This is a genomic window from Streptomyces sp. bgisy159 (genome assembly GCF_965341775.1).
Lineage (GTDB): Bacteria > Actinomycetota > Actinomycetes > Streptomycetales > Streptomycetaceae > Streptomyces.
In genome coordinates this window covers 112,690-169,139 of the sequence record NZ_CBDQZH010000014.1, presented here as the reverse complement: position 1 = coordinate 169,139, position 56,450 = coordinate 112,690, and the positions used below count along the sequence as shown (strand labels likewise).

Sequence of the window (56,450 nt, the reverse complement as noted above, 5' to 3'; positions counted from 1 at the left end):
CGGCCGCCGCGGCGTGGTGGGTGAGGCGGTAGGAGCGCACGACCGTCACCAGGCATCCGGCGACCAGTGCCGCGGCCCAGCCGGACGCGTCGCGCAGCGGGGCGCGTACCGGGCCGCCGGCCGTCAGTCCGCGGGGTGGGACCCGGCCCTCGCGGTCGTGGACGACGGCGAGTTCGTCGCCGGGGCGGGTGGCGCGGCCGCAGCCGCGCCGGATGCGGACCTTCAGCGGGACGCCTTCGTGGTCGGTCACCGAGCACAGGTAGCGGCCGTGGCTGGAGACGGCCGCGGGGCCGCCGTCGACCGAGGTCACCACCACCGACTCGACCTGGCCGCGGGCCGCGAGGACGAACCCTGAGGCGAGTTGCGGCGCCTGCAGCGCGAGGCAGACGGCGAGGACGGCGACCAGGCCGATCAGCGCCCGGCCCGCCCGGACCAGGCACAGGTACAGGGTGAGGGCGGCGGCACAGACCAGGCCGGCCTCACCGCCCGCGAGCGCGGGCAGCCCGTACCAGGCGCCGGCGACGGCCGTACCGACGATCGCCGACACGGCGAGCGTGCCGACGAGGAGGCCCTCACCGACCAGCCACCACGGCGGCAGGCCGACGAACTCCGCGGGGCCCCAGACGGTGGAGCGCAGGTGGGCCATCAGGCCGGGTTCGGGGGGCGGGGGCGCGGACAGGGTCACGGACCGAGGCAGGGTGCGGCGGCGCGGGCCGCGCGTCCTCGCGTTCACCCCCCGTGTCACCCCCGTATGGCGTCCCGTGTGTCGTCCTGAGGGCCTGCCGTCCGCTGCGGGCTTCCCGTTCGCCTTGCATTATGCAAAACGGCCGGGGGTCGGAGAAACGGGGCGCCGACGAGGGGCAACGTGACGGGTGAGGCCCCGGACCGGGTCAGGGGCCCGGTCCGGGGCGTCGCACCGCGGTGGCCGCTTTCCTTAACACCACGGTGATGCCCTCCCGGCGCGGGGCGGCGAGGGGGGGGCGGTGGGTACCAGCCTGGCGCATGACGGGCCGGCAGCGGGCCCGGACGGCGGGCCTGTCAGGGTCTCGTAAGATCTCCGGTGCCCGCGGCGGGTCCGGGCCTGACGCTCGACGGTCATGCGGTCCGGCTTGGTGGCCTGGGCGGCCGGGCGGGCCGGGCGTGGTAGGGACGTAGTCACGCCGTGCGCTTGCGGGAGGTGGTCTTCTTCGCCGCCGTCTTCTTCGTCGTGCCGGTCGATGCCTTCTTGGCCGTGGACTTCGCCGCGCTCTTGGCCGGCGTCTTCTCGGAGGCCTTGGCGCCGGCCTTCCGGGTGCTTTGGGAGGTCGTCTTCGCGGAGGTCTTCTTCGCCGACTGGGCGGACCTGGACGTCGACTTCTTCGCGGCGGCCGACGGTGCCGACTTCCTCGCCGTCGTCGCGGTGCTCTTCTTGCCGCCCGCGCCCTTCGGTTCCGCGCGGCTCGGGAGGTGTCTGACGTCGCCCGGCTCCTCGCCGCGTGACTCACGTGCCGCGCGGACGCTGTTCTCCAGGGCCGCCATCAGGTCGAGCACCTTGCCGCCGGCCGGCGCCTCCGGGGCCTCGGGCGGGGTCTCGCCGGATGCCTTGGCGGCGATGACCTCCTCCACGGCCTCGCGGTACTCGTCGTGCAGCTCCGTGAGATCGACCTCGCCCAGCGTGTCCATCAGCGCGTCCGCGAGGTCGAGTTCCTTGTCGCGGACGGTGACGCCGGTCTCGGGTGCGACGCCCTCGGGTGCGCGGACCTCGTCGGGCCAGAGCAGCCCGTGCATGGCGATGGCGTCTCCGACGACGCGCAGCATGCCGAGCCGTTCCCGGCCGCGCAGGGCGTACTTCGCGATCGCGACCTTGTTGCTGCGCTTGAGGGCCTCGCGCAGCAGGGTGTACGGCTTGGCGGCCGGGGCGCCCCCGGCGGCGAGGTAGTACGCCTGGTCCATCTGGAGCGGATCGATCCGGTCGGCCGGGACGAAGGCCACGATCTCGATCGTCTTCGCGGTCGGGAGCGGGAGGTGGGACAGGTCCTCGTCGGTGATCGGGATGATCGTGCCGTCCGCGTCCTCGTACCCCTTGCCGATCTCGGACTGGGTGACCTCGCGGTCCTCCAGCTCGCAGACCTTGCGGTAGCGGATGCGGCCGCCGTCCTCGGAGTGGATCTGCCGGAAGGAGATCGAGTGGCTCTCCGTGGCGTTCACGAGTTTGATCGGGATGCTGACGAGGCCGAACGAGATGGCGCCGTTCCATATGGATCGCACGGGCAGCACCCCTTCCAGGTGAGAGACGGGCGTTATGTGCCGGTTTCGTGTGATTCTCATCGTATGACGCCGATCACAGAGGTGGCGGGGCGACGGCTGGCCCTCAGCAATCTGGAGAAGGTGCTGTATCCGGCGAGCGGCTTCACCAAGGGCGAGGTGCTGCACTACTACGCGTCGGTCGCGGACGTGCTGCTGCCCCATCTGCGCGACCGGCCCGTGTCCTTCCTGCGCTACCCGGACGGCCCCGACGGGCAGGTGTTCTTCACCAAGAACGTGCCGCCGGGCACCCCCGACTGGGTGACCACCGCCGAGGTGCCCCGGTCGGAGGGACCGTCGCGGATGGTGCTGGTGCAGGATCTGCCCAGCCTGATGTGGGCGGCGAACCTCGTCACCGAGTTCCACACCCACCAGTGGACGATCGGGGACCCCGGCACCGCCGACCGGCTGGTCCTCGATCTCGACCCCGGACCGCCCGCCACCGTCGTCGACTGCTGCGAGGTCGCGCTCTGGCTGCGCGACCGGCTGGCGGCGGACGGCATCGAGGCGTACGCCAAGACCTCCGGGGCGAAGGGGCTGCACCTGCTGGCGGGAGTGCGCGGGGCGTCGTCGGAGCAGGTGAGCGACTACGCGAAGCGGCTGGCCGTCGAGGCAGAGCGGGCGATGCCGCGGCTGGTGCTGCACCGGATGACGCGCAGCCTGCGGCCGGGCAAGGTGTTCGTCGACTGGAGCCAGAACGCGGCCCGCAAGACCACGGCCACCCCGTACACCCTGCGCGCCCGGCCCGAGCCCCTCGTCTCGGCGCCGGTCACCTGGACGGAGATCGAGGACTGCCGGTCACCCGAGCCGCTGGCGTTCCGGGCCGGCGACATCCCGCCCCGGGTACAGGACCACGGTGATCTGCTCGCCGCCCTGTTCGACGCGGACCACGCGGGGACGCTGCCGTGACGCGGCACCGTGCCCGCACAGGTGTGGCGCCGGGCCCGGGGCCCGTCTCAGCAGGAGGCCCAGGTCCTCCGGTCCCTGGCCATCGCGTGCAGGGCCTCCACGTCCGCCGGCTTGAGCACCGGCCCCAGCCGGCCCAGCGCGGGCAGGTCGGAGTCGCGCACGACACGGACCTCGCGCGGCGGGACGGTGACGCGGACGTCTGCCGGGCCGACCAGGGCCAGTACCGGGCGGACCTCGGCGGTCAGGGCGTGGCGGGCCCGGTCGGCGGTGGCGCGCAGCCGGCGCAGCAGGGGCTGCGGCGCGCGTCGGCCGACGCTCACCTCGGGGTCGGCGACCAGTACCCGGTGCCGGCGGGCGTTCAGCGCGTGGACGGCGAGCAGGCCGCCCGGTCCGATCACCAGGTGGTGGATCCGGTCACCGCCGGGCAGGGGCACGGAGTGCAGGGTGTGCCAGCCGGCTCCGTCGAGCAGGTCCAGGGCGTCGCCGACGGCCTGTTCGGCGGCGAGCGCCCGGCGGCGCGGGTCGGCGCGCAGCCGGTAGGGCGCGCCGGGGTCGCGGTCGAGGGCGACCAGCAGGGCCTCGCCCGGCCGGTTGGGGGCCAGGTCGTCGTCGGGCGGGAGGGTGAGCCGGGCCAGCTCGGCGGGGGTCGGCACCGGAGGCGGGCCGACGCTGACCGGGCCGGTCAGGAAGGGTCTGAGGGCGGCCAGGACGGCATCCCGGTGGTCCTCGCCGAGCAGGTTGACCCGGGCGGCGTCGCGGTCGTACCACGCGATGTTCCGGCCGTCCGGGAGGCAGACGTAGAGCCGCTCCCGGCCGTGCCGCCGGGCCGGTACGACGCGCAGTCCGCTCATCCGCATCACCCCATGACCATGGGAACAGGCGGGTGCTCCGGGGGCAAGAAGGCGGTTACCCCGGCAGCGGGTTGGGCAGGTCAGAACGTCAGGCCAGCGCGGTTGGGGAGGCGCCGTTGCAGACCCGTGGGAAGCAACCCGACGTACCGGCCCCGGAGAGTGCGTGGAACGAGGTGGTGCCCGGCCTGTGGATGGGCGGGCACGAGTTCCGGGCGCGTACCGGGCACGTGGAGCTCGCGGTGGTGGGCCGCGAGTTCGATCTCGTGCAGACGCTGTTGCGGATGCCCGGGCACGGGCCGGAGCCGGGGGTCCGGCACCAGGTGTGGCCCATCCCGGACGGCCCGCTGGACGGCACCCAGCTGGCGGGCGTGATACGGCTGGCCCAGGCGGCCGGCGATGCCCTGGACCAGGGGCGCCGCGTGCTCGTCCGCTGCTTCCACGGCTACAACCGGTCGGGGCTGGTGGTGGCCCACACCCTGGTGCGCCGGGGGCACACGGCCGACGAGGCGATCGGGCTGATACGGTCGCGGCGCTCGCCGTGGGCGCTGCACAACGAGCTGTTCGTGGAGTACCTGAGGGCGGGACTGCCGACGGCGCGGTTGCTGGAGGAGCTGGCCGAGTAATCGTTTCAGCACCGGCAGCACCGGCGACCCCGGCCGACCGCCGGCCCGCTCCACCGGCGGCGCCGCACGGGTGGCGCGCCGCACGGGCGGGGCGCCGCGCCCTCCGGCATACCCGGCGGTACGCAAAAAGGACTTCCGTACGAATATCGTGTACGGGGCCGTCGTCGTCTCGGATCACAGGAGCCCCGTGTCCCTCAGCCGCCCCGCCAGGATCACCGTGGTCGTTGCCCTGCTGGCCGCGGCGAGCGCCGCCTGCGGCGACACCGGCGGACTGCGCCGGGCGGGCGCGACGCCCACGGCGACCAGCCCGGCCCGGCTGTGGCCGGAGCTGACCCCGGCGTCCAGCCCCGCCTGGAGCATCGACGAGGCCGACACGGAGACCGTCAAGGGTGTCGGCGTGCCCGGCGACGACATCCGCGCGGTCGATCCGGCGGCGATCGTCCGCGCCGAGATCGCGGCGCACCCCGACGACTACTCCGGGGCCAAGGCGCCCTACCGCGACACCGCCGGCCTGATGGACGAGTGCGCCGACGACGGTGCGGGCGACGCGAGCGCGGACGGCGAGGGAGGTGAGGGAGCCCGGTGTCCCGTCCTGCGGCCCTACTACCGCGACCTCACCGGGGACGGGCGCCCCGACCTGACCCTGGGCTTCCGGCTGCTGCCCGGCGACGCGCCGGACCTGACGGCGGTCCGCGTGTACACCGTGGAGCGGCACCGGCTGGTGCGCGTGATGGCCTGGGAGGACGCGGTCAGCGCGGTCGAGCTGGCCGGCCGGTCGGTGATCATCCGTTCGCCGTCGGACCTCGCTGACTACGAGTACCGCCTGCAGTGGACCTGGGACCCGGAGGAGAAGGCGATGCTCCTCACCCACGACGAGATGCTGCGCCTCCACGGCCGCCCGCACCCGTCCGCCCCGGCCACCGGTACCACCTCCCCCGGAACAACCCCGGCCCCGGCCCCGTCCCCCTCGGCGAGCCGCGGATGAGACGCGTACGGCTCGCCCTGCCCCAGTGGGCCGGCACCCTCGCGGTGAAGACGGCCGTGTTCATCACCGTGATGTGCTGCGCGCTCGCCGCGCTGCTCGGCGTGCTGGTGCACGTCCAGGTGACCAACCAGACCGTCGGCCAGGCCCGCGACCGGGCGCTGGCACGCCTGGCCGACGCCACCCGGGCGTACGAGGCGGGCGACACCCTGATGCGCGGCGCCGGCGTCGATCCGCCCGGCCTGCCGCCGCGGCTGCGCGCGCTCGCGGTGGCCGGGGAGCGCGGCACGATGGTCGCCGACCACCGCGGCCGCCCCATGATGTGGGCGGCCGGCCCCGCCGACGGTGACCGCGCCCTCGCCGTCGCCGTCGACTACGGGCAGCAGGCCCGCACCATCGAGGGGCTCGACAGCGCCATCCTGTGGTCGTCCGGGCTGGCGATCGGGGCGACGCTGCTGGTCGGCGCGTTCGCGGTCACCCGGGTGACCGCGCGGCTGCACACCACCGCGCGGGTCGCGCGGCGGATCAGCGGCGGGGACCTCGACGCGCGGGTCGACGACCCCCGGACGAAGGATGCGACCCGTCCCCCGGACGAGGTGGCCGCGGTCGCCGCCGCGCTGGACACGATGGCGGCCACGCTGCAGGGCAAGCTGCTGGCCGAGCAGCGGTTCACGGCGGACGTGGCGCACGAGCTGCGCACCCCGCTGACCGGGCTGCACGCGGCGGCCGAGCTGCTGCCGCCGGGGCGGCCCACGGAGCTGGTGCGCGACCGGGTGGCGGCGCTGCGCACACTGACCGAGGACCTGCTGGAGATCTCCCGGCTGGACACCGGGCGCGAGCGGGTGGAGCTGGACGCGGAGGATCTGGGGGCGGTGGCGCTGCGGGCGGTGCGGGGTTCCGGCACCGACACCGAGGTGCGGGTCGTCCGGAACGCGCGGGTGGAGACCGACCGGCGGCGGCTGGAGCGGGTGCTGGGGAATCTGGTGTCCAACGCGCATCGTCACGGGCGGGGCCCGGTGGTGGTGACGGTGGACGGGCCGACCGTGACCGTCCGGGACCACGGGGACGGGTATCCGGAGTACCTGCTGGCGCACGGACCACAGCGGTTCCGGACGGAGGGAGTGTCCAAGGGACACGGGCTGGGGCTGACCATCGCGGTGGGGCAGGCGGAGGTGCTGGGGGCGCGGCTGTCGTTCGCCAACGCGGAGGAGGGCGGCGCGGTCGCGGTACTGCGGCTGCCCGCCGACGCGGACTGAGCCCACCCGCCCGGCGGAGCCGCCCACCGCCCACGGCCCGGCCCCGGCACCCGCATCCGCACCCCCACCCCCACCCCCACCAACGCCGGGCGCCCCGGCTCGGCACCCACAGCCGACACGCATGCCCGACGCCCCCGCCCCGCCCCGCGTCCGCACCCCCAACCCCCACTGGGCCCGGCGCCCCGCTCGGCCCCCTTAAAAAGGCACTCGGGGTCCGGCGCTCCTAGCGTGGCGTTTAGTCGGATTCACCCCCTTCACGGAGGTACGTCATGTCACTGCGCTCCACTCTCTCCCGGGTGTCCGGTGTCGTCATAGGCGCCGCCCTCGCGTCCGCCCTCGCCGTCGCGCCCGCCGCGGCCGGCGAGGAGTGGGGCGGTGACGGCCGAGGCGGTGACGGACGAGGCGGTGACGGACGGGGCGACTGGGGGCACCACCAGGAGCAGAACTCCCGGCTCGCCAAGGGTGTGGTGACGGCCAACGGCGGACTACTGCTGCGCAGCGCACCCACCCGGGCCGGCCAGGTCATCCGGGTCGCCGCGAAGGGCGAGATCGTCTCCATCTACTGCAAGACGGGTGGCGAGACCGTGGGCGGCAACCCCCTCTGGTACCTCCTCACGGACGGCACCTGGGCCTGGGGCGCGGCCCGCTACATCGACAACATCGGCCCGGCCCCCCGCTGGTGCTGACCCGCGACACCCCGACCCGCGACACCCCGCGAAAACCTATCCAAGGCTCACAAGGAGCCCCATTTGGGTAAATTCCGGACATGATGCGAGCTGGAGCCGGAACCGTCACGGCGGTGCGGCCGCCCGCCCCCGTGGTACGCCTCCCCCGGCGCCGTGGCGTCGAACTGGCCCTGATCGTGGTGGCCGTGCTGCTGTCCGTGTGCGGCTACTGCGCGGTCGGCCTGGCCCGGCAGGGCGCCGTTCCGCCCGGCGCCGCCGGGTACGGCGCCGGGCTCGGCGTACTGGCGCTGCTGGCGCACCTGGCGGTCCGGTGGCGCGCCCCGTACGCCGATCCGCTGCCGCTGCCGATCGGGGTGCTGCTCAACGGCATCGGACTGGTGCTGATCTACCGGCTGGACCTGGAGACGCCGGGCGACCGGGCGGCGCCGGCGCAACTGGTGTGGTCGACGCTGGGCGTCGGCCTGTTCATCGTCGTCGTGGCCGCGCTGCGCGACCACCGGGTGCTGCAGCGGTACGCGTACGTGTGCGTGGCCGCGGCACTGGTCCTGCTGACGCTGCCGGTGCTGTTCCCCGCCGTGAACGGCGCCCGGATCTGGATCCGGCTCGGCGGGTTCTCCATCCAGCCGGGCGAGTTCGCGAAGGTGCTGCTGGCGGTGTTCTTCGCCGCCTATCTGGCGGCCAACCGCACGGCGCTGGCGTACGCGGGCCGCCGGATCTGGTACATGCAGCTGCCCACCGGGCGGGTGCTGGGCCCGATCGTGGCGATCTGGCTGCTGAGCGTGGGAGTCCTGGTGCTGGAGCGGGACCTCGGGACCTCGCTGCTGTTCTTCGGCCTGTTCGTCGTGATGCTGTACGTCGCCACGGGCCGCACCGGCTGGATCGCGGTCGGGCTGCTGCTGGCGGCGTTCGGCGCGGTCGCCGTGGGCTGGCTGGAGCCGCACGTGCACGGCAGGGTCGAGGTCTGGCGGCAGCCGCTGGCGTCGATCGAGGCGGGCGAGGGGCCCAACCAGCTGGCGCAGTCGCTGTTCTCGTTCTCCGCGGGCGGGATGCTGGGCACCGGGCTGGGGCGGGGGCACTCCATCCTGATCGGCTTCGCCGCGAAGTCGGACTTCATCCTGGCGACGGCGGGCGAGGAGCTGGGCCTGGCGGGGCTGTCGGCGCTCTTCGTGCTCTACGCCCTGCTGGTGGAGCGCGGCTACCGGGCCGGCCTCGCGGTGCGCGACCCGTTCGGACGGCTGCTGACGGTGGGGCTCGCCTCGATCGTGGCACTGCAGGTGTTCGTCATCGCGGGCGGGGTGACGGGTCTGATCCCGCTGACCGGCATGGCGATGCCGTTCCTGGCGCAGGGCGGGTCGTCGCTGGTCACCAACTGGACGATCGTGGCACTGCTGATCCGGGTGAGTCATTCGGCGCGCCGCAACTACGACGGGAGGACCGTGGCATGACGGCGATCCACGGGTGGGCGCGGTGACCCGCCACATCCGGCACGTGGCCGTCTTCTGCGTACTGCTGCTGGTGGCGCTGCTGGTGAACGCGGCCCGGGTGCAGGTGGTGGAGTCCGCGCGGTACGACGACAACCCGGGCAACCGGCGCTCCACCATCGCCCGGTACGGTCAGCCCCGCGGCGACATCCTGGTGGGCGGGGTGCCGGTGACCGGGTCGCGGGACACCGGGGAGCAGCTGCGCTACGAACGGACGTACCTGCGGGGGCCGTTGTACGCGCCGGTGACCGGGTTCGCCTCGCAGCGGTACGGCACGGCCTTCCTGGAGCGCACGGAGGACGCGGTGCTCTCCGGGGACCACCCGCTGCTGTCGCCGTTCCCGCTGTGGGACGGCATGACGCGCGACCGCCCGCCCGGCGGCAACGTGGTGACGACGATCGACCCGCGGGCGCAGCGGGCCGCGTACGAGGGGCTGGCCGGCCGTACGGGTGCGGTGGCGGCGGTGGAGCCGGCCACGGGGCGGGTGCTGGCGCTGGTGTCGGTACCGTCGTACGACCCGTCGGTGCTCTCCGGGAACGACGCGGCGGTCCAGCGGGCATGGGCACGGCTGACCTCGGACCCGGCGAAGCCGATGCTCAACCGGGCGGTCCGGCAGACGTATCCGCCGGGATCCACCTTCAAGGTGGTGACCGCGGCGGCGGCGCTGGACGCGGGGGTGGTGACCGACCTGGACGCGGCGACGGACTCCCCCGCGCCCTACACCCTGCCCGGGACGGCGACGGCCCTGACGAACGAGGGCGGGGGCTGCGCGGACGCCCCGCTGCGGGAGGCGTTCGAGTGGTCGTGCAACACGGTGTTCGCGAAGCTCGGGGTGGACGTGGGCGTGGAGCGGATGACGGCGACGGCGGAGGCGTTCGGCTTCAACGACCGTGATGTGCGGATCCCGTTCCCGGTGGCTCCGTCCACCTTCGACCCGACGGTGGACCGGGCGCAGCTGGCGCTGTCGTCGATCGGGCAGTACAACACACGGGCGACACCGCTGCAGATGGCGATGGTCGCGGCGGCGGTGGCCGACCGGGGGCAGGTGCGCACGCCGTATCTGGTGGAGCGGACGACCCGGCGGGGCGGGGCGACGGTGGCGACGGCGGGTTCCCGGCCGGCGCGGCAGGCGATGCGGCCGGCGACGGCGCGGCGGATGCGGGAGCTGATGGAGGACGTGGTGCGGGAGGGCACCGGGACGATGGCCGCGATCCCCGGAGCGGTGGTCGGCGGCAAGACCGGCACCGCCCAGCACGGCATCGGCAACTCGGGCACGCCGTACGCCTGGTTCGTGTCGTGGGCGCGCGGTGAGCGGGACCTTCAGGCGCGGGTCGCGGTGGCGGTGGTGGTGGAGGACGCCTCGCGGGACCGGGAGGGCATCACGGGGGGCGGGGTGGCGGCGCCGATCGCGCGGGCGGTGATGGAGGCGGTGCTCAGGTCGTGAGACGGGGCTGTCGGAGAACCGGTCGCCCGACCTACCGTTCGGTCCATGACGGAAGCCGCCGCCCTCGAACTCGCCCAGGTCAACATCGCCCGACTCAAGTTCCCGCTGGACTCGCCCGAGTTGAAGGACTTCGTGGACAGCCTCGACCCGGTCAACGCCGACGCCGACGCGGCGGAGGGGCTCGTCTGGCGGCTGCAGTCCGAGGAGGGTGACGCGACGGACATCCGCATCTTCGGCGACGACTGGCTGGTCGTCAACATGTCGGTGTGGCGGGACACCGACGCCCTGACGGCGTACATGTACCAGGGCCGGCACCGTGAGATGCTCGCCCGCCGGCGGGAGTGGTTCGAGCGGGCGGCGGAGGCCATGGTCGCGCTGTGGTGGGTCCCGGCGGGCCATCGTCCGACGGTCGCGGAGGCGGAGGCGCGGCTGCTGCACCTGCGGACGCACGGCCCGAGCCCGTACGCCTTCACGCTGCGCGCGTCGTTCCCGCCGCAAGGCGCGGAGCCGGTGTCCGGGGAGGTTCCGGGCGGTCTGGGGTGCTCGGTCTAGCGGGTGCCGCCACGCCGACGTGCGTTGATCGCGGTGAGGTCGATGTCGACGGGGAAGGGCTCGGTCAGCTTCAGGCGGTTGTGGAAGATGCCGGTGGGGACGTACGCCTTGGTGACCGGCTCCAGTTCGTAGACGTAGACGACGGGGAGGCCGTCGCTCTCCTCGACCCTCCAGAAGTGCTGGATGCCCGCGGCCGCGTACTTGCGCGGCTTGGTCTCCCGGTCCCGGGAACGGGAGTCGTCGGACACGACCTCGACGGCCAGGATGACGTCCCCGTGCAGGAGCCGGGTCTGCCTGGGCCCGGTGTCGGCGCCGAAGCGGGCGACCAGTACGTCGGGCTCGGGACGGTTCTGGTCGTCGAGCGTGACCGTGAACTCCCGGTAGACCTCCCACTCGTCCGGCGCCTGGTCGAACAGGGCGTTGTCCAGCAGACGGATCGCGCGCATGTGGAACTTGGTCTGCGGACTCATGAAGACGAGGCTCCCGTCGATCAGCTCCGTGTGCGGAGGCAGGTTGGGAAGCTCGTCGAGGTCGTCCGCGGTCCAGCCGCCCATCGGCGGGCGGGGCCACTCGTAGTCGTCACCCAGCCCGTGATCCCGCGCGGCGCTCATGATTGCTCCCATGCGACGGAGTCTGCCTGACACGGTCAGCGTACCCAGGGCGAACACCGATGCGGCGTTCCGTCGGGTGATCGCCGGGTGCGCCGTTGACACAAGTCCCGCGCAGGGGATTGACGAGCTTGCTGACAGGCAGTCTCATAAGGGCCATGACGACCCTCACTGAAGCCGACGCGGTCGACGGTCTGCGGGACGCCCTCGGACTGCTCAAGGACCGGGAGCAGGTCGCCGAGCGGCTGCTCGCCTCCTCCGCCAAGCACTCCTTCGACCCGGACAAGGAGCTGGACTGGGACGCGCCCTTCGAGGAGGGCAAGTGGTTCTGGCCGCCCGAGCTGGTGTCGCTCTACGACACCCCGATGTGGCGGCGGATGAGCGAGGAGCAGCGGATCCTGCTGTCCCAGCACGAGGCGGCGGCCCTGGCCTCGCTGGGCATCTGGTTCGAGATCATCCTCATGCAGCTGCTGTGCCGGCACATCTACGACAAGGCCGCCACGAGCGCGCACGTGCGGTACGCGCTCACCGAGATCGAGGACGAGTGCCGGCACTCCAAGATGTTCGCCCGGCTGATCGAGCGCGGGGACACGCCGTGGTACCCGGTCAGCCGCGTCCACCAGAACCTCGGCCGGCTGTTCAAGACGATCTCCACCACGCCCGGCTCCTTCACGGCGACGCTGCTCGGCGAGGAGGTGCTGGACTGGATGCAGCGGCTGACCTTCCCCGACGAGCGGATCCAGCCCCTGGTCCGGGGCGTCACCCGCATCCACGTCGTGGAGGAGGCCCGGCACGTGCGGTACGCCCGCGAGGAGCTGCGGCGCCAGATGCTGACCGCGCCGCGCTGGTCGCAGGAGTTCACGCGGGTCACCTCCGGTGAGTTCGCGCGGGTGTTCTCGGTGGCGTTCGTGAACCCCGAGGTCTACACGAACGTGGGCCTGGACAGGCGGGAGGCCATGGCGCAGGTGAAGGCCAGCGGCCACCGGCGGGAGGTCATGCAGAACGGGGCCAGGCGGCTGACCGACTTCCTGGACGACATCGGCGTACTGCGGGGAGTGGGACGGCGGTTGTGGAGGTCGTCCGGCCTGCTGGCGTGACCGGCGCCGGCCACGGACCGCCGACGGGGCGCCGCGAACCGCGCGACCAGCCACGACGGGTCTGCCGAGGGCCGACTACGCTGCACTGCATGACCCCCGCCGCCCCGGCCTACCGCCGCCTGAGTGTCGAGGCCCGCCGTGCCCAGCTCCTCGGCGCCGCCCTGAACCTCTTCGCGCACCGCGCCCCCGAGGACGTCTCGCTGGACGACGTGGCGGAGGCGGCCGGGGTGTCTCGGCCGCTGGTGTACCGGTACTTCCCGGGCGGCAAGCAGCAGCTGTACGAGGCGGCCCTGAAGTCGGCCGCCGAGGAACTGCGGCAGTGCTTCGACGAGCCGAGGCAGGGGCCGCTGCTGCCCCGCCTCACCCGCGCCCTCGACCGCTACCTGGCCTTCGTCGACGAGCACGACGCCGGCTTCAGCGCCCTGCTGCAGGGCGGCAGCGTGGTCGAGACCTCGCGGACGACGGCCACCGTGGACGGCGTGCGTCGGGCCGCCGCCGAGCACATCTACCGGCATCTGGGCGTGGCCGAACCGGGCCCCCGGCTGCGGATGACCGTCCGGATGTGGATCACGGCGGTGGAGGCGGCCTCGCTGATGTGGCTGGACGACGGCAAGCAGCCGCCGACGGCCGAGCTGCGCGACTGGCTGGTGGAGCAGTTCGTGGCCGCGCTCTCCGTCACCGCCCACCGGGACGCCCAGACGGCCGAGGTGATCACCGCCCTGTCCGCGGATGTCTGACACTGGTCCCGTGAAGAGCGAAGAGACCCCGTTCGAGGGCGGCCCCATGGACGGCCGGGTGCTCCCGGTCCTGCTGGGCCCCACCGGACAGCCCCCGAAGACCTACCGCATCCCCGTCCCGGACTCGGCCGGCGGGCCGCCGACCGTGCTGGTGTACCGGCGCGCGCCGCGCGGGCACGGCAAGAGGCTGGGCCTGCCGACGGGCTGGAAGTACGTCTTCGATCCGGAGGGCGGCGAGAAGAGGGGTTTCCGGGAGCGGCTGCCGTGGTCCAGGCCGCCCGCCGGTCCCGCCGCCACGCCGGACCGCGAACGGGATGACGCCGACGGGTGACCCCGTTGCGCCGAACCGCGCACGCCCGGCGCGCGGACCTCGCCGACCCGTCTGATGCTCGCCCTGCGGGGTGGAGGGGCCGCCCCGCGGCGGAGGTGATGACGTGTCAGGGAGGCTGCCGCTCGCGGTGTGTACGGCGGTGCTCGCGGTCCGGGCCGTCCTGTCCCCCGGTGCCGCCGTGGCCGCTCCCGAGCCGCCGGAGCCCGGCGCGCGCTCGGTGGCCGAGCTGCTGACGGACCTTCAGCGGCTGTACCGGGAGGCCGAGCGGGCCACCGAGGCGTACAACGCCACCGAGGAGCGGCTGAAGGAGAAACGCGCCGAGGTCGCGCGGCTCGACGGGGAGCTGGTGCGGGCCCGGCTGGCGCTGCGCGACAGCCGGGGCGCGGCCGGCCGGCTGGCCCGCCAGCAGTACCAGTCCAGCACCGACATCTCGCCGTACGTCCGGCTGCTGCTGGCCCGCGACCCGCAGCACGCCCTGGAACAGGGGCGGGTGATCGGCCGGCTGACGCGGGAACGGGCCGCCACCACCACCCGGCTGGCCGGCGCCGAGCACCGCCGCGACACGCTGGCCCGCCGGGCGCGCGCCGCGCTGGACGCCCAACTCACCCTCACCGAGCGCAGGAAGAAGGAACGCGACGACGTACGGCGGCGCCTCGACGAGGTCACCGAGCTGCTCGCCTCGATCGACGCGGACCGGCTGCGGAAGCTGGCGGAGTTCGAACGGGACGGGATCGCCGAGCGGCAGGAGGAGTTCCTCGCCTCGGGCGCGCTGAGCGACGACGGCAAGCCGTCGGCGGCCGGTGACCGCGCGCTGCGCTACGCCGTGCGCCAGCTGGGCAAGCCGTACGAGTGGGGCGCGGAGGGCCCCGAGGCGTACGACTGCTCGGGGCTGACCTCGACGGCCTGGGAGCGCGCCGGGACGCCGATCCCGCGCACCAGCCAGGAGCAGTGGGCCGAGCTGCCCCGCGTCCCGCTGAGTGAGCTGCGCCCGGGTGACCTGGTGGTCTACTTCCCCGAGGCCACGCATGTGGCGATGTACCTGGGAGACGGCATGGTGGTCCAGGCGCCCCGGCCCGGCGCCCGGGTGAAGGTCTCGCCGATCGCCGCGAACCCGGTCCTTGGGGCCGTACGCCCGGACCCGGACGGCGAGCCGCTACGGCGTTACACGCCGCCGGAGCTGCCCGAGAGCGCCCTCGACGGGTCGGACGAGGGCTACGCGTCGGCCGACGCCCCGGACTGACCGCAACCGGACTGGGCGACACCGGACTGGGCGACACCGGCCTGACCGGCACCGCCTCCGCCGGTCGCCCCGCACGGGAGGCGTACGCGAGGTACCGGGCGGGGAGGCCGGCCGCGGCCGGCTCCCCCGCCGTGCCGCAGGGGGCTCAGGCGGCGCCGGTGACCGACGCCAGGTACGTCTCGGCCTTGTCCGGCTCGTAGAAGAAGTTCTCGAAGTCGGAGGGGTCGTCGAAGCCGTTCACGAAGCGGTCGGCGACCGGCGGGAGCTGGCCGGCGGCCCCGATGAGGTTCAGGACGTGCTCGGGCGGCGGCGCGAGCATCGCGTTGGTCCACTTGGTGACGTGCCGGGCGGTGGCCCAGTAGCGGTCGAAGGTGGCCCGCATCCAGTCCTCGTCGAACTCCTTCTCGCCGTGTTCGAGGATCGAGGCGAGGTAGGCGGCGGCGCACTTGGCCGCCGAGTTGGCGCCCTGACCGGTGATCGGGTCGTTGGCCACGACGACGTCGGCGACGCCGAGGACCAGCCCGCCGCCGGGCAGCCTGCCCACCGGGTTGCGCACGGTCGGGGCGTAGCGGCCGCTGAGCACGCCGCCCGCGTCCGTCAGCTCGACCTTGCCGGCCCGCTCGTGCTCCCAGGGGGTGAACCGTTCCATCAGGTCCAGGGTCAGGGAGAGGTGCTCCGCGGGGTCCTTGACCCCGTTGAACACGTCGAGCGGGCCGCCGGGTATGCCCTCCCAGAACAGGATGTCGGCGCGGCCGGAGGTGGTGAGCGTCGGCATGACGAACAGCTCGCCGACGCCGGGCACCAGGTTGCAGCGCACCGCCTCCAGGTCCGGGTGCTCCGGACGCGGGCCCAGGCCGTGCACGTACGCCACCGCCAGCGCCCGCTGCGCCTCCCGGTAGGGGGAGCGCTCGGGGTCGCGGGCGAACATCGACACCAGCTCGCCCTTGCCGGCCGCGACCAGGACCAGGTCGTAGGCGCGGGAGAAGTAGTCGAGGTCGGAGACCGCCGCGCCGTGGATGACCAGCTGGCCGCCGCGCTGGGCGAAGGTGTCCATCCAGCCGGCCATCTTCACCCGCTGGTCCACCGACTGCGCGTACCCGTCGAGCCGGCCGACCCAGTTGATCGCGCGCTGGGTGGGGCCCGGGTCGTGCGAGCCGGGGGCGGCGACCGAGACGCCGAGGCCGTTGATCTTCGGGGCCTGCTGCTCCCAGAAGCTGAGTCCCAGGTCGCGCTCGTGCTGCAGCGCCGTGTGGAACATGCACTGCGTCGACATGACCCGGCCGGTGCGGATCTCGTCCGCCGTCCGGTTGGACATCAGGGTGACCTCGTACCCGTGGGACTGCAGGCCGAGGGCGAGCTGGAGTCCGGACTGGCCGGCTCCGACGACGAGTATCTTCCGCATACGGGTGATGGCTCCTACGGGTGAGGGCTACTCGGGGGTTTCGTCCAGCGCGTGCCCGACCAGGGCCAGCAGGGTCTCGATCACCGAGATCCGGCGCCGCGCGTCCATGATCATGACAGGGACGCGCGGGGGGATCGTCAGTGCCTCCCGCACGTCCTCCGGTTCGAACAGCTCACTGCCGTCGAAGTGGTTGACGGCGACGACGTACGGCAGCCCGCAGCTCTCGAAGTAGTCCAGCGCGGGGAAGCAGTCCTTCAGCCGGCGGGTGTCGGCCAGCACCACCGCGCCGATCGCGCCGCGCACCAGGTCGTCCCACATGAACCAGAACCGCTGCTGGCCCGGCGTGCCGAACAGGTACAGCACCAGGTCGTCGTCGAGGGTGATGCGGCCGTAGTCCATGGCGACCGTCGTGGTCACCTTCTCCGGCGTGGCGGTGAGGTCGTCGTGGTCCTCGCTCGCCTCGGTCATCAGCGCCTCGGTCGTCAGCGGCGTGATCTCCGAGACCGTGCCGACCAGGGTGGTCTTGCCGACGCCGAAGCCGCCGGCCACGACGATCTTCGTGGCGACGGGCGCCCGGGTACGGTCCGTCTGCCAGGGTTTGAGGTCCTCCTCGGGTTCGAGGAGCGGGGAGACGCCGGTCCCGGCGGCGTCAGAGACGACGGAGTCCACTCAGCACCCTTTCCAGCAGAGCGCGGTCCGGCCGGCCGGTGCCGTGCCCGGTTCCCGTGCCGTACACCCGGATCTTTCCCTGGTCCGCGAGATCGCTGAGGAGCACCCGGACCACGCCGAGCGGCATCCTCAGCAGCGCGGCGATCTCGGCCACCGTGCGCATACGGCGGCACAGTTCGACGATGGCCCGCAGCTCCGGCATGACCGACGCCTTCAGCGAGCCGTTCGCCAGTTCCCTGCGCTGCGGCGGTGCCTCCAGCTCGGCGGTGCTGGCGACGAACGTCTCCACCAGCAGAACGTGGCCGAAGCGGGTACGGCCGCCGGTGAGCGAGTAGGGACGGACGCGGGCGGGCTTGCGGTCGCCGCCGCGCGTCGGGAGTTGTTTCCTGCCCTGGGGCCGCTTCGGACCGTCGGTCATCGGGCGCTCCCCGCGGTCTCCAGCGACGCCCTCAGCTCGCTGCGGAGCTCGGGGGTCAGCACGTGGCCGGCCCGGCCGACGAAGAGCGCCATGTGGTAGGCCACCACGCTCATGTCGCAGTCCGCGGAGCCGTGCACGCCGAGCAGCGAGCCGTCGCTGATCGACATCACGAAGAGGCTGCCCTCCTCCATGGCGACCATGGTGTGCTTCACCCCGCCGAACTCCATGAGCTTGGCGGCGCCGACGGTGAGGCTGCCGATGCCGGAGACGATGGTGGCGAGGTCGGCGGAGGAGCCGCGCGGGCCTGAAGGTTTCTCCCCGCGGGCGTCGCGGGCCTCGGAGAGCCTGCCGGGGTCCGAGGACAGCAGCAGCAGGCCGTCGGAGGAGACCACCGCGACCGACTGGATGCCCGGCACCTCCTCGACGAGATTGGTCAACAGCCAGTGAAGATTACGGGCTTCACTGCTCAGTCCGAAGGTACTGGGCGCGGTCAACTGCTTGCCTCCTCGACTGTGCCCCCCGACGTGTCTTCCTCGGCGTGTGCTGCGTGTCCCGCGGGTCCTGCGGGCTCGGCGCGTCCGGTGGCCGGGGGCTCGCCGCGTCCCTGCGCCGGGACCCGGTTCCGGGCCGTCTCCTCGGTGTTCGCCGACTCGGCGTCGCGGTAGCCGGCCTCCGCCCCCCGGCGGAAGCCGCCCAGGCGCCGCCGCAGCGCCTCCGCGTCGACGGAACCGGGCCGCCGGCGCGGGGTCTGTGCGGGCAGCTCAGTGATCTTCGGGGTCCGCTTGGGCAGCCCCTTGGCCGTCAGCGGCTCCTCGTCGTCGTCCGTACGGCTGTGCTCGGCGCCCTCGTGGGGCCGGGAGCCGGCGTCGTCCGTCGGCCGGGACGGCTCGTGCCGGGTGCCGGCCACCGGCCGGTGTGCGAGCGGGCCGGCGTCCGCCGGGTGGCCGGGCAGGCTCGCGCCGGTGCCGACCGCCGCCGGCCCCGCCGGGTGCGCCTCGCTCCACGGCTCGGGGGTGTCCGGGTGGGCGTGGGGAACGGCATCGCCGGTGGCCGGCGGCCCTGCGTGGGCCACCGGGGCCGGGCCGGCGCCCGCCGCTTCCCCGAACGTTCCCTCCGCCGTGCGGGTGGATGCGTCGGGGGTGCGGGAGGCGGGGGCGGTCGGCGGCGCCGGTGCGGTCTCGGGGTGGGTGGGGTCCGGTTCGTCCTGGAGGGCCGGCAGGAGGAGGGCCATCGTCGTCTCGGACGGGGTCTCCGGGGCCTCGGTGCGCGCGGCCTCGCTCTCCGGAACTCCGGTCTGCGGTGCCCCGGCCCGCGCGGCCTCGGTCTCCGCAGCCCCGGAACGCGCGGCCTCGGTCGGCGCAGCCCCGGCCCGCGGAGCCTCGGCCTGCGGAGCCCCGGCCTCCGCGCCCACGTTCTTCGCGTTCTCCGCGGCCTCGGCGTTCAGCGCGGCCCGTTCCGCCAGCGCGACCACGGGGTCGTCCGCGGCCGAACGGCCGGCCAGGACGTTGGAGTTGGCCTCCGCATCGGCGCCCGGCAGGCAGACCGGACCGGCCGAGCCGGAAGCCCCCGGCCCGGCGGCGACCGCGGCCGAGGACGCCTCGGCCAGCAGGCCCGCCTGGAGTACGACGACCGCCGCGACCCCGCCCTGCTTCTGCGCCCGCAGCTGCACCCGCACCCCGAGCCGGTGGGCGAGGCGCGCGACGACGTACAGTCCGAGGCCCAGCCCCTCCTCGCCCTCCTGCTCGTACGGCGTCTCCGGGTCGAACTCGGCGAGCCGGGAGTTGAGCCGGGTGAGCCGCTCCTCGGTCATGCCGATGCCCTCGTCCTGGACGGAGAGCATCACCTCGCCGTTCTCCAGCAGCCAGCCGGAGATCTCGACGGGCAGGTCGGGCGGGGAGAACGAGGTGGCGTTCTCCATGAGTTCGGCGAGCAGGTGGGAGAGGTCGTCGGCGGCGAACCCCGCCACGTGCGCGTGCGGCGGCAGCGCCGCGATCCGGACCCGCTCGTACCGTTCGATCTCACTGACCGCGGCGCGCACGACATCCACCAGCGGGATCGGCCCCGGATGCTGCTGGACGTGCTCGGTACCGGCGAGGACCAGCAGGTTCTCGCTGTGCCGGCGCATGACGGTGGCGAAGTGGTCCAGCTTGAAGAGGGTGGCGAGCCGCTCCGGGTCCTGCTCCCGCTCCTCCAGGCCCTCGATGACCGCGAGTTGCCGTTCGACCAGACCGAGCGTGCGCAGCGCCAGGTTGACGAACGTGGAGCCGATGCTGCCGCGCAGCTGCTCCAGGGCGGCCGTGGACTCGGTGAGTTCGGCGCGCAGTTCCTCACGGGCGTCGGCCATCTTCTGCCGCTGACCGACCAGGTGCTTGCGGTCGGCCTCCAGCGTGCCGAGCCGTTCGTGCAGGGCGACCGTGTGCGCGTGCAGGGCGTTGACGGAGCGGACGACCTTCGCGAACTCGTCGTTGCGGCCGGTGAACGCGACCGGCTCCTCGACGGCAGGGTTCTCGGCCTCGGCCAGCCGGGCGGCGCCGCGCCGCACGGCGGACAGCGGTCGGGTCAGGCTGCGGGCCATGGCGGTGGCGACGCCCACGGCGACCAGCATCAGCGCGCCGACGACGCCGACCTGGATCTCCAGCGCGAGGAAGTCGTCGTCGCGCAGCTTCTCCAGGTCCTTGGTACGGCGGTCGTACAGCGAGGCCTCGGCGCCGCGCATCAGGTCGAGCCGGGCGGACAGGACCGCGTCCAGCTTCTTGGGGTCGTTCTCCAGGTCGTCGCCGTCCAGCGTGGGCCGGTCGGTCAGCTCGGTGAGGTACTTGTCCGCGGTGTCGACCTCGCCGCCGGTGACCGTCGCGTCGTACGCCGACACCGCCGTCTTCGGCGCGGTGTTGCGGAAGTCGGCGAGGGCCGCGTCGGAGCGCACGCGTGCCTGCTGGGCGGCGGCGGTCAGCGCGTCGCGCACCTTGGTGTCGGCCTCGGAGGAGGTCTTCTCGGTGCTGGTCACACCGGTGACCGGGTCGTAGACGCGCTCGGTGTCGGTCGGCACGCGCAGCGCGGCCAGCAGCAGCCCGCGGGCGGCGGCGGCCTGCTGGACGGCCGAGTCCAGTCCGGCGAGGGCGTGCGCGCCGTCGGGCGCCCGGGTGGGGGTCTGCTCGGCCAGCTGCTCGGCGAGCCGGTGCAGCTCGGCGATGGTCGCCGAGTACGCCTCGTGCGCCTGGAGCGCGGAACTCCTGCCGGTGAGCGCGGAGCGCCGGACCGTGGCGATGCCGTCGAGGTCGGCGCGCAGGTCGGCCGGGGTGTCGGAGTCGGTGCGCAGGTCCTCGACCTGCCGGTCCACGCGTGCGCTGCTCTGCTCGGTGGGGGCCAGCGACCTGGGCCGGCCGGCCGCGAGGTAGGAGGTGACCTCGTCGCGCTCGTCGGCCAGCGACTGGGCGAGGGCGAGGGCGTCCTGGGTACGCTCGGACAGCGTCACCAGGTCCTGGGAGTCCTTGAACTGACCGGAGGCTGACAGCAGGGCGGGGGCGCCGGCTCCTGCGATGGCGGCGGCCACCACGGCCACCGCGACGATCAGCCGGTTGCGCACGTGGGTCGGGCGGCCCTTGCCTACGGGGGTCCGCGCCTCCGTCTCGGGGGCCGACTGCCTGCCTGTACGCCGAGGCCGCGTCTTCTGCACCGGTGCTCGCATTCCTGACTCGTGTACCCAAGGGCCCGGGTGACGTCCCGTCATCGACGCGAACGCCCGGTACGGTTCCGGTTCCCGACCCTCCCAGTGCCGGTGGGCGGTCAGCGCTCATCGTCCGACCCGCCACCCGAAGGAGTGAACATCGGAGGGGAGTTGGCGGGCAAGTTCCCGCGGCGTGTGCGACGGCCCTGTAGGGCGGGCCGGTTGGACGTCTGCGGCGGGCTTTGGCAGGATTCGCCGCCACGCCTTCCCATAGCCCAGCATTCCCGCCCAAACCAGGCGCCTGACCTGCGGGGGCGCAGCCGAGTCGCGAGTGTTGCAAGCCTTTTGCGGGTGCTGTGGAGACCTCGTGCAGACTGGCCGGATGCATACGGAACTCGTGACGGAACCCGGTGATCCGACCCGCCGCAACGAGGACTTCGCGAGTGTCGGACTTCCCGCGTGCGGGCAGGGCGGTTCGGTGGTGGTCCTGGACGGAGTGACGCCGCCGCCCGGCGGCACCGGTTGTCTGCATTCGGTTCCGTGGTTCACCTCGCGTCTCGGCGGGGCGCTGACCGAACTGACCGTTTCTCTCCCTGATGTTCCCCTGGCCGAGGCCCTGGCCCGCGCCATCGCGTCTACCGCCGCGGCCCACGCCGAAACCTGTGACCTTTCTCACCCGCGAACACCGCAGGCCACGGTGGTCCTCGCCCGCTGGTCGCCGCGGTCGGTGGAGTACCTGGTCCTGTCCGACTCGGCGCTGCTGCTGCGGGCCCCCGACGGGACCGTCACGCCCGTTCTCGACGACCGGCTGGCCCGTCTGCCGCGCGCCCTGCTGGCGAGCGAGGAGATCTGCGACGCCCGTGCCCGCAACAAGGAGGGCGGCTTCTTCACGGCGGCCGCCGATCCCTCGGTGGCCGCCCGGGCGGTGACCGGGAGCGTGCCCCGCGCGCGCGTGGGCGCCCTCGCGGCGCTCACCGACGGGGCGACGCGCTGGAGCGAGCGGTTCCGGGAGGGCGACTGGACGGACCTGTTCACCTTCCTGCAGAAGGAGGGTGCCCGGGCCCTGGTCGCGCGGGTCCGCGAACTGGAGCGCGCCGACGCGCGGGAGCGGGTGTTCCTGGGCCGGAGCAAGACGCACGACGACGCGACGGCGGTCCTCGTCGGCCTGTGAGCGGACCGCCCGGGCGGAGCCGGCCCGGGGCCGCGACACACCTGGGGCCCTACCGGGGCTGCTCCATGCCCAGGTTGAGCTGGTGGAGCAGCCGGGCCAGTTCGGCGACCTCGCCGCGGTCCCAGTGGGCGAGCTGGCTGACGTAGCGGACGCGGCGGGCGTCGCGTACCCGGCGGACCCGGGTGCGGCCCTCGTCGGTGAGGTCGACCAGCCAGGCGCGGCCGTCGGCCGGGTCGGGCTCGCGGGCGATCAGCCCGAGGTCCTCCAGGGCGCGCAGCTGGCGGGACATGGTGGCCTTGCCGACCCCGATGTAGCCGGCGAGTTCGGTGGCCCGTTGCCGACCGCACTCCTCCAGCCGGATCAGCAGTCCGTACGCGGCGGGCTCCAGGTCCGGATGGACCTCGCGGGCCATCTCGCCCTGGTTGGCCCGGGCCCGGCGCAGCAGCACGGTCAGCTCGCGTTCCAGGGAGAGGAACTCCTGGTCCACACCACTGGCAGGCCCGCCGCCGTTTCCGTCCTCGTGCACGTCAGACACCCCTGATCCGGTTTTCCGCTCCTGGACGTTCTCGCCTGTTCCGGCGCTCGCCGCGGCCCGATCAGTATTTCGCAGGCCCGGACCCTCGGCAGCCGCGAGGTCCCGGAGCTTGATCACACACCAGTGATCACACACCAGTGATCGCACGGGGAGGGCCGGGCGTGGGGCCCGGGTCCCCTGACGAGGAGCCCGGGCCCGGTGACCGGCCGCGTCCGTCACGCCGCGACCGGGGCCTGCTCCCGCCGCGTGCCGTTCGTCGCCGGCGCGAGGGCCAGTTCCAGGACCTGGCGGACGTCGGTGACGGCGTGCACGTCGAGCTTGTCGAGCACCTCCGCGGGGACGTCGTCCAGGTCGGGCTCGTTGCGCTTGGGGATGATCACCGTGGTGACGCCGGCGCGGTGGGCGGCGAGCAGCTTCTGCTTCACCCCGCCGATGGGCAGCACCCGGCCGGTCAGCGAGACCTCGCCGGTCATCGCCACGTCGGTGCGGACCAGCCGGCCGGACAGCAGCGAGGCCAGCGCGGTCGTCATGGTGATGCCGGCGCTCGGGCCGTCCTTGGGGACGGCGCCCGCCGGGAAGTGGATGTGCACGCCCCGGTCCTTCAGGTCGGCGACCGGCAGTTCCAGTTCGGCGCCGTGCGAGCGCAGGAAGGACAGGGCGATCTGTGCGCTCTCCTTCATGACGTCGCCGAGCTGGCCGGTCAGCGTCAGACCCGCCGCGCCCGTCTCCGGGTCGGCCAGCGAGGCCTCGACGTACAGGACGTCGCCGCCGGCGCCGGTCACCGCGAGGCCGGTGGCCACACCGGGCACCGAGGTGCGGCGTTCGGCCGGGTCCTGGGCGGACTCGGGGATGTGGTGCGGCCGGCCGATCAGGCCGCGCAGGTCGGCGTCGGTGACGGTGAACGGCAGGTCGCGCTCGCCCAGTTCGTGCTGGGCGGCGATCTTGCGCAGCAGCCGGGCCACGGACCGCTCCAGGGTGCGCACGCCGGCCTCGCGGGTGTACTCGCCGGCCAGCTTGCGCAGGGCGCTCTCGTCGAGGGTGACCTCGTCGGCGTTCAGACCGGCCCGCTCCAGCTGACGCGGGAGCAGGTGGTCGCGGGCGATGACGACCTTCTCGTCCTCGGTGTAGCCGTCCAGGCGGACGATCTCCATGCGGTCCGCGAGCGCCTCGGGGATGGCTTCCAGGACGTTGGCGGTGGCGAGGAAGACGACGTCGCTGAGGTCGAGTTCGACCTCCAGGTAGTGGTCCCGGAAGGTGTGGTTCTGCGCCGGGTCGAGGACCTCCAGCAGTGCGGCGGCCGGGTCGCCGCGGAAGTCGGAGCCCACCTTGTCGATCTCGTCGAGCAGCACGACCGGGTTCATCGACCCGGCCTCCTTGACGGCGCGCACGATCCGGCCGGGCAGCGCGCCGACGTACGTACGGCGGTGGCCGCGGATCTCGGCCTCGTCGCGGACGCCGCCGAGGGCGACCCGGACGAACTTGCGGCCCATGGCGTGGGCCACGGACTCGCCGAGGCTGGTCTTGCCGACGCCGGGCGGGCCGACCAGCGCGAGCACGGCGCCTCCGCGCCGGCCGCCGATCACGCCGAGGCCGCGCTCGCCACGCCGCTTGCGCACGGCCAGGTACTCGGTGATGCGCTCCTTGACGTCCTCCAGGCCCGCGTGCTCGGCGTCCAGGACCGCCTTGGCGCCCTGGATGTCGTAGGCGTCCTCGGTGCGTTCGCGCCACGGCATCTCCAGGACGGTGTCCAGCCAGGTGCGGATCCAGGAGCCCTCGGGGGACTGGTCGGAGGCGCGCTCCAGCTTGTCGACCTCCTTGAGGGCGGCCTCGCGGACCTTCTCCGGCAGGTCGGCGGCCTCGACGCGGGCGCGGTAGTCGTCGGACTCCTCGGCGGGGTCCTTGCCGTTCTCGCCGTTGAGTTCGCGCAGTTCCTTGCGGACGGCCTCCAGCTGGCGGCGCAGCAGGAACTCGCGCTGCTGCTTGTCGACGCCCTCCTGGACGTCCTTGGCGATGGTCTCGGCGACCTCCTGTTCGGCGAGGTGGTCGCGCAGTTGCCGGGTGGCGAGCCTGAGGCGGGCGACCGGGTCGGCGGTCTCCAGCAGCTCGACCTTCTGCTCGGTGGTCAGGAAGGGCGAGTAGCCGGAGTTGTCGGCGAGGGCGGAGACGTCGTCGATGGCCTGGACGCGGTCGACGACCTGCCAGGCGCCGCGCTTGCGCAGCCAGGCCGTGGCGAGGGCCTTGTACTCCTTGACCAGTTCGGTGACATGCCCGGGGAGCGGATCGGGCGTCGTCTCGCCGATCCGGGTCCCCTCCACCCACAGCGCGGCGCCCGGCCCGGTGGTGCCGGCGCCGATCTTCACCCGGCCGCGGCCGCGGATCAGGGCGCCGGGGTCGCCGTCGGCGAGCCGGCCGACCTGCTCGACGGTGCCGAGGACACCGGTGCCGGCGTAGGTGCCGTCGACGCGCGGGACCAGGAGCACCCTGGGCTTGCCGGGTTCCGGCCCGGCGGCTGCCTGGGCGGCCTCCACGGCGGCGCGTACGTCGGCGTCGTTCAGGTCCAGCGGGACCACCATGCCGGGCAGCACGACCTCGTCGTCGAGCGGCAGCACGGGCAGGGTGAGCGGTGTGAACGCCGTGGACTCAGCAGCCATGATCTCCCCTTCGGCAGTCAAGTTGAGGTATGCCGACTCAATGCATGTGAGCGCATGAATGTTCCCGGACGGGTGTTCGCCGTGAGCGATCAAGCCTGTGCCGCAGGCCGGAAGGGCCCCTAGAGTCCCTCATGTAATAGTCACTTCGACTTTTCAGCCCTTACGAGGTGGGGCATGGACGCGATCGTACGGGCGTGGGTGGACGGCTGGGTCGTCTCGCGCGGGGCGGCGCCGCCGGTGCGGGAGCCCTGGGGGGTGACGATCGACGTCGGGATCCAGGCCGGGCACGTCACCCGCCATGTCTTCGGCGAGCTGAACGACGGCGTCGGCAGGGCGGCCGTCCAGAAGGTGGCGGGCGCGGTGACCGGCTCGGGGGTGTGGCTCAAGGTGTTCCGGCACCCGGCCGTGGTCTCCCGCTGGCTCGGGCCGGACTGGTGGATCGACCCGGAACCCGGCTGTCTGATGACGCTCCCCCTGCCCCTGACCACACCGCCGCCCCCGCCGCCGCCGGCCGGCTACCGCGTGCGCACCTGGACCCGGGGCGGCGTCACCCGTGTTCTGCTCGCCGCCGAGGACGGCTCCCTCGCCGCCCGCGGCCAGGTCGCGGTGACCGGGGGCACGGCGGTCGTCGACCAGATCGAGACCGTGCCGGACCACCGCCGCCGCGGCCTCGGACAGCACGTCGTGCACACCCTCCGCGCGACCGCCGCCGCCCAGGGCGCCCACACCTGCGTCCTCGCGGGCACCCCGGCGGGCCGCGCCCTCTACGAGACCCTGGGCTGGCAGGTCAGGGCCCCGCTGACCAGCGCCCGGTTCACGGGCCCGGCGCGGGGCTGACGGGCGGTGCCCGGCAGGTGCCGCCGCGAACGGGGCGCGCGCCGCTACGGCCTGCTGGACCGGATCACGTCACGGTCCGCGCCGCGCAGGGCCGCGGCCCGGGCGCAGACGGCGAACCCGGTGCCGCTCGCGGAGCGCAGGGCCGGCGGCTGGTGGCGTTCGCGCCAGGGCGGCTCGAGCCCGGCGTGGTCGAGCATCCGCTCCGAAGAGGAACGGGTCGCCGTCAGCCGGTCGCATGCCGCTCCGCGTCCGTGTCCCCCCGCCCCGCCCGGCGCAGCAGCGGCCACGTGGCGACGCCCAGGGTCAGGGCCGTCAGGTGGCCCCAGTTGGTCAGGGGGTCGGTGAGGGCGAGGAGGTCGTCGACGAGGAAGCCGGCGGCCACGGCCAGGAGGGGCAGGCCCAGCCAGGGGCGCAGCAGGCCCGCCAGGGCGCCCAGGCAGGTGGCGACGCCGTAGCTGATGCCGTAGTCCAGGCGGTGCAGGGAGGTGCCGGGGAGGTGGCCGGCGAGGACGGCGAAGCCCACCGGGACCTCCGTCACCAGGGTGGCGAGGGTGTGGCCGAGGAGGAACACGCCGGCCGTGCGCAGGGCGCCGACGCGCAGCTCCAGCGCCGTGAGGACGACGAGGAAGGCCAGGGTGAACGGCGAGCCGAGCCCGCCGGCCACCCACAGGGCGCTGGCCAGCAGCACCGGGACCGGCGAGCGGAGCAGATGGGCCACGTCCGTGCTGGAGCCCTCGTGCAGGGCCGCGACCAGCCCGGGGTCCGCGTGGTCGGCCAGGTAGGAGGTCGCGCAGAGGACGGCGGTGTAGCCCAGGGTGAAGGGCACGGGTATCCGCCGCCACGGGGCCCGCCGGTGGATGCCGGCCGGCTCCGGCGCGGCCTCCGCCGCCGCGTCCGGTACCGGCTTCGGCGCCTCGGCCGGGCCGACCCGGGTGGGCTGGCGGGGCATACCGTCCAGCAGGCCGGTCGTCGGATCGGCCGGTGCGGTGCGTTCCACGATGAGGCGCTCCTTCCGGTTGTCCCCACCCTTGGCGCCCCGCCCGGCGGCTGTCTGTGATCCACGCCACCCGCAGGACGATTCTCAGCAACCTCTCAACGATCCGCACCCGCGCGCGGGGCTCGCACGTTCGGATGACCCAGGGGAAATTCCGGCCCCGACCGGCCGTGGGGTGCCACGATGGGCCGATGCCCAGTTCCCACGACACCTGCCACGAGATCCCGGCGGACACGGCGTCAACCGCCGTGCCGGACAAGCCCGTCGTTCTGGACCGCCGCGAGGGCCCGTACGGGGAGGTCGTGTTGCGCCGGCACGGAGAGCTGCTGCAGATCATCGCCAACGGCTGTTTCCTGATGGACACCTCCGACGGCCGCTCGGAGCGGCTGCTGGTCGACGCCGCGCTGGAGGCGCTGGACGCGCGGCCGGCGCCGCGCGTGCTGATCGGCGGCCTGGGCGTCGGATTCTCGCTCGCACACGCCGCGGCGAACCCCCGCTGGGGCGGCATCACGGTCGTCGAGCGCGAGCCCGCGGTCATCGAATGGCACCGCGCCGGCCCACTCGGCGCGCTGTCGGGCGCGGCACTGGCCGACCCGCGCGTCGGCGTCGTGGAGCGGGACCTGCTCGGTTATCTCGATGAGACGTCGGACACGTTCGACGCCCTGTGCCTGGACATCGACAACGGGCCCGGCTGGACCGTCACGGAGGACAACGACGGCCTGTACTCACCGGCCGGACTCGCCCACTGCGCACGCGTGTTGAGACCCGGCGGGGTGCTCGCGGTGTGGTCCGCCCAGCCGTCCGCGGAATTCGAAGGATCCTTGGTGAATGCCGGGTTCCGGCAGGTGCGTACCGAAGAGATCCCCGTTGCCCGAGGCGTGCCGGACGTCGTGCACCTCGCCGTCCGACCTGGATAGCAATGGCAAGGTGACTCCGGGTACGTTGCTGCCCTGACGCGCTCATTCAAGCGTCAATCGCAGTCATGCGCGGACAGGAGCGCAGGCAAGGGATCACCCCACTGATTCCGGAAAGCACACCTCAGGGGCGGGCGATGGAGCAGACACACACCTCGCACAGCGGCACGACGACGGCTTCCCCGGGCGCCCAGCGCCGCGTTCTGGTCGTCGAGGACGACCAGACGATCGTCGACGCCATCGCGGCCCGCCTGCGCGCCGAGGGATTCCTCGTGCAGACGGCGGGAGACGGGCCGTCGGCGGTCGACACGGCCGAGGCCTGGCAGCCGGACCTGCTGATCCTCGACATCATGCTGCCCGGCTTCGACGGCCTGGAGGTCTGCCGCCGGGTCCAGGCCCAGCGGCCGGTGCCGGTGCTGATGCTGACCGCCCGCGACGACGAGACCGACATGCTGGTCGGGCTCGGCGTGGGTGCCGACGACTACATGACGAAGCCCTTCTCGATGCGCGAGCTGGCCGCGCGGGTGCACGTCCTGCTGCGCCGGGTGGAGCGGGCCGCGCTGGCCGCCACCACCCCGCGCAGCGGCATCCTGCGCCTGGGCGAGCTGGAGATCGATCACGCGCAGCGCAGGGTGCGGGTGCGCACCGAGGACGTGCACCTGACGCCCACCGAGTTCGACCTGCTGGTCTGCCTGGCGAACACGCCGCGCGCCGTGCTCTCGCGCGAGCAGCTGCTGGCCGAGGTGTGGGACTGGGCGGACGCCTCGGGCACCCGGACGGTCGACAGTCACATCAAGGCGCTGCGGCGGAAGATCGGCGCGGAGCGGATCCGCACGGTGCACGGCGTGGGCTACGCGCTGGAGACCCCGACGCCATGACCGGCGGGCCGGACGCGCCGAGAAACCCCGGAGGGGAGTCCTTCGGGGGTGTGCGCCCCTTCTCGATCAAGACGAAACTGGGCGCCCTGGTCGTCACCTCGGTGCTGATCACGACCGGTCTGTTGATGATCGCCGTGCGCACCAAGACGGAGCTGCGCTTCATCACGGTCTTCTCGATGATCGCCACGCTGCTGATCACGCAGTTCGTGGCCCACTCGCTGACCGCCCCGCTGGACGACATGAACACGGTGGCCCGGTCCATCTCGCACGGCGACTACACCCGCCGGGTGCGCGAGACCCGCCGGGACGAGCTGGGCGCCCTGGCCCAGACCATCAACGTGATGGCCGACGAGCTGGAGGCGCAGGACCGTCAGCGCAAGGAGCTGGTGGCGAACGTCTCGCACGAGCTGCGCACCCCCATCGCGGGCCTGAGAGCCGTGCTGGAGAACGTGGTCGACGGCATCGCCGAACCCGACCCGGAGACCATGCGCACCGCGCTGAAACAGACGGAGCGTCTCGGCCGCCTGGTGGAGACGCTGCTGGACCTGTCCCGCCTGGACAACGGCGTGGTGCCGCTGCGCAAGCGGCGGTTCGAGGTGTGGCCGTACCTGTCGGGGGTGCTGAAGGAGGCCAACATGGTCGCCTCCGCGCGCGCGGGCATGGCGTCCGGCTCCGGCAGTCACAGCCGTACCGACGTCCATCTCCGCCTGGACGTGACGCCGCTGGACCTGACGGCGCACGCGGACCCGGAGCGCATCCACCAGGTGGTGGCGAATCTCATCGACAACGCGGTCAAGCACAGCCCGCCGCACGGCCGGGTGACGGTGAAGGCGCGCCGCGGGAAGCTGCAGGACTCGGTGGAGCTGGAGGTCCTGGACGAGGGTCCGGGAATTCCGCGCTCGGAGTGGCACCGTGTCTTCGAGCGGTTCAACCGGGGTGCCGTGAGCCGGCCGCACGGTCCGGGCAGCGACGGCGGCACGGGGCTGGGGCTGGCGATCGCGCGCTGGGCGGTGGACCTGCACGGGGGGCGGATCGGAGTGGCCGAATCCGAGCGCGGATGCCGGATCCTCGTCACCCTTCCAGGGGAGCCGTCCGCGTCAAGTTGACGTAAAGTTCGATCAAGGTTCGCATCGTTGGGTACGCCACCTGCACGGACGTACCCGATTCGCAGCGGAACCACGCTTGTTTCCCGCCATTTCAGGCGGCGAAACACGCTGTCTGATGTGACTTACACGACGATGCGGCAGCCCGACCTGACCTTCTCGGTCTTGGAGGCGTAGCCTTTATTCCCGCTGTCCATCACCTTGTGAAGCGGAAGAGGGCGGTTGCCGCCGTGTCGCCACAGTCCCCCAGTAACGCATCGAGCGCCCCGACGGCCGAAGCGGACCAAGCGGGCAAGAACCCCGCTGCCGCGTTCGGTCCCAACGAGTGGCTCGTCGACGAGATCTATCAGCAGTACCTCCAGGACCCGAATTCGGTAGACCGAGCCTGGTGGGACTTCTTCGCCGACTACAAGCCGGGCGCCGCGGGAGCCCCGGCTCCGGCGGGTACTGCGGCCGCGGGGGCCGCAGGCACCACCTCCCCCACGGCCCCGGCCGCGCCCGCCGCCCCGGCGGTCCCCGCGCCGGCCCCGGCCGCCCAGAAGCCCGCCGCCGCGGCGGCCCCGGCTCCGGCCGCGAAGCCGGCCGCCGCGAAGGCCCCGGCCGCCAAGCCGGCCGCCGCCGCGCCGAAGGCCGAGGCCGCCGCGCAGCCGGACGGCCCGGAGCTGGTGACGCTGCGCGGCCCGGCCGCCGCGGTCGCGAAGAACATGAACGCCTCCCTGGAGCTGCCGACCGCCACCTCGGTCCGCGCGGTCCCGGTGAAGCTGCTGTTCGACAACCGCATCGTCATCAACAACCACCTCAAGCGGGCGCGCGGCGGGAAGATCTCCTTCACGCACCTGATCGGCTTCGCGATGGTCCAGGCCATCAAGGCGATGCCGTCGATGAACTGGTCGTTCGGCGAGAAGGACGGCAAGCCGACCCTCGTCAAGCCGCCGCACGTCAACCTCGGCCTGGCCATCGACCTGGTGAAGCCCAACGGCGACCGCCAGCTCGTCGTCGCCGCCATCAAGAAGGCCGAGACGCTGAACTTCTTCGAGTTCTGGCAGGCCTACGAGGACATCGTCCGCCGCGCCCGCGAGGGCAAGCTGACGATGGACGACTTCACCGGCGTCACCGTCTCGCTGACCAACCCCGGCGGCCTGGGCACCGTCCACTCGGTGCCGCGCCTGATGCCCGGCCAGTCGGTCATCATGGGCGTCGGCTCCATGGACTACCCGGCGGAGTTCCAGGGCACCTCCCAGGACACCCTGAACAAGCTCGGCATCTCCAAGGTCATGACGCTCACGTCGACCTACGACCACCGGGTGATCCAGGGCGCCGCGTCCGGCGAGTTCCTCCGCCAGGTCGCCAACCTGCTGCTCGGCGAGAACGACTTCTACGACGAGATCTTCAAGGCGCTGCGCATCCCCTACGAGCCGGTCCGCTGGCTCCGGGACATCGACGCCAGCCACGACGACGACGTCACCAAGGCCGCCCGGGTCTTCGAGCTGATCCACTCCTACCGGGTGCGCGGCCACGTCATGGCCGACACCGACCCGCTGGAGTACAAGCAGCGCAAGCACCCCGACCTGGACATCGTCGAGCACGGCCTCACCCTGTGGGACCTGGAGCGCGAGTTCGCCGTCGGCGGCTTCGCCGGCAAGTCGATGATGAAGCTGCGCGACATCCTCGGCGTGCTGCGCGACTCGTACTGCCGCACCACCGGCATCGAGTTCATGCACATCCAGGACCCCAAGCAGCGCAAGTGGATCCAGGACCGGGTGGAGCGCCCGCACTCCAAGATGGAGCGCGAGGAGCAGCTGCGCATCCTGCGCCGCCTCAACGCCGCCGAGGCGTTCGAAACCTTCCTGCAGACCAAGTACGTCGGCCAGAAGCGCTTCTCCCTGGAGGGCGGCGAGTCGGTCATCCCGCTGCTGGACGCGGTCCTGGACAGCGCGGCGGAGTCCCGGCTCGACGAGGTCGTCATCGGCATGGCCCACCGCGGCCGGCTGAACGTGCTGGCGAACATCGTCGGCAAGTCGTACGCGCAGATCTTCCGCGAGTTCGAGGGCAACCTCGACCCGAAGTCCATGCACGGCTCCGGCGACGTGAAGTACCACCTGGGCGCCGAGGGCACCTTCACGGGCCTGGACGGCGAGCAGATCAAGGTCTCCCTGGTCGCGAACCCCTCGCACCTGGAGGCGGTGGACCCGGTCCTGGAGGGCGTCTCGCGCGCCAAGCAGGACATCATCAACAAGGGCGGCACGGACTTCACGGTCCTGCCGGTGGCGATCCACGGCGACGCGGCCTTCGCGGGCCAGGGCGTGGTGGCCGAGACCCTGAACATGTCGCAGCTGCGCGGCTACCGCACCGGCGGCACGGTCCACATCGTCATCAACAACCAGGTCGGCTTCACCGCGGCCCCCGAGTCCTCGCGCTCCTCCATGTACGCGACGGACGTGGCCCGCATGATCGAGGCCCCGATCTTCCACGTGAACGGCGACGACCCGGAGGCCGTGGTCCGCGTCGCGCGGCTCGCCTTCGAGTTCCGCCAGGCGTTCAACAAGGACGTGGTGATCGACCTCATCTGCTACCGCCGCCGCGGTCACAACGAGTCGGACAACCCGGCCTTCACCCAGCCGCTGATGTACGACCTGATCGACAAGAAGCGCTCGGTGCGCAAGCTGTACACCGAGTCGCTGATCGGTCGCGGCGACATCACCCTGGAAGAGGCCGAGCAGGCGCTGCAGGACTACCAGGGGCAGCTGGAGAAGGTCTTCACCGAGGTCCGCGAGGCCACCGCGCAGCCCGCCGCCGCGCCCGGCTCGGACCCGCAGGAGGGCTTCCCGGTGGCGGTGCAGACCGCGGTGTCCACCGAGGTCGTCAAGCGGATCGCCGAGTCGCAGGTCAACGTGCCCGACCACATCACCGTCCACCCGCGCCTGCTGCCGCAGCTGCAGCGCCGGGCGGCGATGGTGGAGGACGGCACCATCGACTGGGGCATGGGCGAGACCCTCGCCGTCGGCTCGCTGCTGCTGGAGGGCGTCCCGGTCCGGCTCGCCGGCCAGGACTCCCAGCGCGGCACGTTCGGCCAGCGCCACGCGGTGATCATCGACCGGGAGACCGGTCAGGACTTCACGCCGCTGCTGTACCTCTCCGAGGACCAGGCCCGGCTGAACGTCTACAACTCGCTGCTCTCCGAGTACGCGGCCATGGGCTTCGAGTACGGCTACTCGCTGGCCCGCCCGGACGCGCTGGTGATGTGGGAGGCCCAGTTCGGCGACTTCGTCAACGGCGCCCAGACGGTCGTGGACGAGTTCGTGTCGTCGGCGGAGCAGAAGTGGGGCCAGACGAGCGGTGTGGTGCTGCTCCTCCCCCACGGCTACGAGGGCCAGGGCCCGGACCACTCGTCCGCGCGCCCGGAGCGGTTCCTCCAGCTGTGCGCCCAGAACAACATGACGGTCGCCATGCCGACGCTGCCGTCGAACTACTTCCACCTCCTGCGGTGGCAGGTGCACAACCCGCACCACAAGCCGCTGGTCGTCTTCACCCCGAAGTCGATGCTGCGGCTGAAGGCCGCCGCGTCGAAGGCGGAGGAGTTCACCACGGGCGGCTTCCGCCCGGTCATCGGCGACGCGTCGGTCGACCCGGCCGCGGTGAAGAAGGTCGTCTTCTGCGCCGGCAAGGTCTACTACGACCTGGAGGCCGAGCGGCTAAAGCGCGGTGCCACGGACACGGCCATCCTCCGCATCGAGCGCCTGTACCCGCTGCCGGGTGCCGAGCTCCAGGCGGAGATCGCCAAGTACCCGAACGCCGAGAAGTACCTGTGGGCCCAGGAGGAGCCGGCCAACCAGGGTGCCTGGCCGTTCATCGCCCTGAACCTGATCGACCACCTGGACCTGGCGGTCGGCGCCGACATCCCGGCCGGCGAGCGTCTGCGCCGCATCTCGCGGCCGCACGGCTCGTCCCCGGCCGTCGGTTCCGCCAAGCGGCACCAGGCCGAGCAGGAGCAGCTGGTGCGTGAGGTGTTCGAGGCGTAGTCCTCGCCCGCCCGACCCGGCAGGGCCCGTCCCCGGAGCGATCCGGGGGCGGGCCCTGCGGCGTTCGGGCGCCGCTCCGGGCGGCCGCTCTAGGTGGCCTGCGGCTCGAAGTCCCAGTACGGGCGGTTGCGCGAGCGGGCCGAGATGGTGTGGACGTGCTGCTTGCCGAGGGTGGCCTCCAGGTCGGCCAGGGCCTCCTGCTCGACCTTCTCGGCCTGTGGGCGGTCGTGCAGGCCGCGCAGGTCGGCGGCGTGCGCCACCCGGGCGGACAGCGTCAGGGGGTGGGTGCGGCCCAGGGACTCGACGGCGCGCGGCACGGTGTCCCGGCTGAGCGCGGCGGCGCCCTCGGTGTCGCCGGCCAGGTTGCGCAGGGCGGAGGCGTTGACGGCGACGCCCAGCGTGTAGGGGTGGCTCTCGCCGACGGCGGCGGTCATGTCGGCCAGCGCCTCCTCCGCCAGGGCGTGCGCCTGGTCGCGTTCGCCGACGCTGCGCAGGATCAGCGCGTGGTTGGCGCGGGCACCGGCGATGAAGGGGTGCCCGGGGGTCAGCAGCGTCTCGTAGCGGGCCATGACGGACTCGCTCGCCTCGCGGGCCTGGTCGATGTCGCCGAACTCGCGGGCGAAGCAGCTCTGGCTGACGGCGGCGGCCAGGGTCTCCGCGTGCCGGTCGCCGAGCTTGCGCTCGTAGCGCTCCAGGACGCGGGTGAGCAGCGTCCCGGCGCCGGGCCGGTCGCCGCCGCGCAGCCGGCACAGCGCCAGGTTGTGCTCGGCGCGCAGGGTCTGCGGGTTGTCGGTGCCCAGCACCAGCCGGCACTCGCGCACGTTCTTCGTCTGCATGGACTCGGCCTCGGTGTAGCGGCCCAGCAGCCGCAGTCCGATGGCGTAGGAGACCTCCGACAGCAGCGCCCAGGGGTGGCGCGCCTTGAGCACCCGGCGGCGCAGTTCCAGGGTGGTCTTGTCGATGTCCAGCGCTTCCTGGTAGCGGCCGAGCAGCCGGTGGGCGAAGCCCAGGTTGTTCAGCGCGTTCAGGGTGCGGGAGTCCTCCTCGCCGAGGAGGTCGCGGTAGGTGGGGTAGAGCCACAGGTAGAGCTCCAGCGCCTCGTCGTACCGGCCGAGTCCCCACAGGTCCGCGCCGAGGCCGTTGACGGCCCGCAGGTAGTCCAGGTCCCGTTCGCCGCGCTCCTGGCGCAGATGGTCGGCGGCCTGCCGTTCGAGGGCCTCGGTGCTCTCGTAGTCGCCGGAGGAGCGCAGCAGGTTGGCGTAGTGGTAGGTGAGTTCCCAGATCCGCGGGTGGTGCTCGCCCAGGGCGGTGCGCCAGGCGCGCAGGGCGCGTTCGCCGAGCTTGACGCCGGAGGAGTACTCGCCGGCGAAGTACATGTAGCGCAGGCAGTTCAGCACCAGCCGCTGCACCCGCCCGTCCTGGCTCTGCAGGACGTCGGCGTACTTCAGGTGCGGCACGATCTCGGCGTACGAGTCCCACAGGCGGGTGTCGGTGGCGCGGCCGGGGTCGGCGGCGGCCAGGGCGCGGCGGACGACGTCGACGAACTCCCGCCGGTCCGCCTCGGGCATGTCGTTGCGGACGATCTGGTGGACCATGCGGTGCAGGTACAGCGACTCGCCGGAGGACGACGAGCCGGGCTCCCCGGACGTCTCGTGGGACTCCAGGCGCACCACGGAGTACTGGCGCAGCTGGTTGATAGCCCGGTTCCACAGCAGCGGGTCCTGCAGCAGTCCGGCGAGCTGTTCGGGCAGTTCGTCGTGCGGCATGTCCTTCAGCAGGCGCACGGGGACGAAGCCGGGTGCGAAGAACGTGCACAGCCGGAGCAGGTCGACGGACTCGGGGACGGTCTCGCGGAGCTTGTTCAGCAGTATCGACCAGGCGGTCTGGAAGGCGAGCGGGAAGTCGGCGGAGACCTTGACGACGTCCTGGTCGATGCCGCCCTCCAGCAGGGCGATGTAGTCCTCGACGGACAGGTCGGAGTCGTTGAGCCAGCCGGCCGTCTGGTCCAGCAGCAGCGGCAGGTCCTCCAATGCCTCGGCGAGCTGGTCGGCCTCCGCCTCGGTGAGCCGGGGCGCCCGGCGCCGGATGAAGGCGACGGACTCGTCGCGGGCGTACACCGGGACCTGCATCAGCCGGCTGTTGTGCTCGCCCCAGCGCGGGTTGCGGGAGGTGATGAGGACGTGTCCGGGTCCGGTGGGGACGAGGTCCCAGATCTGGTCGGGGTCGTCGGCGCCGTCGAGGATCAGCAGCCAGCGGGAGTACGGCTCGCCGCGGCGCAGCGCGTCCCGTACGGCGCGCAGCCGCTCACCGTACTCGGCGCCGGTCGACAGGCCGAGTTTCGGAGCGAGTTCGGCGAGCAGGCGGCGGTAGGAGACCCGCTTCTCGGCGTTGATCCACCACACCACGTCGTACTCGGAGCTGAACCGGTACACGTACTCGGCGGCCAGCTGGGTCTTGCCGACGCCGGACATGCCGTACAGGGCGAGGACTCCGGCGCCGGGCTCGCTGCCGTGCAGCAGGTGGTAGGCGTCGTTGAGGAGGGGCTCGCGGCCGGTGAAGCGGGTGTTGCGGCGCGGGACGTTGCCCCACACCTCCGGCATGGCGGACGGGAAGCGGGGCTCGTGGCGGCCGTCGCCGGCTTCGGACAGCGGCTCGTAGGGCAGGTCGAGGCGTTCGACGAGGCGCCGCTCGGCCTCTTCGGGGCCGATGTTGACGAGGTCGACGGGGGCGAGGGCGGCGACGGCGGTGGGGACCGGCGCGGTGGTCACCGAGACGGCCGCGAACCGGGACGCGTCGGGGGCGACGACCTCGCGCAGCGCCGCGTTCCACTCCTCGAAGGTGCGCGGGCCGAGCCGGAAGTACCAGTCGCTGACGAGCATGACGATGCGGCCGTCGGCCAGTGCCAGGTCCCGCAGCAGGTCGGTGAGCGACACCTCGGGGGGCGCGTCCCAGCGCAGGTAGACCACGCGCAGGCCGCGCCGCTCCAGCCGGTCGCCGATCCAGGCCGCCCAGGCCCGGTTGAAGCCGGCGAAGCTGATCGTGACGGTCTGCCGCGCGGCTCCCCTCTCGACTGCCCCCACCGGCCTACGAGTTCCAGACATGCAGCGGCCTCCCGCACGAGATTTTAGAAGCTGGGCACGGCTCCGGGAAGGCGCGGGAACACGCCACCGCCGACGCGTGTGCTCCGCATCCCTTCCCGCAAGCGCAACGATCTCCACCTCCGAACGCAACGTCCCACGCCCGGCCCGGCACACCGGTCACACCTCTGGCGCAGCCCGCCGGACGGTGGTCAGGGGACGGGCGCGCCGACGGCGTCGGGGAAGCGCTGGGACCACAGGCGGCGGGCGGCGCGGACGTACTCGCGGGCCCGCACGGTGTGGGCGCGGGGTGCCGGCCGCTCTCCCATGCGGGCGTGCGTCTCGACCATGATCTCCACCAACCGCCGCCCGTGCCAGGTGAGTTCCTCGGACCCGACGAGGGCGGGCAGGGCGGCCCCCACCTGGGCGTGCAGCCGCGCGAACTGGCCCCAGTCCGTGTCCAGCCGTGCCCGGTCGGTGCCGTCGAGGGCGCGGCGCTGGTGGAAGTCGGCGAGCGCGAGATGCGCGTAGGCGCCCTGCAGCAGCCCGTCGTACGGCCGCGGGTCGGGCCGCCAGGGTGCGAAGTGCCGGGCGCGGCCGTCGGCGTGGTGCAGCGGCACCACGTCGCCGAGCGCGGCGAGTTTGGCGTGGTGCAGTTCGTGCACCAGGGTCGCGGCGAGACGGGCGGCGTCCGGCGGGGTGCTGCTGAGGACGGCCCCGAACGCCTCGCGGCGGGTGGCGCTGCACGAGCCGCGGGCCCGCTCGTCGTCGGAGGCGCCGCCGGGCGGGGCGAGCGGCACCAGGCAGCGCAGCAGGGCCGCCGCCTCGGTCAGCCGCCGCTCGCCGCCCAGCCGCAGCGCGGCGGCGGTGCCGGACCAGGCCCCCAGCCAGTGCTTGCGTTCGGCGTGGTCGAGGGTGGCGGGGCCGGTCAGCCCGTAGCACTGGGGGTCGCCGTGGGCGCCCCGGTAGGGGTCGAGGTCGTCCAGCGGCAGTGGGGCGCCGCCCGGCAGCAGCCCGGGCAGCGCGTACGCCGGGGTCCAGGCGCGGGCGTCGGACCAGGCACCGAAGGCGCCCTCCAGGTGGACGACGACGTCGGACGCGCCCGGCCTGCGCAGCGTCAGCCGGCCCCGCCGGTACACCGCGTCGACCGCCACCGGGCCGGTCCGCTCGGTGTGCAGCGCGCCGAGCGAGGGCAGCACCAGCCGTCCGCCGCGCGCGGTGAGCCGCACGGCGAAGGCCACGTGGGCCCGCGCGGCGGCCGCCGCGGCTACGGCGCTGAAGTGCGCCAGGTCGTCGGCGAGTTCGCGGCGGCGCACGTCCGGCTCGACGCCGGGCTCGCTCAGGGCGCCGGGGGCGGTGCCGGGCCCGCCCGCAGCGCCTGGCCCGAGTGTTCGGGGGGCGGCAGGGGGAGCGGCATGGGGAGCGGTGCGGGTCGCTGTCGGCCCGGATCGCGGACGGGTGACGCGCTCTGCCGGTGCGGGCCTGGAGCCCGGCGGCGCCAGTCCGCGCAGGCAGCGCCTGGCCCACGGGCCGAGGAGCGGATGGCCGAGGGCCGTGCGCGCCGGGGAGGGGTGCCCGGTGCCGGGGGACGCGGTGAGGGCTTCCGCCTCCGCGAGCAGGTCCCAGTCCGCGAGCAGGCGCTCGCGTGCGGCGGGCGGGCAGAGGACGGGATCGGCGCGCTCGACGGCCTCCAGGACCGCCCGCAGGAGCAGCAGCCGCCGGGTGTCCTGGTCGCGGACGAGCAGCGCGAGCGTGTCGGGGCCGCCTCCGGTGCCGCCGAGTTCGGCGAGGGCGAAGTCGGTGAGCGGCGGGAATATCACGGAGTGCCTCCTTCGGCCGAGGAGGCGGCCGGTGCGGGGACCTCCTCGGTGAGCCGTCGCGCCACGTGGCGGATGAAGCGCTGGAGGTCGGTGCAGTACACGGACGGGTTGGCGAAGCCGTGGCCGGCCCGGTAGCGGTGGGCGTACTGGCCGCCGCCGCAGACGTGCAGCAGGGGGCAGGCCCGGCAGGTGGCGCCCAGCGCGTCCGCGCCCGCCTGCCGGGCCGCGACCGCCGGATGGCGCAGCGCCTCGTCGAAGGTGTTCCGGAAGACGTCGAGGCCGGTCTCGGCCGCTCCGTCGTAGGCCGATTTCAGGGAGTCGACCTGCTCGATCGAGCCGTCGGTCTCGACGACCACCGTCGCGAACGGCGCGAGCCCGAGCGGTTCGGTGGCCGCCGGCCGCCCCAGCAGCAGGGCGACGCACGCCTCGAACAGCCGGACCCGGGTCTCCCGCCGCCCGGCGCGCCACCAGCGGTCGAAGACGGCGCACAGCCACCGCCCGTAGCGGTCCCCGGCCAGGTGGGGCGGGGGGACCGACCAGTTGCCGTGCGGCAGCAGCAGGTCCAGGGCCGGTGGGCGCAGGGTGAGCAGCGACTCGTAGGTCTCGACCGGGTCGAGCGTGGGGTCGACGACGGTGAGGATGCCCGCGTACGACGCCGGGAAGCGGTCGGCGAGCAGCCGCGTCCCGCGCACCGCGGCGGGCCAGGACGGGCGCCCGGCGTGGTCGACGCGGCGGGCGTTGTGGCCGGGCAGGCCGCCGTCGAGGCTGACGCCGACCCGGACGCCGGCGGCGGCCAGGGTGGCCAGGCGGTCCTCGGTGAGCAGGGTGGCGTTCGTCTGGACCGCCGCGTGGACGGTCGTTCCGTGCGGGACGCGGGCGCGGACCTCCGTGGTGAACCGGGCGAGCCGGCCGGCTCCGGCGAGCAGGGGTTCTCCGCCGTGCAGCACCAGCGAGAGGTCCGTGCAGCGGTGGGTGCGCGCGTGCTCGGCGATCCGGGTGGCGGTGCGGTCCAGGACGGCCGGGGGCGCGGCCGCCGGGCGGTGGCGCCAGGTGCGGTCGGGTCCCTCGTAGAGGTAGCAGTAGCGGCAGGCGAGGTTGCAGCGGCCGTGCGCCTTCACGATGAACTGCCGGAAGGGGACACCGCCGTACGACACTGCCTCACCCCCTGCCGTCGGCCGTCCCTGGCCGCATTCCCGGGCGGGGTGCACCGGCAAACACGTGTTCGCGTCTCGTGGCGGACGGAACGGCGCAACCGTCCTGAACCCTGCCCCCGCGGGCGGGATCTGACCGGATCTCGCCCCTCGCGGGCCCCGTCAGAAGGCGCTGCCGTACCCCCAGAGCATCTCGCCGGGCTCCGCGGCCCGGTCGTGCAGGTCGGCCAGCACCTCGCGCAGCACCGGGTGCTCGACGGTGCGCAGTTCGGCGAGGGTCAACGCCGTTACGTCGGGCGGCGGGTCGGACGGCGGGGCGAGGGGCGGGCCGGGGGGTGGGGCGAGGGGCGGGGCGAGGGGCGGGTGCGACCCTGGCGTCGCCGGCTCAGCGGCCGCCGGGCCGGTGGGCAACGGGCCGGTGGGCGCCGGGCCGGTGGGCGACGGTCCAGTGCGCGCCGACCCGGTGGCCGTCGGCTCGGTGGCCGTCGGCTCGGTGGCCGTCGGTTCCCCGTGCGTCAGCGGCTCGGCGAACGTCGGCTCGGAGTTCATCGGCTCGGAGTTCATCGGCTCCCCCTCGTCATCCCAGGTCCGCGAGCCTGCGCGCCGTGTCCTCGGCGGTGGGTCCGGCCGGGGCGGGCCGGCCGGCCGGCAGCCGCTGCCACTCCGTCCGGGCCGTGCGGTAGGCCTCGCGGGCGGCGCGCGGACGGGCCGCCGCCTCATAGGTCCTACCCCGCCAGTGGTGCGCCTGAGCGCACAGTTCGACGGCGTCGTGCCGGGACCGCTCGGTCTCGGCCCGCTCCTCGGCCTCGCGCGCGGACTCCGCCGCGTCCCGGAACGCGTCCACGGCGGCGTCCAGCCGGGTGGGCCGGTTCAGGCTCCGGAAGACCGCGAACTGGGCCCGGCCGAGGGCGAGCCGGCAGCGGGCGGCGAGCAGCGGGTCGGTCGCCCCGGCCGCCGCCAGCCCGAACAGGTGCTCGGCCTCGCGCAGGTCCACGGGGTCGGCCCGGGCCCCGTGGCGGGCCATCAGCGCCCGGCCCAGCAGCAGCAGCCGGTGGGCGAGCCGGGGGTCCCCGGAGGGCGTCTCGGTGCGGCACTCGCGCAGCACCCGGATCGCCCCGGACAGCGAGCCGAGTGCTTGGGCACCTGGTTCCGGGCCGGCCTGCCGCAGCAGAGTCTCGCCCCATTCGGCGAGCACGTCGGCGTGTGCGGGCGCGTCCCGCGGCATACCGTGGGCGGCCTGTTCGAAGCGGTCGGCGGCGGTGTGCAGGGCGCGCGGGTCGCCGGTGTCGCCGTACCGGGCGGCGGCGACCCGCCCGGAGCGGACCAGCAGCGCGGAGCGCAGGGCGCGGTCCCGGGTCAGGAGCAGTGCCTCGTCGATCCGGCCCTGGGCCTCGTCCAGCGGGCCGCCGCACTTCAGCAGCGCGTCGACCAGGTCCAGCCGGATCCGGACGCCGTCCCGGTCGGACTCGGGGCCGCCGGGTTCGGGGCCGCCGGGCTCGCGGCCGGCGTCCAGCGCGTCGCGCAGCGACCGGGCGGCCAGTTCGGCGTGGGCGCGGGCCTGTTCCGGCTCGGCGGTGGCGCAGGCCAGGCGGAGCAGCACCCGGCCGTGGGCGAGGGGGAGTCCGGGCGGGCGCCGGCGGCGGTCCGGCCAGGCGTCGGCGAACGCCTCCAGCATGCCGACGGCGCCCTGCAGCAGCGCGCTGTCGCCGCCCAGCCGCCACTGGGCCTGGAGCGCGCCGACCCGTTCCAGGGTGAGCTCCAGCGCCTCGTCCTCGGTGAGGCCGGGCGCCGCGCAGGCCACCGCGTACTCGCGGTCGGCGCGGCTGAGCAGGTCCAGCGCGCCGTGCTGGTCGCCGCGCCGGCGGCGGTCCCCGGCGGCGGCGCGCAGCACCCGGGCCAGGACCGCGCGCTCGCGCAGGGCGTGCGGGTGGGCGACGGCCCGCTCGGCGGCCCGCTCCGCCTCCCGCAGCAGCTCCGGGCCGCCCTGCACCTGCCACAACCGCAGGGCGCTGAGCGCGTACTGCGCCCACACCCCGGGGTCGGCGCCGGCGGCGCGCTCGTGCTCGGTGGCGGCACGCAGCAGCTGCACGGCGTCGATCAGGTCCTGCACCATGCCCTCGTCGTCGAAGCGGGTGACCAGGAAGCGGGCCCGCGCGACGGCCTGGTGGACGGGCCGTTCCCCGGCCGGCCCGGCGGCGGCCCGTCCGGCGTGCGCCGCGAACTGCTCGGGGAGGGGCATGAACCGCTCCAGCACCCGCGCGGCGACCTCCGCGAACGGCTGGGGCACGAGGGTGACGTCGCCGTTGTCGGCGGGGTAGGCCCCGCCGGGCGTCCGCGCCCGGCCCGCCCCGCCGTTGCCCAGCTGGGCCAGGGCGAGCGCGGGGAAGTTGGGGCCGCCCTTGCCGTAGCGGTGCTCGATGTACTCCGAGCAGTGCTTGAGGACCAGGACGGCCTCGTCCCGGCCCAGCGTGGACAGCAGTGCCTCCTGGACGTCGGGGCGCATCTCGTACCACTGGGCGCCGTCGCCGCCGTACCCCTCGCCGGCCCGGCTGACCAGGCCGCTCAGCAGCACCTCGGCCAGCTCCGAGGGGCCGGAGCCGGGGAGCATGGTGCGCTGCACCAGCTGCATCACCGGCAGGCACAGCGGGGCGGCCGCGAGGTAGACCGCGAGCCGGCCGGCGGCCGGGGAGGCGGTGGAGCGGAACCGGCCGACGCGCTCCACCCAGGACGGCGGCCGGCCGGCGGCGCCGGGCGGGGCGGGCGGCTGGTCGGCGCGCACCCAGCCGACCGCCCCGGACACCGGCGCCGACCCGGCGCCCGACAGCAGCCGCGCCCAGGCGCCCAGCGCGGCAGGGTCGGGCGGCAGCACGGGCAGCGGCAGTCCGGCGCGCGGGCCGGACGCCCCGGCCGGGGTGCGCACCCTCAGCACCGCGGCCCCGCCGAGCGTCTCGCCGCGGGCGAGTTCGCCGTACGTCACCGGCAGCCGGGTGCGGTTCCACAGCCGCTGCGGGAGCGGCTGGAGCACGGCGGCGGGCGCCTGCCGGGCCAGCTGGTGCAGCAGGCGGTGGGCCCGGCCGCTGCGCCACAGCGGGCCCGCGCAGTCGCTGACCAGGAGCGTGATCCGGCGGCCGGTGGGGTCGCTGAGCCGGTCGGCGGCGTGCAGGGGGGCGCGGTGCGGGTCGGGGCTGCGGCTGATCACCGGCTCGCCCTCGGGACCCTCGTGGAGATGGCCGACCTGCACATCGCCGAAGGCGCCCAACTGCGCGAACACCCCCTCCAGTTCCGTGAAGAGCCGGTCCCACACCCGCATCGACGGCGAGGCGTCCAGCACCAGTTGCAGCCGGGTGTCGCCGCGTGTGACGTCCCGGTACACGGGCATCACCAGTCCCCCTGCGCGGGCGCTGAGTTCGGCCGTCGCGTTCTCGTCCAGCTCCCTGCGCAGCGGCGGGGCGGGGCTGCGGTACTTCTGCAACGGGCGCAGGGCGCGCTGCAGTTCGAGCGGGGCGGGCAGGGCGGGGGCCGCGGGGACGCCGACGGGCAGCGTCGGGCCGCCCCGGCCGGTCGCCGCAGCGGAGCCGGTCGTGGCCGCCCGGACGGGGGTGCCGCGGGCCGGCGGGTAGAGCGCCACCCGGCTGTCGCGGCCGGGTCCACGGGCGGGCGGCGCCTCGGGCCGGGCGGCGCCGTCCCCGGCGGCCGTGCCCGGTGCCGGACCGGACTGGGCCGCAGAGGCCCCGGGCGGCGCGTCCTCGGTACGGCCGGGGCGCTGCCCGGAGTCGGCGGCCGAGGCCCCCTCCCCCGGCCGCGGCGGCGTCGTGGGCCGCGCCCACCGGGCCAGCCACAGCGCGTCGCTCAGCCCCTCGGCGTCCGGGTCCAGGCCCGCCTCGCGCAGCCGCCGGACCAGTTCGGCGAGGGGGTCGTCCGGGGGCGGGGGGCCGGCGTCCGGGGTGGGACCGGGATCCCCCGGGCCGTGCCGGGGGGCTGCGTCGGACACGGAACTCACCTCGGGCGGTCGAGCCGCTGGATGAGCAGGTCGGCGAGGCGGTCGCGACTGGGCGGGGCGGCCGCGGCGGTGAGGTGGATGGCGTTGAGCAGCTGGTCGGGCGCGAGGAGTTCGGTGCGCGAGCGCTCCAGGAACCGGGTGATCAGGTCGTCGCCGACCCGTGCGGCCTCGTCGCCCATGTGCGCCCTGACGAAGGTGGCCAGCCGGTTGTGGTCGGGCCGCCCCAGCTGCAGGTGGATACAGCGGCGCATCAGCGGGGCCGGGAAGTCCCGCTCGCCGTTGCTGGTCAGTACGACGAAGGGGAACGCGCGGCAGCCCACCCGGCCGTCCCGCACCCGGACCTTGGTGCCGTCGGCGGTGCGCACCTCCGCCTCCCCGTCGGGCAACCGGTCCGCCACGCGCTGCAGTTCGGGAATCTCGTACTCACCCTCCTCCAGCACGTTCAGCAGGTCGTTGGGCAGGTCGATGTCGCTCTTGTCCAGTTCGTCGATGAGCAGGACGCGCGGAGTGTCGGAGGGCAGCAGCGCGGTGCCGAGCGGGCCGAGGCGGATGTAGCTGCCTATGCCCTCCACCGCGCCGGGGCTGCCGGCCGCCGCGCCGAACCCGCCCTGCGCGGCGATCTGCACGTCCTGGAGCCGGGCGATGGCGTCGTAGTGGTAGAGCCCGTGCTGCAGGGTGGAGCGGCTGACGACGGACCAGCGCAGCACCTCGCCCAGGCCCAGCTCGTACGCCACCGAGTGGGCCAGGGTGCTCTTGCCGGCGCCGGGGCTGCCGGTGACCAGCAGCGGGCGGCGCAGGTACAGGGCCGCGTTGATCATCTCCAGTTCCTCGGCGCCCGGCCGGTGCAGCTCGGCGAGGTGCCGGTGCGCGCCGAGCCGGCGGTCGTGGGAGCCGTCGCCGGGCCCGGCCGCGTCCCGCCCGGAGAAGTCGCGCCAGGGCGGCGGCGGGGGCAACCGGTCCATCCCGTCGTGGGGTTCGCCGGCGCCTCGGTAGATGAGCCACTCATTGGAATCGGTCATGGTCCGGTCCTCGTGTCGTCAACGCGTCCATGGCAGCCGTCGAACGTGCTTCACGGTATCGATCCTCGGGGGCACTGGTAAGAGGCCCGGGGAGCCGCGCGAGGGGCCAGGTGAGCCGCGCCAAGAGCTGGGGCGGGAGCCTGACTCGGGGCCGGCTCGGGGCCTGGCTTGAGGCGCGGCTCGGGGCCTGTCTCGGGGCCCGACTTGGGGCGCGACTTGGGGCGCGACTTGGGGCGCGACTTGGGGCGCGACTTGGGGCGCGACTTGGGGCGCGGCTCGGGGCACGGCTTGAGGCGCGGCTTGAGGACCGAGAGGCGCTGCGGAGGGCCCGGCTGAAGGCCGCCGGGGGCGTGGCCGTACGCAGGCGCGGCTCCGCCTCGGGGGCGCGCCCGGCGCCCTGCGAGGAGCCCCGGCCGGGCTCCGGTTCATGGCGCCTCCAGCAGGTCGCCGGTGCCGGGGAGGGGATCGTGCGGGTCGTCGTAGTAGAGCGCTATACCGTCCGCCCAGAACGCCTCCGTCAGCCCCGCCCGCAGCTTCGTGCGCATGGTGTGCACGACGTCGGGCAGCAGTGCGGCGCCGACGCCGTCGTCGACGGCCCGGCGCGCCCCGCGGTGGAACTCCCCGCACACCGTGTCCGGGTACCCCGGCCGGCGCCGCCACAGCGCGACGCCGAACCCGGCGTGCACGATACGGACGAGGGCCGCCGCGTCGTCCTCGTACCGGTGGTCCCCGTAACGGCACAGCACCGGCACCGCGCGTCGGGCGAGGCCACGCAGGTCCGCGATGTCCGGTACCGGCTGACGGATGCCCTCGTCGCAGTCGAGGACCTCCGCGCGGGCCCCGTGCGCGTGCAACCAGCGCCACCGTTCCCGGCGTTCGTGGTGCTCCTCGCCGTCCAGCGGGTCGGATCCGTCGAGCGGCAGCTGATCGCGGTCCGAGCAGCGCACCACGACCGGGCGCTGCACGCCCAACGGCGGGTCGCCGGGACGCAGTCGCCAGGCGTCCACCGGCAGCGCGAGCAACAGGTGCGGCAGTGCCGCCTGGAGCGTCGCGGGCCGGTCCGGCTCGTCACAGCGCCGGAACGCCTCGGTGAGCGGCTCCGCGACCCGCGCCGGCAACTCGTTGAGAGCGGTCCGCTCGGCCTCGTACAGCCGCAGCGCCTCCCCGTCGGACCGCGCCACACTGACCGACCAGTCACACCGGTCCGGCTCCCAGCCCCGGCGCAGCACCTCCAGCAGGATGGAGAGGCGGGGTGGGGCGGGGTCGTGGGGACGGTCGGGGTGATGGGGGTGGTCGGGGTGACCACGGTGGTCGGGGTGGCCGAGGTCTCGTGGGGTTGCGGCGAAGGGGCGGGCGCCGAGGTCGAGCCGGGTGTGGCTGTGGGGAGTGGGCGCCTGCGGCGGTGGGGTGAGGCCGCCGTCACGGGCGGGGTCGAGAAGGGGGCGGCTGTCGGGATCGGGGGCGAGCGGGGGGAGGCTGTCGGGGGCGGGCGCTGGTCCCGGCAGGAGGAGGCCGGCGGGGCCGGATGCGGGGCCAGGGAGCGCGTGGTCGGCGGAGCCGGGCGGCGCAGGGTGGCCGGCAGGGCCGGGCTCGGGACCGGGCAGGGTGCGGCGGCCGTCGAGGGAGGGTTCCTGGTCGGGGCCGGGTTCCTGACCAGGCCCGCGCCCCTGACCAGGCCCATGCTCTTGGCCAGGCCCGTACGCCCGACCGGGCCCGTACGCCCGACCGGCGCCGAAGTCCTGGCCCGGTCCCGGCTCTCCGCTCGTCGGACGAGCCTCGGCATCGGCCTCGGCGCCGCTGCCGACGTGGGTCCCGTCGGGGGTCCCGGCACGGGTCCCGTCGTAAAGGCCCGCGGCGGTCCCGTCGGGGGTGCCGGCACGGCCCCCGTCGTAGAGACCCGCGGCGGTCCCGTCGGGGGCGTCGGCACGGGTCCCGTCGTAGGGGCCGGCGTGGGTGCCGGAGGTGCGGGCGTTCGGGACCCGGAGGCGGCGCAGACCGGAGAGTTCGATCCACCGGCGGGCGAGGCCGGCGCGATACCCGCTGTCGAGGCCGGCCGCGGCCTGGCGGACCCAGTCCCACAGCGCCCGCTCGGCGGCCAGGGAACTCGGCGTGGGCGGGCGTTCGGCGCCCAGCACCCCCATCGCGTAGTCGAGGACGAGCTTCAGCGCCCCGTCGTCCCGCGAGCCCTCGTACAGCAGCCCCAGCCCGTCACGCCAGCCACGCGGCGCGGGCAACGCGTGCGGGTCCTGCCCGGTGGGCAACGCGTCGACGACGTCGAGCAGGCTGCGGGTGCTGACCGGCGGCGGTAACGCGGCCAGCCGGCCGAGCAGTTCGGTGCGCTCGTCGGGACTCAGCGTGCGTCCCGGGCGCACCTTGAGCCGGCTCTGGGCGTCCACCCAGGTCGGCCGCCGGGAGTCGGTGGGCAGCTGGCGGTCGCGGTGGTAGCGGTCGTGCGCGTGGAAGACCGCCTGGTAGACGTCGTCGTGCTCGGCCGCCACCGCGCCGTGCGGCACGGGCAGCGTCCGCAACCGCTCGACGCCCGTGGACGTACCGCCCCGGCCGTGGTCGGCGCGGGACTTCAGCACGCCGATGACCTCGCCACGCACCGGATCTATCACCGGCCCGCCCGAGACCCCCGGCGGCAGGTCGTTGTGGCCGAGGCGCATCTGCACGCCCGTCGTCCAGCCGCCGATGGTGCCCTGGACCTCGATCGGGCCGTCCAGGACCTGCAGCTGTCCACCCACCACCGTCCACCCGGCGTAGAGCACCTTGCCCTCGCTGTAGTACGCCGTCGGCCGCTCGGACACGTACACGCAGTCGTGGCCGACGGGTTCGCGCAGCCGCACCAGGGCCAGATCGGGCGCGGGCCAGCTCCCGGCCGGGGGCCCGTCGAGCCGCTCCGGGAGGGTCGCCACGACCTCGCCGGGGACTGCGGAGGCGCCCTGCTGGGGACCGCGCTGATAGACCACGGTGATCTCGCCCCCCTCCCCGCCGTGCACCACGTGTGCGCAGGTCAGCACCCAGTTCGGGGCGATGAAGAATCCGCTGCCGAGGAAGGTGCCCGGTCCGTCAGGGGCATACCCGACGTCTGTGCGATGGATGCGCACGGTGGCCGCCATCACGAGGTCACGCAGCGCACGATGGGCGTCATCCAGGCCGGCCGATGCGCCCCCGTCGTGCCCGTACGTCATGCCACGCCCCCACCGGCGGCGGAGTCGGCGCCCCCGTGCGCCGGGGCGCCGGGGGACGCGCCCGTACGCGCCGGTGCTTGCGGGCCGGGTGGGCCGCTGTTCCAGGTGAGGGTGACCGTGATGCCGGCTTTCGCCTCGCCGTCGGCGAGCAGCCCGACGACCTTCCCGGCCTTCGCGGTCAGCTCGATGCCGAACTCGACACTCACCTCGTCGGGCCGCACCGCGCGCAGCGGCTCCGCCAGTGAGCGGGCGACCCCGGTGATCAGCGCGTGCAGGCTCTCCACGCTCGCCTCGACCCGGTCGGTGAAGCCGGTGTCGCTGTACGAAAGCTGCCCGGACCCGCCGTGTACCCGGCCGGCCTCTCCGGGCTGCCCGGCCGCCGCGGTCAGCTCCTCGGCGCCGGATATCCGCGCCCACACGGGTGTCCCGTCCGGTAACGCGATCCGCGCCACCCGCGTCGTTTCCTGGCTCATGATGCTCCCCCGCTCCCCGTCTCCCCCCGGTGCTCCGGGCACCTATCCTTTTCCTGTCCCCCTCCTCCGGAGCACAGGACCTCTCTCCTCTCGCAGGAACAGGGTCCTTCCCTCGGGGACGGAACCCAACCCCTGCGACACCCCTGCGACCGACGACGGAGCACGATCCATGTACTTCACCGACCGCGGCATCGAGGAACTGGAGAAGCGGCGCGGCGAGGAGGAGATCACCTTCGAGTGGCTCGCCGAGCAACTGCGTACGTTCGTCGACCTGAACCCGGACTTCGAGGTCCCGGTGGAACGCCTCGCGACGTGGCTGGCCCGCCTGGACGACGAGGACGACGAGGACGACATGTAGCCCCGGCCCCCGGCGGCCGGACACGGCCGGACACGGGAAGACCCCGCAGGGAGTGATCCGTGCGGGGTCTTCCCGTGTCCGGAGAGGCGAAGACATATTCCTTGACGAGAATATTCACCGCCGGGAATACTCGACCTCATGGACGCACTCCTCGCCGCACTGGCCGACCCGGCCCGCTGGCGGCTCGTGGGCCTGCTGGCCGAGCGCCCTCGCTCGGTCGGCGTTCTCGCCCAGCTGGCCGAGGCACGCCAGCCCCAGACGACCAAGCACCTGCAGACCCTCGAACGCGCCGGCATCGTGACCTCCCAGCGCACCGGCCGGCGCCACGTCTACGCACTGAGCCCCACCCCCCTACGGGACCTGGCGGCCGCCCTGGCCCGACTCGCCGACAGCGCCGACAGCGCCGGCAGTTCCGACAGCTCCCACGGTTCCGACAGGTCCGAGCGAACAGCGGGCGGCTCCCGCGCGACGTACGACCGCCATGGGCTCGCCCTGGACGCCGAGCGGCTCGCCGCGCAGGAAGCGGGATGGGCGGACGGCCGGACCTTCGCCTTCCACCGCTCGCTGCCGGAAAGCCCCGAACGGGTCTGGCGCCACCTGACCGAGACCGCCCTGCTCGCCCGTTGGTGGACCCCCGAAGACCTGCGCCTCAGCGAACTCGTCTTCGAGGCTCGGCCCGGAGGGCGCATCGCCCAGACGTACCGCGACGCCGAGGACGCCGAGGACGCCGACGGATCCGACCTGGCTGCCGGCCGGGCGCGGGGCGTCGTCGACGACCTGCGCCCCGCCGAGCACCTCGCCTACCGCCTCAGCCCGCTGCTTCCCGGCGACCGCCCCGCGTTCACCGCACACGTGCGCATGGACCTCCGGCCCGTGGACACCGGCGCGGACACAGGCACAGGCACCGGCACCGACCTCGACGTCCACTGGCGCATCAGCGACAGCACCGTCGAGTCCGCGGACTTCGTCGCCGGCATCGAGATCGGCTTCGGCCAGAGCCTGGACAGGCTCGCGGGGGCCCTTCACGAGCACGCGAACGCACATGCACACGCGTCCGCACACGACACCGGTGACAGCGACGGCTCCGAACGCACCGGAGACACCAACGGCACCGACAGCAGCACCAGCACCAGCACCAGCACCAGCACCAGCACCAGCAAAGGGAGCCCCACATGACCGAGCATGGCAACGGCCGCCGCATCGTCACGAACATGGCCCTCTCCCTCGACGGCCGCTACGCCGCCCGGACAACCCGCTGGACATGCGCTGGGTGATGCCCTACGCCGTGACCGACGTCGCCCGCGACCACCTGGCGAGCCTGCACCGGACGGCGACCACGGCTCTGCTCGGCCGCGTGAACGCCGAGGGCTTCCTGGGCTTCTGGCCCACCGTCATCGGCATGGAGGGCGCCGACCCTCGGGACGAGGCCTTCGCGCAGTGGCTCGTCGACACCGACAAGGTCGTCCTGTCCTCCACGCTGGACCAGGCACCCTGGGAACGGACGACGATCGTCGACAAGCCGACCGACGAGGTCGTCACCGACCTCAAGGACACCGAAGGCGGTGACGTGCTGGTCCTGGCCAGCGCGAGCGTCATCAAGGCGCTGCTGGCGGCCGACCGGGTCGACCGGCTGGCCCTCACCGTCTTCCCGGTCTTCCTCGGGGGCGGCCCGCGGCTCTTCGAGGACGGCCTGCCCACCGGCGAATGGACCCTCGTCAGCCAGACGGCGGGCGAACACGGGACGCTGGCCCTCGTCTACGACCGGATCCGCTGAGCCGGACCGACCGACCCCGACCCCGACCCGCGCTCCTCAACCGCGCCCCGCACCCCCCTCAGCCCTGAGCCGTACTCCGCCCTCGCCCTCGCCCAGCGTCGTACACCAGCCCCAGCGCCCCGTGGGCCAGCAGCAGCGCGCCCGCGACGAGCCAGCCGGGGCTGCGGCGACGCAGGGCCCAGGCGGTGAGGGGAAGACCGGCGGCCACCTGGGCGGACGCGAGGGCACGCGCGCGTGGACTGCCGGTCCGGGGCAGCCAGTGACCGAGCGGGGTGCCCTCGACGGCGTCCAGCTCCGCACGGACCGTCTCCCGCCACCCCCGCCATGCGATCTGCCGGACGTCGGGGCGGCCCCGGACGGCGGCACTCAGGCGGTCGGCCGGCTCGCCGGGGGTGAGCCCCGGCGGAAGCGAGACGCCCGCGCGGGCGAGAACGGCGAGCAGCCCGAGCAGCCGGGAGCGGGCGTCGGCCTCGGCGTCGGGCCGGGTGAGCCGTTCCAGCGCCTGCATGTCGAGGACGGGGTCGAGCCCGAGCCGGGCGGCGAAAGTCCGCATCGCCTCGTCCTCACCGGCCGCGGTGCCGGGAGCGAGCCAGACGTAGGCGACCGGTCGGCGGAAGCCGGTGGCGAGGAGACAGCCGGCCCGGTCCGCGTCCCACCACAGCGCCAGCACGGGCCAGGGCGCCCCGACGGCGAGGGCGGTGGCCCAGCCCGTGAGGACACGGTCGACCGGTTCCTCACCGTGCTGCCAGGGCGTGCCCTCGGGGACGAGGACGCTCCACTCGTCACCGGCCCGGGCCAGCAGCATCGGCTCCCGCAGGAGGTGGGCGGCGGGGGCGACGGAGTGGGGACCCGCTCGGCACAGCAGCAGGGCTCCTGGGGCGGTGACTTCCGTCGGCATGCTCACACGCTAGGACAATTCGTCATCTTTAGGCGGTCGCGATCACCAGAACGGGTGTCTTGACTTCACGGCACCGCGATATATCGTGTTGAGGAAAGACGCGATATGGCGCGTCGCCGTGATCGCCGTTCCGCTCCGCCCAGGAGGTCCGCACCATGTCCGAGTGGTCCGTAGCCGAGCCCACGAGGCTCTCCTTCGACGAGCCCGTGCGCGACCTGCAGGTCCGTGTCGTCAACGGCACGGTGAACGTGGTGGGCGCGGAGGAGGGCTCCGCCCGGCTGGAGGTCTCGCGGATCGAGGGACCGCCCTTGGTGGTCACCCACCGGGACGGCATCCTGACGGTGGCGTACGAGGACCTGCCCTGGAAGGGCTTCCTGAAGTGGCTCGACCGCAAGGGCTGGCGGCGCAGCGCCGTGGTCTCCCTGGCCGTCCCGGTGGACACGCGCGTGGAGGTGGGTGTGGTCGGAGCTGCGGCGATGGTCTCAGGGCTGGCCGGACGCACCGAGGTCAAGGGCGTCACCGGCGACACCACCCTGGTCGGCCTCTCCGGCCCGGTCCGCGCGGACACGGTCTCGGGCAGCGTCGAGGCCCAGGCCCTCACCGGGGACCTGCGCTACAACTCGGTCTCCGGCGACCTGACCGTGGTCGAGGCGGGCTCCTCGGTGCGGGCCGAGTCGGTCAGCGGCTCCATGATCGTAGACCTGGATCCGACGAGCGGGCCCACGGACATCGCTCTGACCAGCGTCTCCGGCGAGATCGCGATCAGGCTGCCGCACCCGGCGGACGCCCGGGTGGAGGCCAACACCGCGAGCGGCGCGGTCTCCAACGCGTTCGAGGACCTCCGGGTCGCCGGCCAGTGGGGCGCCAAGCGCATCACCGGTCGCCTGGGCGCGGGCAGTGGCCGGCTGAAAGCGACGACCGTCTCGGGGTCCATCGCCCTCCTGCGCCGCCCGCAGACGGAGGATGAGCCGGGGGAGGCCGGGCCACGGGACGACGGGCCGCCGCACGACGATCCACGGGAAGCCGGGCAACGGGAGGCCGGGCCACGAGACGACGGACCCTGGGACGACGAGTCGCGGGGCGACAGGCCTCAAGGCGACAGGTCTCAAGGCGACAGGTCTCAAGGCGACGCGCCTCAGGGCGGCAGGCCGCAGGAGGACCGCCCGCGGCAGGCGGGACCGGCCCGCCCGGCGGACGGCACGGCTCCCGGTTCGGGGGAGAATGCCGCAGCCGGCCGGGACGAGGCATCGTCCGCCGACCCCACCGACACCCCGGCCGACGGCACGACCGACAAGAAGGTGCTCTGACATGCCCCCCGTCTTCGCCCACGGCCGCCTGCGCCTGTACCTGCTGAAGCTGCTGGACGAGGCCCCGCGCCACGGGTACGAGGTGATCCGCCTCCTGGAGGAACGCTTCCAGGGCCTCTACGCCCCCTCGGCGGGCACCGTCTACCCCCGCCTGGCCAAGCTGGAGGCCGAAGGGCTGGTCACCCACACCACCGAGGGCGGCCGCAAGGTGTACGCCATCACGGACGCGGGCCGGGCCGAGCTGGCCGACCGCAGCGGCGAGCTGGCCGACCTGGAGCTGGAGATCCGTGAGTCGGTGGCGGAGCTGGCCGCGGAGATCCGGGCCGATGTGCGCGGCGCGGCCGGCGATCTGCGCCGCGAGATGCGGGCGGCGGCCTCTCGGGCCCGACAGGGCAACGGGCCGGGGGGCGGCGAGGAGAGTGCAGCGGCCGGGTTCACCGAGCCGTCGGACAAGGACGCGTGGCGGGCTGCGAAGGAGGAGATGCGCCGGGCCAGGCAGGAGTGGAAGGAGCAGGCCCGCCGCGCCAAGGACGAGAGCCGCCGCGCCCGCGAGGAGGCCCAGCGGGCCCGCCGCCAGGCCAAGGAGGCGCAGGACGAGGTGCAGCGGATCGCCCGCCGGGTCCAGGAACAGGTCCAGGACCGATTCGCACGCGGCGACTGGCCGAACGGCCTGCGCGAGGGCCTGACGGAGCTGGCCAAGGAGTTCGGCGACTTCGGCAAGGACTTCGGCTTCGGCCGCACCGGGCCGGCGGGCGCCGGGGGCGCGGCGAAGTCCACCGCGCCGTCCGGACCGCCGCAGTACGAGACCACACCGGAGGACTTCCCGGCCGCCTATGAGCCGGCCTGGGCCCATGAGCCCGGCGGCGATGATCCGGCCCGCGACCTCGACCGCCTGCTGGACCGCTTCCGCGACGACATCCGGGACGCGGCCCGCGACCACGGCGTCACCCAGGACCAGCTCCGCGACGCCCGCCGCCACCTGTCATCGGCGGCGGCCCGCATCGGGGCGATACTGCGCGCGCCGAAGGCGTGACACCCACAGCGCGGACGCCCGCCTGGCGCGACGGCACCGGTCGCCGCGCCAGGCGGGCCCCGGTCCCGCGCCGTACGGTCCACCCGGAGACCCGCTCCCGGCACCACCCCGGCCCTTGAACAGCGCACCACCGCCCACCTGAGGCGCGGGGCCACCACCTCCAACGCCCTACCCGGCCTCCCGGCCTTCCGCTCCTCCCTGCCCGTAGAGCACCCGGCACACCGACTCATGAGTCACCCCGTGATCGGCGAGCACCTCCGCGGCGACGCCGGGGCGGACGGTGAGGGCGAGAAGGATGTGCTGGTCACCGATGTGCCGGTCGCGGTGGGCGAGGGCGAGGCGCAGGGACTGCTCCAGCGCGGTCCTGGCGTCACGGCCGAAGGACCGGCGCCCGGACCACCAGCCACGCTCCTTGATGTCACCGGCCATCGCCCCGACCCCGTGCACCTCCTCCACCCGGGAGACGATGGCGGACACGTCGATGCCGAGACCGGCGAGCGCCTCTGCCTCGGCCCGGGTCAGTCCCGCCCGCCGCCTGGTCTCTGCCAGCGCTTCCCGCACGGCGTCCTTCCGCTGCGCGACCCCGAGCGCGGCCAGCGCGAAGGCGGCCCGGCTCGCCTCCCGGTCGAGGAGGGCGAGCAGCAGATGCTCGGGCTCGACACTCCCGGCCCCTGCCCGCTCGCAGTGCTCGACGGCGCCCCGTACCACGTCCCGGGCGTCCTTGGTGAACCGCTCGAACATCACTGCCTCCCGTACTTCTTGTGCACGGCCTGCCTGCTGACACCGAGCTCCGCGGCAATCTCCTGCCACGACCACCCCTGCCGGCGTGCGCTGCGCACCTGCACCGCCTCCAGCTGCTCCAGCAGCCTGCGCAGGGCGGCCACGGCGCGCAGCCCGACCCGGGGATCACGATCGCCGGCACGCTCGGCGAGATCCGTTGCTTCGGTCATGCGTGTCAACATAGGTTGACACTCGCGACCTGTCAACCTTCGTTGACGAAAGCGATGGCCGACCCGGAGAGGCCGGGTCGGCCATGGACGCAGGAAGCCAAACCGGCGCTCAGCCGTTGCTGAGCACGATCTTCCCGAACTGGTCGCCGGACGCGAGCCGTTCGAAGCCCTCGCGGGCCCGCTCCATCGGCAGCACCTCGTCGATCACGGGCCGGACCCCGGTGGCCGCGCAGAACGCCAGCAGATCCTCCAACTCGTCCTTGGTGCCCATGGTGGAGCCGACGACCTTCAGTTCGAGGAAGAAGATCCGGGTCAGCTCGGCGTGGGAGGGCCGGTCGCCGCTGGTCGCGCCGGAGATCACCAGCGTCCCGCCGGGCTTCAGCGACTTCACCGAGTGGGACCAGGTCGCGGCACCGACGGTCTCGATCACGGCGTCGACCCGCTGCGGCAGCCGCGCCCCGGACTCCAAGGCCTCCACGGCCCCCAGCTCCAGCGCCCGCTTGCGCTTGGCCTCGTCCCGGCTGGTGGCGAAGACCCGCAGGCCCGCCGCCTTGCCGAGCACGATCGCCGCCGTGGCGACGCCGCCGCCCGCGCCCTGCACCAGCACCGAGTCCCCCGGCCGCACGCCGGCGTTGGTGAACAGCATGCGATAGGCGGTCAGCCAGGCCGTCGGCAGGCAGGCGGCCTCGGCGAAGGAGAGTTCCCTGGGCTTGGGCAGGATGTTCCAGGTCGGCACGGCGACGCGCTCGGCGAAGGTGCCCTGGTAGCGCTCGGTGAGGATGGAGCGCGGCTCGTCGGGGCCGACACCGTGGCCCGTCTGCCCGATGACGGAGTGGAGCACGACCTCGTTGCCGTCCTGGTCGACGCCGGCGGCGTCACAGCCGAGGATCATCGGCAGTCGCTCCTCGGGGAGGCCGACGCCCCGGAGCGACCAGAGGTCATGGTGGTTGAGGGAAGCAGCCCGGACGTCGACGACACTCCAGCCGGGCCGGGCCTCGGGGGCGGGCCGCTCCCCCAACTCCAGTCCGGAAAGCGGCTGGTCACGGTCGATACGGGCGGCGTAG

47 protein-coding genes and 1 pseudogene (2 of these 48 only partly in view) are annotated in these 56,450 nt (G+C 73.9%); 23 read left to right on the top strand and 25 right to left on the bottom strand.

Annotation, left to right across the window (positions count from 1 at the left end; all coding sequences use genetic code 11):
• A protein-coding gene (locus ACSLTV_RS16655) for a hypothetical protein (RefSeq protein WP_435612401.1) crosses the window boundary here: on the bottom strand, positions 1–685 show its 5' portion. It extends 8 nt beyond the left edge of the window; the window shows 685 of its 693 coding nt (coding positions 1–685); its start codon is at positions 683–685; its stop codon lies beyond the left edge, outside the window.
• Positions 686–1,155: 470 nt separating this feature from the next.
• The gene (locus tag ACSLTV_RS16650; protein ID WP_435612400.1) at positions 1,156–2,247 is read right to left on the bottom strand and encodes a Ku protein; all 1,092 of its coding nucleotides are present in this window, start codon (positions 2,245–2,247) and stop codon (positions 1,156–1,158) included.
• Positions 2,248–2,310: 63 nt separating this feature from the next.
• Between ACSLTV_RS16650 and ligD the strand changes: the two genes are divergently transcribed.
• Positions 2,311–3,192: a non-homologous end-joining DNA ligase gene (gene ligD / locus ACSLTV_RS16645; protein ID WP_435612399.1), complete on the top strand. Its 882-nt coding sequence runs from the start codon at positions 2,311–2,313 to the stop codon at positions 3,190–3,192.
• 47 nt (positions 3,193–3,239) lie between these two features.
• Here the strand turns inward: ligD and ACSLTV_RS16640 are convergent, their stop codons facing one another.
• Positions 3,240–4,043 carry a nuclease-related domain-containing protein gene (locus ACSLTV_RS16640; RefSeq protein ID WP_435612398.1) on the bottom strand — a complete coding sequence of 268 codons (804 nt, stop codon included), beginning with the start codon at positions 4,041–4,043 and terminating at the stop codon, positions 3,240–3,242.
• 116 nt (positions 4,044–4,159) lie between these two features.
• Between ACSLTV_RS16640 and ACSLTV_RS16635 the strand changes: the two genes are divergently transcribed.
• From ACSLTV_RS16635 to ACSLTV_RS16605, 7 genes are all read left to right on the top strand, one after another.
• Positions 4,160–4,666 (top strand): protein-tyrosine phosphatase family protein, encoded by a 507-nt coding sequence (locus ACSLTV_RS16635; protein ID WP_432155861.1) that lies wholly within the window; start codon positions 4,160–4,162, stop codon positions 4,664–4,666.
• A gap of 187 nt (positions 4,667–4,853) precedes the next feature.
• On the top strand, positions 4,854–5,651 hold the full coding sequence (locus ACSLTV_RS16630; protein WP_432134091.1) for a hypothetical protein: 798 nt from the start codon (positions 4,854–4,856) through the stop codon (positions 5,649–5,651).
• The gene (locus ACSLTV_RS16625; protein ID WP_432134090.1) at positions 5,648–6,904 is read left to right on the top strand and encodes an ATP-binding protein; all 1,257 of its coding nucleotides are present in this window, start codon (positions 5,648–5,650) and stop codon (positions 6,902–6,904) included. The genes ACSLTV_RS16630 and ACSLTV_RS16625 overlap by 4 nt, the downstream gene beginning before the upstream one ends.
• 269 nt (positions 6,905–7,173) lie before the next feature.
• Entirely contained in the window at positions 7,174–7,590 is a 417-nt protein-coding gene (locus ACSLTV_RS16620; RefSeq protein WP_435612397.1) for an SH3 domain-containing protein, read from the top strand.
• Positions 7,591–7,670: 80 nt separating this feature from the next.
• Positions 7,671–9,035: an FtsW/RodA/SpoVE family cell cycle protein gene (locus tag ACSLTV_RS16615; RefSeq protein ID WP_435612396.1), complete on the top strand. Its 1,365-nt coding sequence runs from the start codon at positions 7,671–7,673 to the stop codon at positions 9,033–9,035.
• A gap of 22 nt (positions 9,036–9,057) precedes the next feature.
• Positions 9,058–10,515: a penicillin-binding transpeptidase domain-containing protein gene (locus ACSLTV_RS16610; RefSeq protein WP_435612395.1), complete on the top strand. Its 1,458-nt coding sequence runs from the start codon at positions 9,058–9,060 to the stop codon at positions 10,513–10,515.
• Between the two features lie 45 nt (positions 10,516–10,560).
• A complete protein-coding gene (locus ACSLTV_RS16605; RefSeq protein ID WP_435612394.1) occupies positions 10,561–11,067 on the top strand; it encodes a DUF3291 domain-containing protein in 507 nt (168 codons plus the stop codon).
• Here the strand turns inward: ACSLTV_RS16605 and ACSLTV_RS16600 are convergent.
• Positions 11,064–11,678 (bottom strand): Uma2 family endonuclease, encoded by a 615-nt coding sequence (locus ACSLTV_RS16600; protein WP_432155912.1) that lies wholly within the window; start codon positions 11,676–11,678, stop codon positions 11,064–11,066. The two genes, ACSLTV_RS16605 and ACSLTV_RS16600, sit on opposite strands and share 4 nt — an antisense overlap.
• A gap of 155 nt (positions 11,679–11,833) precedes the next feature.
• Here ACSLTV_RS16600 and ACSLTV_RS16595 point away from each other — a divergent pair, with 155 nt between their 5' ends.
• The 4 genes from ACSLTV_RS16595 to ACSLTV_RS16580 all read left to right on the top strand — a co-directional run bounded on the left by ACSLTV_RS16595 (position 11,834) and on the right by ACSLTV_RS16580 (position 15,080).
• Complete coding sequence (locus tag ACSLTV_RS16595; RefSeq protein ID WP_432134085.1) at positions 11,834–12,772, top strand: AurF N-oxygenase family protein; 939 nt, start codon at positions 11,834–11,836, stop codon at positions 12,770–12,772.
• Positions 12,773–12,861: 89 nt separating this feature from the next.
• Positions 12,862–13,509, top strand: a complete 648-nt coding sequence (locus ACSLTV_RS16590; RefSeq protein ID WP_432134084.1) for a TetR/AcrR family transcriptional regulator — start codon at positions 12,862–12,864, stop codon at positions 13,507–13,509.
• Positions 13,510–13,519: 10 nt separating this feature from the next.
• On the top strand, positions 13,520–13,840 hold the full coding sequence (locus tag ACSLTV_RS16585; RefSeq protein WP_432134083.1) for a hypothetical protein: 321 nt from the start codon (positions 13,520–13,522) through the stop codon (positions 13,838–13,840).
• 103 nt (positions 13,841–13,943) lie between these two features.
• Positions 13,944–15,080, top strand: a complete 1,137-nt coding sequence (locus ACSLTV_RS16580; RefSeq protein WP_432134082.1) for an NlpC/P60 family protein — start codon at positions 13,944–13,946, stop codon at positions 15,078–15,080.
• Positions 15,081–15,225: 145 nt separating this feature from the next.
• Here ACSLTV_RS16580 and ACSLTV_RS16575 read toward each other — a convergent pair whose 3' ends face one another.
• Genes ACSLTV_RS16575 through ACSLTV_RS16555 form a run of 5 tightly spaced genes read right to left on the bottom strand, consistent with a single transcriptional unit; the run spans position 15,226 to position 21,242 of the window.
• Positions 15,226–16,482, bottom strand: coding sequence for a styrene monooxygenase/indole monooxygenase family protein (locus tag ACSLTV_RS16575; protein WP_432155867.1), 1,257 nt, complete (start codon positions 16,480–16,482; stop codon positions 15,226–15,228).
• Between the two features lie 27 nt (positions 16,483–16,509).
• Positions 16,510–17,151 (bottom strand): GTP-binding protein, encoded by a 642-nt coding sequence (locus ACSLTV_RS16570; RefSeq protein WP_432134080.1) that lies wholly within the window; start codon positions 17,149–17,151, stop codon positions 16,510–16,512.
• Entirely contained in the window at positions 17,132–17,569 is a 438-nt protein-coding gene (locus ACSLTV_RS16565) for a DUF742 domain-containing protein (protein WP_432155868.1), read from the bottom strand. The genes ACSLTV_RS16570 and ACSLTV_RS16565 overlap by 20 nt, the downstream gene beginning before the upstream one ends.
• A complete protein-coding gene (locus ACSLTV_RS16560) occupies positions 17,566–18,063 on the bottom strand; it encodes a roadblock/LC7 domain-containing protein (RefSeq protein ID WP_432134078.1) in 498 nt (165 codons plus the stop codon). The genes ACSLTV_RS16565 and ACSLTV_RS16560 overlap by 4 nt, the downstream gene beginning before the upstream one ends.
• Positions 18,060–21,242 (bottom strand): nitrate- and nitrite sensing domain-containing protein, encoded by a 3,183-nt coding sequence (locus tag ACSLTV_RS16555; protein WP_435612393.1) that lies wholly within the window; start codon positions 21,240–21,242, stop codon positions 18,060–18,062. Before ACSLTV_RS16555 ends, ACSLTV_RS16560 begins: the two co-directional genes overlap by 4 nt.
• Positions 21,243–21,615: 373 nt before the next feature.
• On the opposite strand from ACSLTV_RS16555, the gene ACSLTV_RS16550 reads away from it, so the two are divergent.
• Entirely contained in the window at positions 21,616–22,404 is a 789-nt protein-coding gene (locus ACSLTV_RS16550; RefSeq protein ID WP_435612392.1) for a protein phosphatase 2C domain-containing protein, read from the top strand.
• Positions 22,405–22,453: 49 nt separating this feature from the next.
• On the opposite strand, the gene ACSLTV_RS16545 is transcribed toward ACSLTV_RS16550, so the two are convergent.
• Together ACSLTV_RS16545 and lon are read right to left on the bottom strand one after the other, a co-directional pair.
• On the bottom strand, positions 22,454–22,930 hold the full coding sequence (locus tag ACSLTV_RS16545; RefSeq protein ID WP_435612391.1) for a MarR family winged helix-turn-helix transcriptional regulator: 477 nt from the start codon (positions 22,928–22,930) through the stop codon (positions 22,454–22,456).
• A 224-nt stretch (positions 22,931–23,154) separates the two neighbouring features.
• The gene (lon, locus tag ACSLTV_RS16540) at positions 23,155–25,590 is read right to left on the bottom strand and encodes an endopeptidase La (RefSeq protein ID WP_435612390.1); all 2,436 of its coding nucleotides are present in this window, start codon (positions 25,588–25,590) and stop codon (positions 23,155–23,157) included.
• 174 nt (positions 25,591–25,764) lie between these two features.
• Here lon and ACSLTV_RS16535 point away from each other — a divergent pair, with 174 nt between their 5' ends.
• A complete protein-coding gene (locus ACSLTV_RS16535) occupies positions 25,765–26,427 on the top strand; it encodes a GNAT family N-acetyltransferase (RefSeq protein WP_435612389.1) in 663 nt (220 codons plus the stop codon).
• 44 nt (positions 26,428–26,471) lie between these two features.
• Here the strand turns inward: ACSLTV_RS16535 and ACSLTV_RS16530 are convergent, their stop codons facing one another.
• Entirely contained in the window at positions 26,472–26,624 is a 153-nt protein-coding gene (locus ACSLTV_RS16530) for a hypothetical protein (protein WP_432134072.1), read from the bottom strand.
• 26 nt (positions 26,625–26,650) lie between these two features.
• The gene (locus ACSLTV_RS16525) at positions 26,651–27,424 is read right to left on the bottom strand and encodes a rhomboid-like protein (protein ID WP_432134071.1); all 774 of its coding nucleotides are present in this window, start codon (positions 27,422–27,424) and stop codon (positions 26,651–26,653) included.
• Between the two features lie 188 nt (positions 27,425–27,612).
• Between ACSLTV_RS16525 and ACSLTV_RS16520 the strand changes: the two genes are divergently transcribed.
• The 4 genes from ACSLTV_RS16520 to ACSLTV_RS16505 all read left to right on the top strand — a co-directional run bounded on the left by ACSLTV_RS16520 (position 27,613) and on the right by ACSLTV_RS16505 (position 34,335).
• Complete coding sequence (locus tag ACSLTV_RS16520; RefSeq protein WP_432134070.1) at positions 27,613–28,338, top strand: spermidine synthase; 726 nt, start codon at positions 27,613–27,615, stop codon at positions 28,336–28,338.
• A gap of 134 nt (positions 28,339–28,472) precedes the next feature.
• Positions 28,473–29,213: a response regulator transcription factor gene (locus ACSLTV_RS16515; protein WP_432134069.1), complete on the top strand. Its 741-nt coding sequence runs from the start codon at positions 28,473–28,475 to the stop codon at positions 29,211–29,213.
• Positions 29,210–30,319 carry a sensor histidine kinase gene (locus tag ACSLTV_RS16510; protein ID WP_432134068.1) on the top strand — a complete coding sequence of 370 codons (1,110 nt, stop codon included), beginning with the start codon at positions 29,210–29,212 and terminating at the stop codon, positions 30,317–30,319. Before ACSLTV_RS16515 ends, ACSLTV_RS16510 begins: the two co-directional genes overlap by 4 nt.
• A gap of 227 nt (positions 30,320–30,546) precedes the next feature.
• Positions 30,547–34,335, top strand: a complete 3,789-nt coding sequence (locus ACSLTV_RS16505; RefSeq protein WP_432134067.1) for a multifunctional oxoglutarate decarboxylase/oxoglutarate dehydrogenase thiamine pyrophosphate-binding subunit/dihydrolipoyllysine-residue succinyltransferase subunit — start codon at positions 30,547–30,549, stop codon at positions 34,333–34,335.
• An 89-nt stretch (positions 34,336–34,424) separates the two neighbouring features.
• On the opposite strand, the gene fxsT is transcribed toward ACSLTV_RS16505, so the two are convergent.
• The 8 genes from fxsT to ACSLTV_RS16465 form a co-directional block, all read right to left on the bottom strand.
• A complete protein-coding gene (gene fxsT / locus ACSLTV_RS16500) occupies positions 34,425–37,436 on the bottom strand; it encodes an FxSxx-COOH system tetratricopeptide repeat protein (protein WP_435612388.1) in 3,012 nt (1,003 codons plus the stop codon).
• Positions 37,437–37,624: 188 nt separating this feature from the next.
• A complete protein-coding gene (locus ACSLTV_RS16495) occupies positions 37,625–39,232 on the bottom strand; it encodes an aKG-HExxH-type peptide beta-hydroxylase (RefSeq protein WP_435612387.1) in 1,608 nt (535 codons plus the stop codon).
• Positions 39,229–40,386: an FxsB family cyclophane-forming radical SAM/SPASM peptide maturase gene (locus tag ACSLTV_RS16490; RefSeq protein ID WP_432134064.1), complete on the bottom strand. Its 1,158-nt coding sequence runs from the start codon at positions 40,384–40,386 to the stop codon at positions 39,229–39,231. The genes ACSLTV_RS16495 and ACSLTV_RS16490 overlap by 4 nt, the downstream gene beginning before the upstream one ends.
• 159 nt (positions 40,387–40,545) lie before the next feature.
• A complete protein-coding gene (gene fxsA, locus ACSLTV_RS16485) occupies positions 40,546–40,947 on the bottom strand; it encodes an FxSxx-COOH cyclophane-containing RiPP peptide (protein WP_435612386.1) in 402 nt (133 codons plus the stop codon).
• A 13-nt stretch (positions 40,948–40,960) separates the two neighbouring features.
• Complete coding sequence (locus ACSLTV_RS16480; protein ID WP_435612385.1) at positions 40,961–44,374, bottom strand: SAV_2336 N-terminal domain-related protein; 3,414 nt, start codon at positions 44,372–44,374, stop codon at positions 40,961–40,963.
• Positions 44,375–44,379: 5 nt separating this feature from the next.
• Entirely contained in the window at positions 44,380–45,402 is a 1,023-nt protein-coding gene (locus tag ACSLTV_RS16475) for an AAA family ATPase (protein WP_432134061.1), read from the bottom strand.
• Positions 45,403–45,827: 425 nt separating this feature from the next.
• On the bottom strand, positions 45,828–48,593 hold the full coding sequence (locus ACSLTV_RS16470) for a trypsin-like peptidase domain-containing protein (protein ID WP_435612384.1): 2,766 nt from the start codon (positions 48,591–48,593) through the stop codon (positions 45,828–45,830).
• The gene (locus ACSLTV_RS16465) at positions 48,590–49,066 is read right to left on the bottom strand and encodes a CU044_2847 family protein (protein ID WP_432134059.1); all 477 of its coding nucleotides are present in this window, start codon (positions 49,064–49,066) and stop codon (positions 48,590–48,592) included. Before ACSLTV_RS16465 ends, ACSLTV_RS16470 begins: the two co-directional genes overlap by 4 nt.
• A gap of 169 nt (positions 49,067–49,235) precedes the next feature.
• On the opposite strand from ACSLTV_RS16465, the gene ACSLTV_RS16460 reads away from it, so the two are divergent.
• The 3 genes and pseudogenes from ACSLTV_RS16460 to ACSLTV_RS16450 all read left to right on the top strand — a co-directional run bounded on the left by ACSLTV_RS16460 (position 49,236) and on the right by ACSLTV_RS16450 (position 51,198).
• Positions 49,236–49,424, top strand: a complete 189-nt coding sequence (locus ACSLTV_RS16460) for a DUF6104 family protein (RefSeq protein WP_432134058.1) — start codon at positions 49,236–49,238, stop codon at positions 49,422–49,424.
• A 138-nt stretch (positions 49,425–49,562) separates the two neighbouring features.
• Positions 49,563–50,600 carry a metalloregulator ArsR/SmtB family transcription factor gene (locus ACSLTV_RS16455; protein WP_435612383.1) on the top strand — a complete coding sequence of 346 codons (1,038 nt, stop codon included), beginning with the start codon at positions 49,563–49,565 and terminating at the stop codon, positions 50,598–50,600.
• Positions 50,597–51,198 (top strand): annotated as a pseudogene (locus tag ACSLTV_RS16450) (dihydrofolate reductase family protein). The gene ACSLTV_RS16455 and the pseudogene ACSLTV_RS16450 overlap by 4 nt, the downstream one beginning before the upstream one ends.
• Before the next feature lie 58 nt (positions 51,199–51,256).
• Here the strand turns inward: ACSLTV_RS16450 and ACSLTV_RS16445 are convergent.
• A complete protein-coding gene (locus tag ACSLTV_RS16445; RefSeq protein ID WP_435612382.1) occupies positions 51,257–52,096 on the bottom strand; it encodes a hypothetical protein in 840 nt (279 codons plus the stop codon).
• A 155-nt stretch (positions 52,097–52,251) separates the two neighbouring features.
• On the opposite strand from ACSLTV_RS16445, the gene ACSLTV_RS16440 reads away from it, so the two are divergent.
• A complete protein-coding gene (locus ACSLTV_RS16440; RefSeq protein ID WP_435612381.1) occupies positions 52,252–53,403 on the top strand; it encodes a DUF4097 family beta strand repeat-containing protein in 1,152 nt (383 codons plus the stop codon).
• A 1-nt stretch (position 53,404) separates the two neighbouring features.
• On the top strand, positions 53,405–54,436 hold the full coding sequence (locus tag ACSLTV_RS16435) for a helix-turn-helix transcriptional regulator (RefSeq protein WP_432134053.1): 1,032 nt from the start codon (positions 53,405–53,407) through the stop codon (positions 54,434–54,436).
• A 168-nt stretch (positions 54,437–54,604) separates the two neighbouring features.
• Here ACSLTV_RS16435 and ACSLTV_RS16430 read toward each other — a convergent pair whose 3' ends face one another.
• The 3 genes from ACSLTV_RS16430 to ACSLTV_RS16420 form a co-directional block, all read right to left on the bottom strand.
• The gene (locus ACSLTV_RS16430; RefSeq protein ID WP_432134052.1) at positions 54,605–55,177 is read right to left on the bottom strand and encodes a Clp protease N-terminal domain-containing protein; all 573 of its coding nucleotides are present in this window, start codon (positions 55,175–55,177) and stop codon (positions 54,605–54,607) included.
• Positions 55,177–55,386, bottom strand: a complete 210-nt coding sequence (locus ACSLTV_RS16425; RefSeq protein ID WP_432134051.1) for a helix-turn-helix domain-containing protein — start codon at positions 55,384–55,386, stop codon at positions 55,177–55,179. The genes ACSLTV_RS16430 and ACSLTV_RS16425 overlap by 1 nt, the downstream gene beginning before the upstream one ends.
• A 109-nt stretch (positions 55,387–55,495) precedes the next feature.
• Positions 55,496–56,450: the 3' portion of a zinc-binding dehydrogenase gene (locus ACSLTV_RS16420; RefSeq protein WP_432134050.1), read on the bottom strand. Its footprint extends 11 nt past the window's final position; 955 of the gene's 966 nt are visible here — the last part of the coding sequence; the start codon falls outside the window, past its right edge; the stop codon is at positions 55,496–55,498.

Excerpts from the sequence above, each read along its gene's own strand:
- ACSLTV_RS16595 (WP_432134085.1), top strand. The coding sequence starts at position 11,834 with ATGACGACCCTCACTGAAGCCGACGCGGTCGACGGTCTGCGGGACGCC.
- ACSLTV_RS16600 (WP_432155912.1), bottom strand. The coding sequence starts at position 11,678 with ATGAGCGCCGCGCGGGATCACGGGCTGGGTGACGACTACGAGTGGCCC.
- ACSLTV_RS16620 (WP_435612397.1), top strand. The coding sequence starts at position 7,174 with ATGTCACTGCGCTCCACTCTCTCCCGGGTGTCCGGTGTCGTCATAGGC.
- ACSLTV_RS16640 (WP_435612398.1), bottom strand. The coding sequence starts at position 4,043 with ATGAGCGGACTGCGCGTCGTACCGGCCCGGCGGCACGGCCGGGAGCGG.
- ACSLTV_RS16455 (WP_435612383.1), top strand. The coding sequence starts at position 49,563 with ATGGACGCACTCCTCGCCGCACTGGCCGACCCGGCCCGCTGGCGGCTC.
- ACSLTV_RS16535 (WP_435612389.1), top strand. The coding sequence starts at position 25,765 with ATGGACGCGATCGTACGGGCGTGGGTGGACGGCTGGGTCGTCTCGCGC.
- ligD (WP_435612399.1), top strand. The coding sequence starts at position 2,311 with ATGACGCCGATCACAGAGGTGGCGGGGCGACGGCTGGCCCTCAGCAAT.
- ACSLTV_RS16530 (WP_432134072.1), bottom strand. The coding sequence starts at position 26,624 with ATGCTCGACCACGCCGGGCTCGAGCCGCCCTGGCGCGAACGCCACCAG.
- ACSLTV_RS16425 (WP_432134051.1), bottom strand. The coding sequence starts at position 55,386 with ATGACCGAAGCAACGGATCTCGCCGAGCGTGCCGGCGATCGTGATCCC.
- fxsT (WP_435612388.1), bottom strand. The coding sequence starts at position 37,436 with ATGTCTGGAACTCGTAGGCCGGTGGGGGCAGTCGAGAGGGGAGCCGCG.
- ACSLTV_RS16430 (WP_432134052.1), bottom strand. The coding sequence starts at position 55,177 with ATGTTCGAGCGGTTCACCAAGGACGCCCGGGACGTGGTACGGGGCGCC.
- fxsA (WP_435612386.1), bottom strand. The coding sequence starts at position 40,947 with ATGAACTCCGAGCCGATGAACTCCGAGCCGACGTTCGCCGAGCCGCTG.
- ACSLTV_RS16575 (WP_432155867.1), bottom strand. The coding sequence starts at position 16,482 with ATGCGGAAGATACTCGTCGTCGGAGCCGGCCAGTCCGGACTCCAGCTC.
- ACSLTV_RS16605 (WP_435612394.1), top strand. The coding sequence starts at position 10,561 with ATGACGGAAGCCGCCGCCCTCGAACTCGCCCAGGTCAACATCGCCCGA.
- ACSLTV_RS16470 (WP_435612384.1), bottom strand. The coding sequence starts at position 48,593 with ATGACGTACGGGCACGACGGGGGCGCATCGGCCGGCCTGGATGACGCC.
- lon (WP_435612390.1), bottom strand. The coding sequence starts at position 25,590 with ATGGCTGCTGAGTCCACGGCGTTCACACCGCTCACCCTGCCCGTGCTG.
- ACSLTV_RS16565 (WP_432155868.1), bottom strand. The coding sequence starts at position 17,569 with ATGACCGACGGTCCGAAGCGGCCCCAGGGCAGGAAACAACTCCCGACG.
- ACSLTV_RS16435 (WP_432134053.1), top strand. The coding sequence starts at position 53,405 with ATGCCCCCCGTCTTCGCCCACGGCCGCCTGCGCCTGTACCTGCTGAAG.
- ACSLTV_RS16510 (WP_432134068.1), top strand. The coding sequence starts at position 29,210 with ATGACCGGCGGGCCGGACGCGCCGAGAAACCCCGGAGGGGAGTCCTTC.
- ACSLTV_RS16440 (WP_435612381.1), top strand. The coding sequence starts at position 52,252 with ATGTCCGAGTGGTCCGTAGCCGAGCCCACGAGGCTCTCCTTCGACGAG.
- ACSLTV_RS16625 (WP_432134090.1), top strand. The coding sequence starts at position 5,648 with ATGAGACGCGTACGGCTCGCCCTGCCCCAGTGGGCCGGCACCCTCGCG.
- ACSLTV_RS16465 (WP_432134059.1), bottom strand. The coding sequence starts at position 49,066 with ATGAGCCAGGAAACGACGCGGGTGGCGCGGATCGCGTTACCGGACGGG.
- ACSLTV_RS16520 (WP_432134070.1), top strand. The coding sequence starts at position 27,613 with ATGCCCAGTTCCCACGACACCTGCCACGAGATCCCGGCGGACACGGCG.
- ACSLTV_RS16460 (WP_432134058.1), top strand. The coding sequence starts at position 49,236 with ATGTACTTCACCGACCGCGGCATCGAGGAACTGGAGAAGCGGCGCGGC.
- ACSLTV_RS16550 (WP_435612392.1), top strand. The coding sequence starts at position 21,616 with ATGCATACGGAACTCGTGACGGAACCCGGTGATCCGACCCGCCGCAAC.
- ACSLTV_RS16475 (WP_432134061.1), bottom strand. The coding sequence starts at position 45,402 with ATGACCGATTCCAATGAGTGGCTCATCTACCGAGGCGCCGGCGAACCC.
- ACSLTV_RS16590 (WP_432134084.1), top strand. The coding sequence starts at position 12,862 with ATGACCCCCGCCGCCCCGGCCTACCGCCGCCTGAGTGTCGAGGCCCGC.
- ACSLTV_RS16445 (WP_435612382.1), bottom strand. The coding sequence starts at position 52,096 with ATGCCGACGGAAGTCACCGCCCCAGGAGCCCTGCTGCTGTGCCGAGCG.
- ACSLTV_RS16515 (WP_432134069.1), top strand. The coding sequence starts at position 28,473 with ATGGAGCAGACACACACCTCGCACAGCGGCACGACGACGGCTTCCCCG.
- ACSLTV_RS16615 (WP_435612396.1), top strand. The coding sequence starts at position 7,671 with ATGATGCGAGCTGGAGCCGGAACCGTCACGGCGGTGCGGCCGCCCGCC.